64 protein-coding genes, 1 tRNA gene and 1 pseudogene (2 of these 66 cut by a window edge) are annotated in these 54019 nt (G+C 70.1%); 35 read left to right on the top strand and 31 right to left on the bottom strand.

What is annotated here, in order from left to right; translation table 11 throughout:
- The 3 genes in view from HC031_RS18190 to HC031_RS18180 are tightly spaced (each overlapping or abutting the next) and all read right to left on the bottom strand, a layout consistent with a single transcriptional unit that may run on beyond the window.
- Positions 1 to 136, bottom strand: the 5' portion of a protein-coding gene (locus HC031_RS18190; protein ID WP_167926534.1) for a hypothetical protein. Its footprint begins 149 nt before the window's first position; the window shows 136 of its 285 coding nt (coding positions 1–136); its start codon is at positions 134 to 136; its stop codon lies beyond the left edge, outside the window.
- Positions 136 to 1290 (bottom strand): WXG100 family type VII secretion target, encoded by a 1155-nt coding sequence (locus HC031_RS18185; protein ID WP_167926533.1) that lies wholly within the window; start codon positions 1288 to 1290, stop codon positions 136 to 138. The genes HC031_RS18190 and HC031_RS18185 overlap by 1 nt, the downstream gene beginning before the upstream one ends.
- The gene (locus HC031_RS18180) at positions 1287 to 1607 is read right to left on the bottom strand and encodes a type VII secretion target (RefSeq protein ID WP_167926532.1); all 321 of its coding nucleotides are present in this window, start codon (positions 1605 to 1607) and stop codon (positions 1287 to 1289) included. Before HC031_RS18180 ends, HC031_RS18185 begins: the two co-directional genes overlap by 4 nt.
- A 182-nt stretch (positions 1608 to 1789) precedes the next feature.
- On the opposite strand from HC031_RS18180, the gene HC031_RS18175 reads away from it, so the two are divergent.
- Positions 1790 to 2701: a phosphorothioated DNA-binding restriction endonuclease gene (locus HC031_RS18175; protein ID WP_167926531.1), complete on the top strand. Its 912-nt coding sequence runs from the start codon at positions 1790 to 1792 to the stop codon at positions 2699 to 2701.
- 7 nt (positions 2702 to 2708) lie between these two features.
- Here HC031_RS18175 and HC031_RS18170 read toward each other — a convergent pair whose 3' ends face one another.
- The gene (locus HC031_RS18170) at positions 2709 to 3410 is read right to left on the bottom strand and encodes a ComEA family DNA-binding protein (protein WP_167926530.1); all 702 of its coding nucleotides are present in this window, start codon (positions 3408 to 3410) and stop codon (positions 2709 to 2711) included.
- A 42-nt stretch (positions 3411 to 3452) separates the two neighbouring features.
- Here HC031_RS18170 and HC031_RS18165 point away from each other — a divergent pair, with 42 nt between their 5' ends.
- The gene (locus HC031_RS18165) at positions 3453 to 3809 is read left to right on the top strand and encodes a nucleotide pyrophosphohydrolase (RefSeq protein WP_167926529.1); all 357 of its coding nucleotides are present in this window, start codon (positions 3453 to 3455) and stop codon (positions 3807 to 3809) included.
- Positions 3810 to 3812: 3 nt separating this feature from the next.
- Here HC031_RS18165 and HC031_RS18160 read toward each other — a convergent pair whose 3' ends face one another.
- Complete coding sequence (locus tag HC031_RS18160; protein WP_167926528.1) at positions 3813 to 4472, bottom strand: hypothetical protein; 660 nt, start codon at positions 4470 to 4472, stop codon at positions 3813 to 3815.
- Positions 4473 to 4884: 412 nt separating this feature from the next.
- Between HC031_RS18160 and HC031_RS18155 the strand changes: the two genes are divergently transcribed.
- From HC031_RS18155 to HC031_RS18145, 3 genes are all read left to right on the top strand, one after another.
- A complete protein-coding gene (locus tag HC031_RS18155; RefSeq protein WP_167926527.1) occupies positions 4885 to 5145 on the top strand; it encodes a hypothetical protein in 261 nt (86 codons plus the stop codon).
- A 33-nt stretch (positions 5146 to 5178) separates the two neighbouring features.
- Positions 5179 to 5664, top strand: coding sequence for a hypothetical protein (locus tag HC031_RS18150; RefSeq protein WP_167926526.1), 486 nt, complete (start codon positions 5179 to 5181; stop codon positions 5662 to 5664).
- A 394-nt stretch (positions 5665 to 6058) separates the two neighbouring features.
- Entirely contained in the window at positions 6059 to 6454 is a 396-nt protein-coding gene (locus HC031_RS18145; protein ID WP_476704272.1) for a TSCPD domain-containing protein, read from the top strand.
- 60 nt (positions 6455 to 6514) lie between these two features.
- Here HC031_RS18145 and HC031_RS18140 read toward each other — a convergent pair whose 3' ends face one another.
- The gene (locus HC031_RS18140) at positions 6515 to 6733 is read right to left on the bottom strand and encodes a TauD/TfdA family dioxygenase (RefSeq protein WP_205862870.1); all 219 of its coding nucleotides are present in this window, start codon (positions 6731 to 6733) and stop codon (positions 6515 to 6517) included.
- A 74-nt stretch (positions 6734 to 6807) separates the two neighbouring features.
- Here HC031_RS18140 and HC031_RS18135 point away from each other — a divergent pair.
- Positions 6808 to 6966 (top strand): annotated as a pseudogene (locus tag HC031_RS18135) (ISKra4 family transposase); the annotation flags it as partial.
- On the opposite strand, the gene HC031_RS18130 reads toward HC031_RS18135, so the two are convergent.
- The gene (locus HC031_RS18130) at positions 6939 to 8222 is read right to left on the bottom strand and encodes an MFS transporter (RefSeq protein WP_205862869.1); all 1284 of its coding nucleotides are present in this window, start codon (positions 8220 to 8222) and stop codon (positions 6939 to 6941) included. The pseudogene HC031_RS18135 and the gene HC031_RS18130 sit on opposite strands and share 28 nt — an antisense overlap.
- A gap of 599 nt (positions 8223 to 8821) precedes the next feature.
- Here HC031_RS18130 and HC031_RS18125 point away from each other — a divergent pair.
- Positions 8822 to 9379, top strand: coding sequence for an NAD(P)/FAD-dependent oxidoreductase (locus HC031_RS18125; RefSeq protein WP_167926562.1), 558 nt, complete (start codon positions 8822 to 8824; stop codon positions 9377 to 9379).
- Positions 9380 to 9424: 45 nt separating this feature from the next.
- Here HC031_RS18125 and HC031_RS18120 read toward each other — a convergent pair whose 3' ends face one another.
- From HC031_RS18120 to HC031_RS34805, 5 genes are all read right to left on the bottom strand, one after another.
- Complete coding sequence (locus HC031_RS18120) at positions 9425 to 10717, bottom strand: AAA domain-containing protein (RefSeq protein WP_338090716.1); 1293 nt, start codon at positions 10715 to 10717, stop codon at positions 9425 to 9427.
- Positions 10714 to 12177 (bottom strand): hypothetical protein, encoded by a 1464-nt coding sequence (locus tag HC031_RS18115; RefSeq protein WP_167926523.1) that lies wholly within the window; start codon positions 12175 to 12177, stop codon positions 10714 to 10716. Before HC031_RS18115 ends, HC031_RS18120 begins: the two co-directional genes overlap by 4 nt.
- Entirely contained in the window at positions 12174 to 13265 is a 1092-nt protein-coding gene (locus HC031_RS18110) for a hypothetical protein (RefSeq protein WP_167926522.1), read from the bottom strand. Before HC031_RS18110 ends, HC031_RS18115 begins: the two co-directional genes overlap by 4 nt.
- Positions 13262 to 14011: a hypothetical protein gene (locus tag HC031_RS18105; RefSeq protein WP_167926521.1), complete on the bottom strand. Its 750-nt coding sequence runs from the start codon at positions 14009 to 14011 to the stop codon at positions 13262 to 13264. Before HC031_RS18105 ends, HC031_RS18110 begins: the two co-directional genes overlap by 4 nt.
- A 210-nt stretch (positions 14012 to 14221) precedes the next feature.
- A complete protein-coding gene (locus tag HC031_RS34805) occupies positions 14222 to 14596 on the bottom strand; it encodes a restriction endonuclease (RefSeq protein ID WP_420813653.1) in 375 nt (124 codons plus the stop codon).
- Between HC031_RS34805 and HC031_RS18100 the strand changes: the two genes are divergently transcribed.
- Together HC031_RS18100 and HC031_RS18095 are read left to right on the top strand one after the other, a co-directional pair.
- Positions 14516 to 15073: a CcdC protein domain-containing protein gene (locus HC031_RS18100; protein ID WP_167926520.1), complete on the top strand. Its 558-nt coding sequence runs from the start codon at positions 14516 to 14518 to the stop codon at positions 15071 to 15073. The two genes, HC031_RS34805 and HC031_RS18100, sit on opposite strands and share 81 nt — an antisense overlap.
- A 160-nt stretch (positions 15074 to 15233) precedes the next feature.
- On the top strand, positions 15234 to 16346 hold the full coding sequence (locus HC031_RS18095; RefSeq protein WP_167926519.1) for a winged helix DNA-binding domain-containing protein: 1113 nt from the start codon (positions 15234 to 15236) through the stop codon (positions 16344 to 16346).
- Here the strand turns inward: HC031_RS18095 and HC031_RS18090 are convergent.
- Positions 16343 to 17257, bottom strand: coding sequence for a TIGR03620 family F420-dependent LLM class oxidoreductase (locus HC031_RS18090; RefSeq protein ID WP_167926518.1), 915 nt, complete (start codon positions 17255 to 17257; stop codon positions 16343 to 16345). The two genes, HC031_RS18095 and HC031_RS18090, sit on opposite strands and share 4 nt — an antisense overlap.
- A gap of 152 nt (positions 17258 to 17409) precedes the next feature.
- Positions 17410 to 19125 carry an alpha/beta hydrolase gene (locus tag HC031_RS18085; RefSeq protein WP_205862868.1) on the bottom strand — a complete coding sequence of 572 codons (1716 nt, stop codon included), beginning with the start codon at positions 19123 to 19125 and terminating at the stop codon, positions 17410 to 17412.
- A gap of 105 nt (positions 19126 to 19230) precedes the next feature.
- Between HC031_RS18085 and HC031_RS18080 the strand changes: the two genes are divergently transcribed.
- The 4 genes from HC031_RS18080 to HC031_RS18065 all read left to right on the top strand — a co-directional run bounded on the left by HC031_RS18080 (position 19231) and on the right by HC031_RS18065 (position 22129).
- A complete protein-coding gene (locus tag HC031_RS18080) occupies positions 19231 to 19971 on the top strand; it encodes an AzlC family ABC transporter permease (RefSeq protein ID WP_167926516.1) in 741 nt (246 codons plus the stop codon).
- Positions 19968 to 20270 (top strand): AzlD domain-containing protein, encoded by a 303-nt coding sequence (locus HC031_RS18075; RefSeq protein ID WP_167926515.1) that lies wholly within the window; start codon positions 19968 to 19970, stop codon positions 20268 to 20270. The genes HC031_RS18080 and HC031_RS18075 overlap by 4 nt, the downstream gene beginning before the upstream one ends.
- A 136-nt stretch (positions 20271 to 20406) precedes the next feature.
- Positions 20407 to 21456, top strand: a complete 1050-nt coding sequence (locus HC031_RS18070; RefSeq protein WP_167926514.1) for a lipase family protein — start codon at positions 20407 to 20409, stop codon at positions 21454 to 21456.
- 4 nt (positions 21457 to 21460) lie between these two features.
- Positions 21461 to 22129, top strand: a complete 669-nt coding sequence (locus tag HC031_RS18065; RefSeq protein ID WP_167926513.1) for a DUF429 domain-containing protein — start codon at positions 21461 to 21463, stop codon at positions 22127 to 22129.
- A 20-nt stretch (positions 22130 to 22149) separates the two neighbouring features.
- On the opposite strand, the gene HC031_RS18060 is transcribed toward HC031_RS18065, so the two are convergent.
- Positions 22150 to 22440, bottom strand: a complete 291-nt coding sequence (locus HC031_RS18060) for an adhesin (protein WP_167926512.1) — start codon at positions 22438 to 22440, stop codon at positions 22150 to 22152.
- Between the two features lie 340 nt (positions 22441 to 22780).
- Here HC031_RS18060 and HC031_RS33195 point away from each other — a divergent pair, with 340 nt between their 5' ends.
- From HC031_RS33195 to HC031_RS18040, 4 genes are all read left to right on the top strand, one after another.
- Positions 22781 to 24679, top strand: a complete 1899-nt coding sequence (locus tag HC031_RS33195) for a diguanylate cyclase domain-containing protein (protein WP_167926511.1) — start codon at positions 22781 to 22783, stop codon at positions 24677 to 24679.
- A gap of 157 nt (positions 24680 to 24836) precedes the next feature.
- Positions 24837 to 25139, top strand: a complete 303-nt coding sequence (locus tag HC031_RS18050) for a DUF4193 domain-containing protein (protein ID WP_167926510.1) — start codon at positions 24837 to 24839, stop codon at positions 25137 to 25139.
- An 81-nt stretch (positions 25140 to 25220) separates the two neighbouring features.
- Positions 25221 to 25571, top strand: coding sequence for a DUF6401 family natural product biosynthesis protein (locus HC031_RS18045; protein ID WP_167926509.1), 351 nt, complete (start codon positions 25221 to 25223; stop codon positions 25569 to 25571).
- Positions 25572 to 25746: 175 nt separating this feature from the next.
- Positions 25747 to 27471, top strand: a complete 1725-nt coding sequence (locus HC031_RS18040) for a cation:proton antiporter domain-containing protein (protein WP_167926508.1) — start codon at positions 25747 to 25749, stop codon at positions 27469 to 27471.
- A 427-nt stretch (positions 27472 to 27898) separates the two neighbouring features.
- Here HC031_RS18040 and HC031_RS18035 read toward each other — a convergent pair whose 3' ends face one another.
- The 4 genes from HC031_RS18035 to HC031_RS18020 form a co-directional block, all read right to left on the bottom strand.
- Positions 27899 to 28372, bottom strand: coding sequence for a hypothetical protein (locus tag HC031_RS18035; protein ID WP_167926507.1), 474 nt, complete (start codon positions 28370 to 28372; stop codon positions 27899 to 27901).
- A gap of 253 nt (positions 28373 to 28625) precedes the next feature.
- Positions 28626 to 28698: transfer RNA gene (locus HC031_RS18030), tRNA-Ala, on the bottom strand.
- A gap of 94 nt (positions 28699 to 28792) precedes the next feature.
- Complete coding sequence (locus tag HC031_RS18025; RefSeq protein ID WP_167926506.1) at positions 28793 to 29347, bottom strand: YqgE/AlgH family protein; 555 nt, start codon at positions 29345 to 29347, stop codon at positions 28793 to 28795.
- Positions 29348 to 29403: 56 nt separating this feature from the next.
- Positions 29404 to 29748: a VOC family protein gene (locus HC031_RS18020; protein ID WP_167926505.1), complete on the bottom strand. Its 345-nt coding sequence runs from the start codon at positions 29746 to 29748 to the stop codon at positions 29404 to 29406.
- 48 nt (positions 29749 to 29796) lie between these two features.
- Between HC031_RS18020 and HC031_RS18015 the strand changes: the two genes are divergently transcribed.
- Positions 29797 to 30597, top strand: coding sequence for an S-methyl-5'-thioadenosine phosphorylase (locus HC031_RS18015; RefSeq protein ID WP_167926504.1), 801 nt, complete (start codon positions 29797 to 29799; stop codon positions 30595 to 30597).
- A 21-nt stretch (positions 30598 to 30618) separates the two neighbouring features.
- On the opposite strand, the gene HC031_RS18010 is transcribed toward HC031_RS18015, so the two are convergent.
- Positions 30619 to 31083 carry a hypothetical protein gene (locus HC031_RS18010; protein ID WP_167926503.1) on the bottom strand — a complete coding sequence of 155 codons (465 nt, stop codon included), beginning with the start codon at positions 31081 to 31083 and terminating at the stop codon, positions 30619 to 30621.
- Between the two features lie 127 nt (positions 31084 to 31210).
- On the bottom strand, positions 31211 to 31774 hold the full coding sequence (locus tag HC031_RS18005; RefSeq protein WP_167926502.1) for a GNAT family N-acetyltransferase: 564 nt from the start codon (positions 31772 to 31774) through the stop codon (positions 31211 to 31213).
- Between the two features lie 90 nt (positions 31775 to 31864).
- Here HC031_RS18005 and HC031_RS18000 point away from each other — a divergent pair, with 90 nt between their 5' ends.
- From HC031_RS18000 to HC031_RS17990, 3 genes are all read left to right on the top strand, one after another.
- Complete coding sequence (locus tag HC031_RS18000; protein ID WP_167926501.1) at positions 31865 to 32365, top strand: FAD-dependent oxidoreductase; 501 nt, start codon at positions 31865 to 31867, stop codon at positions 32363 to 32365.
- 220 nt (positions 32366 to 32585) lie between these two features.
- Positions 32586 to 34313 (top strand): arginine--tRNA ligase, encoded by a 1728-nt coding sequence (gene argS, locus HC031_RS17995; RefSeq protein ID WP_167926500.1) that lies wholly within the window; start codon positions 32586 to 32588, stop codon positions 34311 to 34313.
- A 215-nt stretch (positions 34314 to 34528) separates the two neighbouring features.
- Positions 34529 to 37162, top strand: coding sequence for a hypothetical protein (locus HC031_RS17990; RefSeq protein ID WP_167926499.1), 2634 nt, complete (start codon positions 34529 to 34531; stop codon positions 37160 to 37162).
- Positions 37163 to 37405: 243 nt separating this feature from the next.
- Here the strand turns inward: HC031_RS17990 and HC031_RS17985 are convergent, their stop codons facing one another.
- Positions 37406 to 38131: a hypothetical protein gene (locus tag HC031_RS17985; protein ID WP_205862867.1), complete on the bottom strand. Its 726-nt coding sequence runs from the start codon at positions 38129 to 38131 to the stop codon at positions 37406 to 37408.
- A gap of 104 nt (positions 38132 to 38235) precedes the next feature.
- Here HC031_RS17985 and HC031_RS17980 point away from each other — a divergent pair, with 104 nt between their 5' ends.
- Together HC031_RS17980 and HC031_RS17975 are read left to right on the top strand one after the other, a co-directional pair.
- Entirely contained in the window at positions 38236 to 40242 is a 2007-nt protein-coding gene (locus HC031_RS17980) for an ATP-binding protein (RefSeq protein WP_205862866.1), read from the top strand.
- Positions 40239 to 40880, top strand: coding sequence for a response regulator transcription factor (locus HC031_RS17975; RefSeq protein ID WP_167926496.1), 642 nt, complete (start codon positions 40239 to 40241; stop codon positions 40878 to 40880). The genes HC031_RS17980 and HC031_RS17975 overlap by 4 nt, the downstream gene beginning before the upstream one ends.
- Positions 40881 to 40911: 31 nt before the next feature.
- Here HC031_RS17975 and HC031_RS17970 read toward each other — a convergent pair whose 3' ends face one another.
- Complete coding sequence (locus tag HC031_RS17970; protein WP_167926495.1) at positions 40912 to 41514, bottom strand: TIGR03086 family metal-binding protein; 603 nt, start codon at positions 41512 to 41514, stop codon at positions 40912 to 40914.
- 96 nt (positions 41515 to 41610) lie between these two features.
- On the opposite strand from HC031_RS17970, the gene HC031_RS17965 reads away from it, so the two are divergent.
- A complete protein-coding gene (locus tag HC031_RS17965; protein ID WP_205862865.1) occupies positions 41611 to 42102 on the top strand; it encodes a winged helix-turn-helix transcriptional regulator in 492 nt (163 codons plus the stop codon).
- A gap of 1 nt (position 42103) precedes the next feature.
- Here the strand turns inward: HC031_RS17965 and HC031_RS17960 are convergent, their stop codons facing one another.
- On the bottom strand, positions 42104 to 43006 hold the full coding sequence (locus tag HC031_RS17960; protein ID WP_338090715.1) for a helix-turn-helix transcriptional regulator: 903 nt from the start codon (positions 43004 to 43006) through the stop codon (positions 42104 to 42106).
- A gap of 408 nt (positions 43007 to 43414) precedes the next feature.
- On the opposite strand from HC031_RS17960, the gene HC031_RS17955 reads away from it, so the two are divergent.
- Positions 43415 to 43789 carry a DUF2255 family protein gene (locus HC031_RS17955; RefSeq protein WP_167926492.1) on the top strand — a complete coding sequence of 125 codons (375 nt, stop codon included), beginning with the start codon at positions 43415 to 43417 and terminating at the stop codon, positions 43787 to 43789.
- 115 nt (positions 43790 to 43904) lie between these two features.
- Positions 43905 to 44762: an aldo/keto reductase gene (locus HC031_RS17950; protein WP_338090714.1), complete on the top strand. Its 858-nt coding sequence runs from the start codon at positions 43905 to 43907 to the stop codon at positions 44760 to 44762.
- Here the strand turns inward: HC031_RS17950 and HC031_RS17945 are convergent.
- Positions 44759 to 44914: a hypothetical protein gene (locus HC031_RS17945; RefSeq protein ID WP_167926491.1), complete on the bottom strand. Its 156-nt coding sequence runs from the start codon at positions 44912 to 44914 to the stop codon at positions 44759 to 44761. The genes HC031_RS17950 and HC031_RS17945 overlap by 4 nt on opposite strands.
- Here HC031_RS17945 and HC031_RS17940 point away from each other — a divergent pair.
- The 3 genes from HC031_RS17940 to HC031_RS17930 all read left to right on the top strand — a co-directional run bounded on the left by HC031_RS17940 (position 44913) and on the right by HC031_RS17930 (position 46796).
- Positions 44913 to 45248: a carboxymuconolactone decarboxylase family protein gene (locus tag HC031_RS17940; protein ID WP_167926490.1), complete on the top strand. Its 336-nt coding sequence runs from the start codon at positions 44913 to 44915 to the stop codon at positions 45246 to 45248. The two genes, HC031_RS17945 and HC031_RS17940, sit on opposite strands and share 2 nt — an antisense overlap.
- Before the next feature lie 91 nt (positions 45249 to 45339).
- Positions 45340 to 46362 (top strand): zinc-dependent alcohol dehydrogenase family protein, encoded by a 1023-nt coding sequence (locus tag HC031_RS17935; protein ID WP_167926489.1) that lies wholly within the window; start codon positions 45340 to 45342, stop codon positions 46360 to 46362.
- 26 nt (positions 46363 to 46388) lie between these two features.
- Positions 46389 to 46796: a (R)-mandelonitrile lyase gene (locus HC031_RS17930; RefSeq protein ID WP_167926488.1), complete on the top strand. Its 408-nt coding sequence runs from the start codon at positions 46389 to 46391 to the stop codon at positions 46794 to 46796.
- Positions 46797 to 47017: 221 nt separating this feature from the next.
- Here the strand turns inward: HC031_RS17930 and HC031_RS17925 are convergent, their stop codons facing one another.
- Positions 47018 to 47893 (bottom strand): hypothetical protein, encoded by an 876-nt coding sequence (locus HC031_RS17925; protein WP_167926487.1) that lies wholly within the window; start codon positions 47891 to 47893, stop codon positions 47018 to 47020.
- Positions 47894 to 48039: 146 nt separating this feature from the next.
- Positions 48040 to 48579: an RNA polymerase sigma factor gene (locus HC031_RS17920; RefSeq protein ID WP_240942637.1), complete on the bottom strand. Its 540-nt coding sequence runs from the start codon at positions 48577 to 48579 to the stop codon at positions 48040 to 48042.
- A 768-nt stretch (positions 48580 to 49347) separates the two neighbouring features.
- On the opposite strand from HC031_RS17920, the gene HC031_RS17915 reads away from it, so the two are divergent.
- From HC031_RS17915 to HC031_RS17905, 3 genes are read left to right on the top strand one after another with little or no spacing between them, the layout of a single operon-like run.
- The gene (locus HC031_RS17915; RefSeq protein WP_167926485.1) at positions 49348 to 49809 is read left to right on the top strand and encodes an SRPBCC family protein; all 462 of its coding nucleotides are present in this window, start codon (positions 49348 to 49350) and stop codon (positions 49807 to 49809) included.
- Positions 49810 to 49821: 12 nt separating this feature from the next.
- Positions 49822 to 50169 (top strand): ArsR/SmtB family transcription factor, encoded by a 348-nt coding sequence (locus HC031_RS17910; RefSeq protein WP_167926484.1) that lies wholly within the window; start codon positions 49822 to 49824, stop codon positions 50167 to 50169.
- 2 nt (positions 50170 to 50171) lie between these two features.
- Entirely contained in the window at positions 50172 to 50582 is a 411-nt protein-coding gene (locus HC031_RS17905) for an SRPBCC domain-containing protein (protein ID WP_167926483.1), read from the top strand.
- Here HC031_RS17905 and HC031_RS33945 read toward each other — a convergent pair.
- The 4 genes from HC031_RS33945 to HC031_RS17890 all read right to left on the bottom strand — a co-directional run bounded on the left by HC031_RS33945 (position 50562) and on the right by HC031_RS17890 (position 52723).
- Positions 50562 to 50690, bottom strand: coding sequence for a hypothetical protein (locus HC031_RS33945; RefSeq protein ID WP_277349721.1), 129 nt, complete (start codon positions 50688 to 50690; stop codon positions 50562 to 50564). The two genes, HC031_RS17905 and HC031_RS33945, sit on opposite strands and share 21 nt — an antisense overlap.
- Positions 50691 to 50832: 142 nt before the next feature.
- Positions 50833 to 51492, bottom strand: coding sequence for a VOC family protein (locus tag HC031_RS17900; RefSeq protein ID WP_205862864.1), 660 nt, complete (start codon positions 51490 to 51492; stop codon positions 50833 to 50835).
- Positions 51493 to 51497: 5 nt separating this feature from the next.
- The gene (locus HC031_RS17895; protein ID WP_167926482.1) at positions 51498 to 52016 is read right to left on the bottom strand and encodes a helix-turn-helix transcriptional regulator; all 519 of its coding nucleotides are present in this window, start codon (positions 52014 to 52016) and stop codon (positions 51498 to 51500) included.
- A gap of 296 nt (positions 52017 to 52312) precedes the next feature.
- Positions 52313 to 52723 (bottom strand): VOC family protein, encoded by a 411-nt coding sequence (locus HC031_RS17890; RefSeq protein WP_167926481.1) that lies wholly within the window; start codon positions 52721 to 52723, stop codon positions 52313 to 52315.
- Between the two features lie 367 nt (positions 52724 to 53090).
- On the opposite strand from HC031_RS17890, the gene HC031_RS17885 reads away from it, so the two are divergent.
- The 3 genes in view from HC031_RS17885 to HC031_RS17875 are tightly spaced (at most 2 nt apart) and all read left to right on the top strand, a layout consistent with a single transcriptional unit that may run on beyond the window.
- On the top strand, positions 53091 to 53438 hold the full coding sequence (locus HC031_RS17885; RefSeq protein ID WP_167926480.1) for a metalloregulator ArsR/SmtB family transcription factor: 348 nt from the start codon (positions 53091 to 53093) through the stop codon (positions 53436 to 53438).
- Positions 53435 to 53869, top strand: a complete 435-nt coding sequence (locus HC031_RS17880) for an SRPBCC domain-containing protein (protein ID WP_167926479.1) — start codon at positions 53435 to 53437, stop codon at positions 53867 to 53869. The genes HC031_RS17885 and HC031_RS17880 overlap by 4 nt, the downstream gene beginning before the upstream one ends.
- A gap of 2 nt (positions 53870 to 53871) precedes the next feature.
- On the top strand, positions 53872 to 54019 hold the 5' end (the start) of the coding sequence (locus tag HC031_RS17875) for a maleylpyruvate isomerase family mycothiol-dependent enzyme (RefSeq protein WP_167926478.1). Its footprint extends 449 nt past the window's final position; the window shows 148 of its 597 coding nt (coding positions 1–148); its start codon is at positions 53872 to 53874; its stop codon lies beyond the right edge, outside the window.

Below are 54019 nucleotides of genomic sequence, written 5' to 3'. Positions count from 1 at the left end.
TGGCGGTCGACATGTGACCGGTGAAGACCAAGCGGAGAGCGTCCGCGCCACAGTTCGGGCACGGTAGGTGAGGGTCCTCCGGGATCGCCTCGAACACTGCCTCGTACTTCGCGCTCCAGTCGTCCCAGGTCGCCATCAGCCTGTCCCTTCCGGTCGGACCGGCTGATTCTTCCACCAGTCGTCCTCGTGCGCGTAGGCACGGTCTTCCCAAAGTTCAGCCTCGTTCATGTCCTTCGGGTACGTCTTTCCGCTGGCCAGTTCGTCGGAGTGGAACTTCTCGTGCTCCAACGTACGCGCAAGGTCCTCCTCGCTTTGGAACGCGGTACGGCACAACTCTATAGAGCCGTCGGCACGGGTTCTGCCGAATCGGCCGGCCACGCTCTTGTTGATGTCAATTCTCAGCCTCGAGATGTCTATTCCGTACTTGGCTGCGATCTGCCGCACGGAATCCATATTCATCGGTTGCCTTGGGCCGGTGCCTTTCCCCCGAACCCGTTGAAGAGTCGTCCCATCCTGTGATGCCTTTGGCTTTCCACGCAGCCGACTCAGGAGCTCCTTGAGCTTGTCGATGTACTCGCTGAGCTTCCGCACGACCGGCTCCAGTCGGCGCAGGCTCGACAGCAGGTCTTTCAGCCAGCGGGCAATCTTTCCCGCCCACGATGCGACCAGGGTGGAGACCTGCTCGACCACCAGCGGGGTGGCGAGGCCGAGCGAACCGGCCTCCTCCGCGGCGTACACGATCAGCCGGGACACGCAGGTGGCGATCGCGTCGCGTACGAGCATGCGCACGGCGGCGATCAGCGCGCCCGCGCCTTCGGTGATCGCGGCCATCGTCTCGGCCGCCTTGCCCAACGCGCCCAGGGCGGCGTGCTGCTGGCCGGCCCAGTCCCGGTACGCCGGCCCCGCCGTGCCGCCCCACTCGGCGACGTCCCAACGCACCGCCCGCGCCGCGTCCTCGGCCGAAGTCTGCAGGCTGGCCGCGACGTTGCGCCAGGTCTGGGCGTGCCCGGCGATCTGCCCCGGGTCGCCGGCCAGCCAGTCCAGCGCCTCCGTCAACGGCTTGACGTGCTCGATGATCCACGCGACGCCGTACTGCAGCAGCGCCCCGACCGGGTCGGACACGATCGCGAGACCGTCGAGGCCGGCGCCGACCACGCCGAGGCCGGTGTCGATCCAGCTGCCGTTCTTGACGCCCTGGCCGATGAGCTCGATGTCCTCGGCGATCCACACCCCGGCCCACGGATCGGCGGGCTGGTCGACCCGCGCCGCGACCAGCGGATTGATCGTCACTGCGGTCCCCAGACCTGCTGGTGGCGGGCCTCGGCGCTGGCGTCCGCGGCCTGGTAGGACTCGGCGGCCGTACGCAGCCGCGCACCCGTATCGTGCAGGGATCGCGCGGCGGTGTCGATGCCGTCGACCAGCAGGTTCTGCAGGCCGCCGAGCAGCGCGGGCACGATCGTGCACAGCTTGCCGTACGCGCCGGCATCCAGCCGGACGGCGTCGCCGGCCTGCCGTGCTGTGCTCACCTGTCCGGCGATCGTCTCGATGTGCCCGGCGTGCGCGACCAGCTCAGCCGGCGTGACGTCGGTTCCGTCAGCGGACGGCATCGGCGCCCCCACCTGACACGTTGCGCGTACCTGTCCGCATCACCGCACTCCCCTGTCCGGGACCGCCTGGCGGCCCACGCCGGTTGCGCCGCCCACCCTATCGACCATCGTCCACGTCCGAGAACCCCTTGCTCGGGCTGCGGACAGGAACCCACCACTCGATGTCGTGAGATCATCCGAGGATGGTGGTCGGTCGGATCGGTTCTCACCAGGACGTACTGGCTCGGCTGGCGTCGCTGCGCCAGAACCAGTACCGGGGCCGGCGCGCACCGCACAAGCCGCTGCTGGTGCTGCTGGCGCTCGGCCGCCTGGCCAACCGCGCGTCGAGCGAGCTGCCCTGGTCCGAGGCCGAGGCTCAGCTGAGCGACCTGATCGCCGAGTTCGGTCCGGCGTCGAAGACCGGACGGGCGCAGAGCGCGGCGTACCCGTTCACCCGGCTGCGCAGCGACGGGGTGTGGACGCTGAGCCGGGACGTACCGATGGACAAGGTGAGCCCGCTGGCCGCCCACGACGTCGTCGGCAGGCTCGAAGCGTCGCTGGAGGTGGCGCTGCGCCGCGACCCGCGACTGCTCCGGTCGGCCGCCCGCGCGCTGGTGGACAGCCACTTCCCGCCCACGGTCGCCCCGGACGTGCTCGCGGCGGTCGGGCTCGACCCGGACGACATCCTGCGCGCCACCGATCCTGCGGCTACCGCCCTGCGCCACCGCGATCCCGCCTGGCGCACCGCGATCCTGCAGGCGTGGGACCGCCAGTGCGCCTTCTGCGGGTACGACGGTCAGCTCGGCGGCGCGTCCGTCGGTGTCGACGCCGCCCACGTACGCTGGTTCGCCTTCGACGGCCCGGACAGCCTCGACAACGGGCTGGCCCTGTGCGTCCTGCACCACAAGCTGTTCGACCTGGGCGTGCTGGGGCTCGACACCTCGCTGCGCATCCACGTCTCGAACGCGTTCACGGCGCGCACGAACGCCGGGCGCGCACTGTACGACCTGCACGGCCGTACCCTCGAACCGCGCCCTGGCACCGCGGTGCCGGCGACCGAGCACGTGGCCTGGCACCGGCGCGAGGTGTTCAAGGGCGCGCCGCTCGCGGCGTGAGATCTGTTCAGACAGGTATGAAGACGAGGCGGTCGCGGATGATCGCCAGCCGCTCGGGCGTCATCGTCGAACAGAAGATGACCAGCTCGTCCGGGCTGCTGAAGCCGCCGCGCCGCTCACGCTCGGCGACGATCTCCGCCGCCGCGTCGGGCGTCAGGTCCAGTTCGGACACGAGGTACCCCGCCGGCACGTGGTTGACGTCGACCAGGCCGCCGTCGTCGTACTGCCGCCCGGGCAAGTCGGGTCGGCCGATGCGCAGTTCGGCCGCGAGCGGCGGGTTGGTGGTGAGGAGCGCCCGGGCCTCCTGGCGACGCTGGGCACGCCACTGCGCGGCGGCCAGCGCCGGGTCGGTGCCGGTCGGCCAGGATGCCGCGGCCACGGGTACCGGAGCCGCGCCGCGCGCCTTCATCTGGAGCACGATGACGTGCGCGGTGCCGCCCAGCCAGTCGACCAGGAAGAACGGCGTGATCACCGCATCCGCCACTCCGACGTGGCCGGGCGTGGTGAACTGGGCGCCGACGAAGAAAATCACCGTCAGCAGGAAGTACCCGGCGGCCGCGACGGTGTGGAAGCGGGACCGCAGCTTGAGCCCGCCGACCAGCACCATCACGAACGTTCCCATGCCACAGGTGAGCAGCGGTACCAGAAACCACCACCAGGTGATCGGACGACGATCCGGCCCAGCGGGTGACGTTGGCTGCGGTTGCACGGGCCGATCATAGATCCCGGCCACGACGATAATGTCGTGTACATGTCATCGGTCGAGGAGCTCGCCCAGCGGCTGCGTACGTTCGCCGACGAACGGGACTGGGGCCAGTTCCACACGCCCAAGAACCTCGTGATGGCCGCCGCCGGCGAGATGGGCGAACTGGTGGCGGAGTTTCAGTGGCTCACCCCGGAGCAGTCCGCCGCCGTCATGGACGACCCCGAGGCCGGCGCCCGGGTACGGGCCGAGCTCGGCGACGTCGTCATCTACCTGACCCGGCTCGCCGACGTCCTCGGCGTCGACCTCGTCCGGGCCGCGCTCGACAAGCTGGAGGACTCCGCCAGGCGGTACCCGGTCGAGACCTCCCGCGGGTCGGCGGCGAAAGCAACGCACGACCGGTGACTCTTACGCCTCCAGCGAGAACTCACCGGCCGCGTACCGGATGAAAATGTCCTCCAGTACCGCGGTCATCTGCGAGCCCTCGTACGTCGCGCGCTGCGTCGCCAGCGCGTACTGGTCGTCCGCGATCCGCAGCGAGAAGTCGTGCGCCCCGCCGGGCTGACCCCGGTGCGGGCGGCGAAGAGGCGGGCGTACCGCGAGCACCGGAAGGCCGTCGGGAAGTTCGGCGGGCGCCTGGTGGACCCGATGGTGAACGCCCTGCCGGCTCATCGACGACACGATGCCGGAGGCAACGAGCCCGTCGGCGAGGACCTTCTGCGACCATCCGGCCCTGGTCAACAATGACAGGAAGGCGTTCTGCCGGTCCCGTTCGCCGGTCACCCACACCTCCCGGATGGCCTCGACAACGGTATGCGGAAGCGGCGTCGGATCGCCGGGCCGCATCGTCTTCGCCTCGTCGGGCATCCCGTCGATGTACTCGTCGAGCCCGGCCCGCAGAACCTCGGCCAGCGAGACACCGTCCTGCTTGGCCCTGACCTCGGCTCGGGCGATCACGTCCCGGCTGAGGTTGAAATGGCGATTGTGGGCGGGCTTGCCGGCGATGGAGAGGGCCGCGCCCGCGGTGCGCGGACGCTCGTCGGTACCAGGAGCTTCCAAGCCGGTCACTACCAGAACACCCCCAAAAGCCATGAACCAATGTGGAGGGTACGGAGGAAAGCGCTGCACAGAAAGTAACCGAAAGGTCGTTTCGGGTGACCGTTGGATGTCAACCGTGCGTGGCACGCTGGGGAGCACGGCACCGGAACCTCGCCGTGGCGGCAACCCAGTTTCGACAGATCCGGCCGGTACGGTGTGGACCGAGACGCCGGATCCCACGACGACAGGAAATGCTCCAATGCTGCTTGAAGGCTTCCACGAGGTGGACTTCGCACTTGAACTCGTGGACCGCATGGCGGACGGCGTCCGGCTCCGGCCCTCGTATCTCAACCGTCTGTACAGCGATGAATGAGAAATCATCGGGGAACCGCGTACCTGGAGCGCCGACCAGGTCGCGGCAGCAGCGGACTGGTTCGGCCGGGTGGCCGCCGGCCAGGAGGAGCCCGGCGGGCCGCGCGTCTGGTTCGGCGGCGGGGTGTGCTTCGGCGTCGTGGAAGATGTGGACGACGGGTTGGCCATCGACGTGCTCGTCATGCATGACCCGAACGGGCAGCGGCCCACGTTCACGGGCAGGTTCCTGGATGACGAGAGCGCGCCGTACGAGTTCAGTTACATGACCGTGGACGCCCGCATGTCCGTCCTCGCCGACGCCGCCGCCTGGTGGCGCCAGTTGGCGGGATAGCTCCCCATCCAGCGCAACGTCATTGACAGATTCATGGAGAAGTACATGTCCGACCTGGCTATGACCGTGGTTTTCGGCCGCGCCGACCGCAACTCCGGAAATCCTCGCAGCGTTGACGTCCTCGCCAACCTGTACGTGGGCGGCTCAGGAGTCTGGGCGTTCCACAGGCTCGATGCCGACGAGCACGACCGGGGCCCGATCAAGTCCCTGCGGATCCGGTCGGAACGCGACTTCACGGAGGAGATCAGCGCCGGTTTCGCCCTGATGGTGGGCATTGAGGGAGCACGGGAAACAGCCACGGAGCCGGTTGGCCCTGGCTGGGCTGAGCGGGATCTCGACGTTTCACGGCAGGTGCTGCAGAAGATCGGCGCGCCGGCCCGTGATCTGAATGTCGGCTGCCTCGTCACTGACCTGGGCGGCTTCGGCACCGAGCTGGTCGAGGCCCTCTCCCCTCTCGGCTGGTCACTGGTCGTGGCTGCGCCCGTGCATGACGGACGATCCACTCAGTGGGATCGGTGACCGCTCGGAGCTGACTCGACCGAACAGCACGGATTCCCGCGCCTGTGCCACAGCGTCCGGCAGCCCATCCGCGACACGCTCTTCCCCCGTCGCGGCTTCAACGGTGGTCACACGTACACGGCCGCCTGCGGCCGGTAGCAGTCCGCGCCGTCGTAGTACGCGGCAACCGGGGTGGCTTCCGCCGGAATGCCGTCCTGGTCGCGATCCTTTCGCTGGACTATGCCCGACTCTCCATCGCAGTTCCGCGTCGCCAGGCTCTCGTTGTCATCAGCCGCGTTCGCGCCAGGCGCGGCGCATCCTAGAAACTGTCGTACGCCACCGCTAAGCTGCTCCAGCACGAGATGTTGTGCCCGGTTAACAGACTTCCCACTAAGTCTTGTGCCTTGGAGGCGTGATGACAGTGGCTACGCAGTCCCCTCAACCGGCTACGACGGGGGTCGACCGGCGCCGGCTTCCGCGGGTCCGCCAGTCATACACGGTGGCGTTTCAGGTAGGCGGAGCCGAGGGCACCCTGACGGCTGGAGCGCATGCTGACGGCCAGCTGGGTGAGATCTTCCTGCGGCTGGGCAAGCAAGGCTCGACGATGGCCGGGCTGGCCGAGGCGTTCTCGATCGTGACCTCGCTGGCTCTACAGCACGGGGTGCCGATGGAGCTGATCGCAGAGCGGCTACGCGGCCTGGAGTTCGAGCCGGCTGGGTTCACCGACGACCAGGAGATTCCCGAGGCAACGTCGGTCATGGACTACGTGGTCCGGCGACTGACGGCAGACTTCGTACCCGACCGTCATTGAGAATCCGTGCGTAGTGGGCGCCCCGATTTTCCGGCGCACCCACCACGACGAGGGTCCGAGCTACCGCTGGGCGATCAGAACGCGGCGCAGGTGCCTGCCCGGATCGCTGAAGGCGTTTCGTGCATGCAGCATTCTCCAGTTGTCCCAGATCAGCACTGCACCTCGATCAATCCTGATCGAGGTCTTGTTCACATCGAAAAACTGACGGCCGGCACGGATCCAGGTGCTCGACAGGTCGTCGTCGGCCAACATGTCCAAGGTGGAGAAGCGCAGCAGCAAGGTACCGCCGCACAACTCAAGGACCGGGTGGTAGGCAATCTCCTCGACGCCCTCCCTAGCCAGGGTCGGCCGGGAGCGGCGCCCGCTGGGGACTCGACGGCGCCGAGGCGATCCTCAAACTCCGCGCCCTGATCAGCAACGCAGACTTCGACCGGTACTGGGACTGGCACTTAGCGCAGGAACAACAACGCATCCACAACGGCCGCTACCGCGGCAGAGTCATCCCCCGGTAGACAGTCTCCTCACGAGAGCCGCACGTTGCCAGGGCGCGGTTGTTCAGCACGGGATAGAAGACCAACGTCACCAGGATGAGAAAAACACCACCGGCGACGTACGAGACCTGGACGGCGAACAAGCTAGCGAGAACGCCGCCGAGTCCCGCACCAACCGGCCCCCCAATCATTACCACCAGTCTGCTCGACGAGAGCACCCTCCCCAAGAGTTCATTAGGCACGATCTGCTGGCGCAATGTGCTCACCACGACTTTCTCCGCGGTCATCAGCGCACCGGTCACCATCATCATCGCGGCCGCAACCCACGCATTGGCGACAAGTCCCAGAACCAGAATGGCCGCGCCCACGCCGGCTTTGCCCGCGAGCATCACCGTGCCGGGGCCGAATCGCTTGCTGGCGGCCGCGGCGGCCAGTCCCCCGACCGTCGCGCCGACCGCGGTGGCCGTCAGCAACAGACCGAAGCCGAAATCCGGAAGTTCGAGGACCTCCTTGGCCAGCAGCGCGAGCATCGCGAACTGAGCGGTGGCGGCGACGTTGCCGAGACAGGAAACCGTGGCCAGCGCGCGCAGGGTTCGGTTCCCGAACAACCACCGAATGCCCTCGACGATTTCGCTCCGCACGCTCTTGCGCGGTGCTTCGGACGTCTCCTTCGGCTTGGCGTCCGTCCGGATCGAGAAGATCAACAGACCGCTGGCGGCGAACGAGAGAGCGTTGCCGGCGAACGGCAGGAAGTTCCACACGCCGAACAGCGCGGAGCCGAACGGAGGCCCCACGAAGTCCTCACCGTTGCTCTCCGCCGCGACGATCCGCCCGTTCGCCGTTGCCAGGCTCCGCGGATCCCGCGACACGAAGTTGGGAATGGCCGACTGGGCGGCGATGTCGAAGAAGACCTGGCCGATGCCCAGCAGGAACGCCGCGAGCACCAGCCACACCAGGTTCACCTGCGCGGTCAGGATCAGCACCGCGAGAGCGACCAGGATGGCGAACCGGCCCAGGTCGGCCCACACCATCACCCGCCGGCGGTCCAGCCGGTCCACCACGACACCGGCGTGCAGCGAGAGCAGCACCCAGGGAATCTCGGCGGCCATGACGACGAAGCTCAACGCCATCGGGCTACTGGTGCTCTGCAGGACCAGCAGGGGCAACGCGGCGGCGTGCATGCCGGTGCCGATGGCCGACACGAGCGTGGCGCCGAAGAGTCTGTGGAAGCGACTTCCCAGTCTCACCTTGGCGTCGTCAGATTCCTTCGTGGGCACTTCGAGAATTCCTCCGGCTAGACTTTCGCAACAGAAGACTCCAGCGCTGATTACCGTGCCGGACCGTACCGCGCGAACAGGTCCGAGAAGATTTTCCCGATGCTCAAAACAGGTTCCACGTTCATCATCTTCTCGTGCCCACAGTCGATCGAGTAGGTCTCCACTCCTCCCTGGGCAAGATCAGCCCACCACGGTCGCGACCGGTCTGCGGCGTCCTGAGATCCCGCCGCCTCGATGCTGACGACTTTTCCACCGAATTTCCGCGACTCGTGGGCGTCGAGAAGCCGAACGCAGTGATCGGCCATCGCCGACAGTTTGCGACGGATGGTGCACCGGAATCCTTCTTGTCGACGTTCACGTCTCGCAACCCGAACGTAGCGGGAAGGAGCCCGCCATCATCACAACCAGTCACACAACCCCAGGCCAGACCGCATGTCGCCGCACCTCAACAGAGCCGCACCCAATCCATTTCCTCGCTGCGACGCCCTCGTTCAGCCGAGCGGCGGTGGCACCCCTGCGCGTCTCAAATCCGCCTGGTGCTGAACCCCGAGTGCCACCGCGTATCGACCGGTTGTGCTGCTGAACCCGGGCGCACGCACATGGCGAGCGCCTACGAGTTCCGGTCGTGTGGCACCCGGCTGGCGGTGCGGCAGGCAAAGCGTCCGGACGAAAACTGCCATTGCGCTGTCTCGTTCCTCGCAGGACCCGAGCCATCCGCACTCGAGGCAGCGGCCGGTCGCGCTGGAGATGACGTGTCTGTGATACCCATCCGCGGCCAGCTTGTGGTGGTCGAGAACCCGGGCATCAGCGAGTTCTTCTCGGAAGACACGGGTCTCTCCCCCGACCTGTTGTACTTCTATCCTCAGGGAGAGACGCTCCTTCTCGGTGGTACCGCTCAGCCCGGAACCTGGAACCGCGAACCCGACCCGCTTGTCGCGGCGGCCATCGTCGCAAGGTGCACAGAGATTGCACCGTTCCTGCGCGATGCCCCCATCATCGAGCACCGAGTGGGCTTGCGCCCTAGCCGACCGGCAGTTCGGATCGAGGAGCAACAGGTCAGCGATATCCGCGTCATTCACAACTACGGCCACGGTGGAGCTGGCGTCACGCTGTCATGGGGATGCGCGACCGAGGTGGCATCCCGAGCAACTTCTTGACCGGCCGCCCACAGCGAGGCACTGCCGCGATCAGGGAACGAAACGTCAGCTGAGAGCCACGCGATGACCATCCAGATGAGCCATGACCGCCTGGTTGGCCTCCCAGCCGTCCGGGAACTTCACCGGCACGTTCAGGTGCACCGGCTCCGTCGATGGATGCGCGTCCAGCAGATCCGGGATCCCGGCCCGCGCCACCACGATGCAGGCGTGCCGATGCCGTGACGTCAACACGCACAGCCGCCCCGACTCCAGGTGGAACGCGGTGGCGTCCCGCCGCCCCGACAGCGGATGCAGCACGATCGTCACGTCGTACTCCCGACCCTGGAGCCGGTTCGCCGTGTCGACGGTGATGTCAAGGTCACCCAGATAAGACCGGATAGCCGCCACCTGGTCCCGGTGCGCCGCCCCGATGGCGATCCGACTCGCCGTCACCGGAGCACCGTCACGAGCCTGTTCCGAGTAGGCAACCGCGCCCCGCTCAAGAACCCGCCGAGCCAGCGACGCACACGCCTCCGCCGCCTCCGCATCCGTACGCAACGTGTGCCGGGCCGGCAGCTCGTACAGCGCCCACCCCGTGTCGGCAGCCATCTCGACCGCCGCATCAAGCGGCCCACCGGCCCCGGCACCAGACAAACCAAGCCGCCGGTCGCCCTCACCGGTCCCCGACGTGAACCCGCTGAACGGGTAGAACGCCTGCGACACCACGGGAGCCGCCGAGCACGGCAGCCGCCACGACACCGGCAACCGATGTACGGGCAGGTCAGGGTTGTGGCGCAGCAGCACCGCCACCGCGCTCTGCATGGGGTCCCACGTCAGCCCGGTCCACCGCTCGCTCTCGACGACCGAGAACGGGTCGAGCTGCCCCGGATCCCCCACGAACAACGCCCTGTCGAACCGGTTCGCGATCCGCAGCAGCATGTCCGAGCGCATCTGGTACGCCTCGTCCACGATCGCCCACGGCCACGTACCCTCCGACAGGGTCGCCCACTTCGCGGCCGTACCAATCACAATCAGCACCGGCCCGAGGTCAGCCACCTTCGACCCGACGGTCACCTGCGCGTGGGAAGCGATCCGCGACGGCGCCACGTACCCCTGCGCCGACAGTCGCCCGACGCCGACGCCCGCCGGCAGCGCAGCCACCAGCCGAACGATCAGGTCGTCGACCTGTTCATTGGTCTGCGCCACGATCATCAACGGCAGGTGCCCATTGGACACCATGGCAGCCGTCGCATTCACCACCAGCGTCGACTTCCCCGCCCCGGGCGGCGAGTCGACGACCACCCCCCGATGCGAGCCCGAGGTCAGATCAGACAGTACGGCGGGCAGAACGGAACTCACGACCACTCCTCCACCGCATCGTCATCGTCCGGCACGTACTCGACCGGCGGCCCGCCGTGCGTCCACGGTGTCTCCTCGCGCGCTGGGAAGGCGGCCGGGGCCTGGTACGACTCCGTCAGCGTGGTGTACGTCAACCGCTCCCCCACCTCGGGCACGCTCCCCGGCGGGGCGGTCAGCCCGCGCCCCATCCCGCCCGACAGCTCCAACACGACCTCGAAACCCGACGGCAGCGGCGACACCGACACGACGCGGCCGGTCTGCGACGGCCGCGCCGGCGACACCACCGAAACCCCAGGTTCGAAGCGAACCGGGTCCGACGACGAAACCGTCACTCGCGGCCGCAGCACCCGCCGCTTGCCGCTGTCGTCTATCCGGTCCGGCGCCGACGCCGTCACGGTCCCCGCGAACGCCTCGCCGGTCAGCCGGTACTCCGCCAGAATCAGCGGGTCGTCGTACGCCCGCTGCGCGTCGTACAGCACCTGGGCCCGCTCCAGCCGCGCCAGGCGCTGCGCCGCGGCGACCGCCCCGTCCCGTCGAGCCTGCGGGTACCCGCCCTCATCGACGTACGACGCATACCCCGTGAACGCGTCCCGATCCTCAGCCCAGCGCCGCTCGACGCGAGCCCCCGGCGGCAAATTACGCAGCAGTGAAACGCCGCGCCACATCAGCTCCCACGTCGGCTCCAACTGTCTGCGCAGCGCCGACTCCAGCCTGGACAGCGAGCCCGCCTCGATCGCCGGCGCGAGTATCTCGTTGTCGAAGGTCGGGTCGGTCGCCGGCCCGGCCGGTGGCCACGTCAGCGGATCCTCCGCCTCCAGCGCCGCGTCAGCGCCGGTCATCCCGTCCGGCGGGTCGATCCAGCCGACCAGCGCCGCGAGGTTGGCGTCCTCGACCGCGCTCTGGCCGGTCGCCCAGTGCATGCCGAGCGCCCCCGTCATATTCAAAAGCAACGATGATCCCGGGTACTCGGCCCGCTCGGCGAAGAAGGTCAGCCACCGCCCGAGCAACGGTACCGAGGGTTCGACCGCGTACTCCCCTTCCGTACGCCGGAAGCGCGTCGACCGCCCCAGCAGCCGCACAAACCCGACGCCGCCACCATTCGGTACCAGAATCTGCGGCGCGTCCACATACCGCTCGCGCGGATCCGTGTTCCGCCCGGCGGGCACCGTCTCGGTCTCCCCACGGAAACTGTCCACATACGACAGAAATACCGCAGCCAACCGGGCGGCAAAAGCAAACCGCTCGTCCCGGTTGCGCGGCTGCAGCACGACCAACAGCTGTGGCGAGTCGAACGAGGAGCCGACCAGCGCGGCCAGTGGAGCGTTCGCCTCCCCCGCCAACGCCAACGGGATGAACACCAGCGGCCGGTCCGACAGGTGAACGTGCCGGACGGTCGCGATCCGCTGCGCCACACCGGACGAGACCGCCGACACCCGGGCCAGCGCCGTCAACGCGCTCACGACAGGCACTCCGAACGCAGCTGTGCGGCGAACCGCAGCATCGCGGCCGCCTCCTCCTGATCATCAGCAGGAGCGACAGCACCCGACGCGAGTGACAGCGCGAGATCGACCGACGGAACCCCGCCCAGCTCCTCGCGTACCGACTTCCCCAGGGAAGCGGTCGTCCCGCGCGCCTCGTGCCGGCAGAAGAACGCCAGCTCGCAGTTTGCCAGGCACTCCGGCGAATACCGCGCGTCGATCTGCCCGAGCCCGTCGACCAGTTCAGCGACGGGCCGCTGGGGCACACCGGAGGAGTCGGGCCGTAGGTCGAACGTGAGGTCCGGCGACAGCGATTCGAGGATCGGGTCGATCCGCGCCATCCGGGCCAGCTGCCGCTCCAACACTGACAGCTTCTTGCGTACGTCCACCAGCGTCGCAACAGGACGGTTGGAGAAGTTCTCCGGGCAGACGAGGACGACCTCGTGCGAGACGAGCCCCGGGTCGTGCCCGGCCTCGGCGAGCAGCCGGCGCAGCGCGAGCACGTACACGGCCGCCTGGGTCGCGGCAGCCGACACCTTCGTACCGTCGGCCTGCCCGTCGATGACGGCGAACGACTTGATCTCCACGACGTAGAACGTGCCACCGAACTGCAGTGCGATCAGATCCGGCTCAAGATAGACCCACCGGCCGCCGACCTCCAGCCGCAGCAGCGGGTGGTCGAACAGCGTCCCGGATTCACCGCCCGCGGCCCGCGTCAGAAGTTCCCGGGACCGGTCAGCTCGCGCGTCCAGCTGGTCGACCGACTCCAGGTCGTCGTACGACACCTGCGGAATCGGCAGCCCCAGCACCTCACGCAACAGGCGAAGCAGCTCCGCGCACCCGTCGGCTTTCAGCTGCGCCTCGAACACGTTTCCGCGCGTGATGGCGAACTGCGACTGACCGAATCGCGCCGGGAAACCCACGTACGCCGCCAGCCGCTCCTTGTCGATTCCGGCCGCGTCCATCACCGCGCGCCGGGAGCAGCCGGGGTTTGTGGTGAGCGCGGCGATCGTACGCGCGTTGTGGCTTTTCGGCGCGGCAGCGCCGCGCAGGCGTTCTGGGGACGTCATGTGCGTTGCAACTCCCGGCTCCCGAACAACTGTGCCGCGTCGTCGAGCTGGGTACGGGCCCGCTCGGCGGCCGCTTCGCGGTGCGACCGGTCCGCGCCTTCGTGGACCGCGAGCTCGGCGCGGGCCGCGCGCACCACCACCTCGGGCTTCACGTCGGCGAAGGAAGAATCGGTGGCGCCGGGGATGTTGACGGCGAACCGCCGCAGCAGCCGCTCCGCCCCGGGGTGCCGTTCGGCCTGCTCGGCGATCCGGATCGCCGCGGTGAGGAAGTCGACGCGAGCGCTGAGGGGCCCGACGATGCGACGGTCCAGCGGCCAGGTCGAGACGGCGAGGAGGCCGCGGGCCGGCGCGAGCAGGTCGGCGGTCAGGGCGGAGCAGAGATAGTACGGGCGCTGACGCGGCGCGGCGCGGAACGACCGCTCCTCATCGCGGCGGAGGCTGGTCAGCCGCGCGCCGACGATCTCGCCGGCGAAGAACGCCTCGTGGACGGCGATGAGCAGCTTCGGTGCGGCCGGCACGCCGAGCAGGGTCAGCGCGTTGTGTACCTGGTCACGGATGGGAAGCAGCGGCGGAACCGGCGTCTGGTCAGCGAACTCGTCGAGCGCGTCGTCCCACTCCCGTTCGGCCCGCCGCAGCTCCGCGCGCAGCGCCGTCGCCTGGGCCCGGTCGCCGGCCAGCACAGCCTGGCGTACGGCGACGCGCAGCTCGTCGATGCGGCGCTCGAGCACGTCTACCGGGGTGGGCACCGGCCGAACCTACGGGTTCCAGCATTTTCCAGCAATCACCAGTTTGGATGACCTTCGTCTCCGACGGCACCGACTTGCTAGCGTGCGCCGGGACCGGCAAGGACTCCGAAGGGTTCCCCTGGCCAGGAGCACCGACATGACACGACCCCGATCACTGACCGGCTCTGAAGAACCGACGAGAGCGCCGCTCACTATTTTCGAGAGCACCGCTCACTGCTTCGCAGTCGGATTTCTAGCGGGACCGGTGCTCGCGTTTCTGGGTCGCTTCATGCCGATCAGGACGTCCTTGCCGAGGTGCTCCTTGATGAGATGCACCCAGCGTTGGCCGTCGACGAGTTCGATTCGACCATGGTCGCGTGCCTTCTGCCACCCACCCGCCGTGAACCAGGAGGTTGTGACGAGGATGCCGTGGCCGACCTTCTTCTCCTCCCATGCGGTCGAAGCCGACGTCGACCTGGATCTTCCAAACCCTCCCGCTGATCTCCCTTGGTACCGTTGCCGCTCGTGACCGCAGCCCGCATCGTGCCGATCGCCCTCATCGCCGGCCTGGTGATTCTCCGCATGTACCGGCGCGCCCGCCCACAGCCGGTACGTCCCCGCGCCATCGGCATCCGTACGGCGATCATCGGCTTCCTGCTGCTGCTCGCCATCGTCGGCAGCGCGCCGATCCTGGTGTCGTCGCCGCTCGGTCTGATCGTGGCCCCGGTGGCGCTGGCCGCCGGCTGCGGCATCGGATGGCTGCTGGTGCGGACCGTGAAGTTCTACACCGACCCGAACACCGGTGAGCTGTGGATGCGCGGCGACGCCGTCTTCATGGCCATCATCCTGGCGACCTTCGTGCTCCGGATCGCCGTGCAGTTCGCGGCGGGCCCGTCCCAGTACGGGCCCAACGGCACCGTTGCGATGACCCACCCGACGCCGCTGCGCGTGATCTCGACCGACCTCATCTTCCTGAGCGCCGGCATGTGGGTGACCCGCGGCATTCTGCTGCTGGCACGCCACCGCCGGCACCGGGTCGAGACGGCGCCGCAGGGCGCCGCCACCGCCACGCTGACCGACTGAGCCGCGCCCGGGACCGTACGTCGGCCGCCGGGTCGCGCTCCGGGCCCGACCGAGGGCGCCAACGGCAGGCCGCCCACCGGGGAACGTCCGCGGCGTATCCGTCGTGTCACGCCGGCAACGTCACACCGACCTGTCATACCGGTGTGCTGCACTCGACGCCATGACGACGCTCAACGATGTCGCGCTGCTGCGGCTCGCCGCCCAGCGCCTCGCCGGCCCCGGGCTGCCGACCGCGGCCGAGGTGGTCCGCTGGCTGACCGCCGTGCAGGCCCAGGATCTGGGCGGCGCCATCGCCTCGGTCGCGCTGCGAAGCACTACAAGCCGCGCCGCAAGCAGCGCCGCAAGCAGCGCGCCAAGCATCGACGGCGCCGGCACCCGCCACGCTGTCGAGGCCGCGTGCGACGCCGGTGAGATCGTGCGGTCGTGGCCGATGCGGGGCACCCTCCACTTCGTCGCGGCCGAGGACCTGCCCTGGTTGCTGGAGCTTCTGACACCGCGCGTGATCGCCGGCGCGGCCGCGCGCCGGGCCCAGCTCGGCCTCGACGAGGCTACCCTCGACCGGGCCCGGAAGCTGGCCGTCGAGGCGCTGACCGGTGGCCGCGAGCTACGCCGCGACGAGCTGCTCGCCGTGTGGAACGACGGCGGCCTGGACACGACGGGCCAGCGCGGCTACCACATGATCGGGCACCTGGCGCAGACCGGGACGCTGTGCTTCGGCCCGATGCGCGACGGCGAGCAGCGGCTGGTGCTCGTCGACGAGTGGATCACCAACCCGCGACGCCCGGAGCGCGAGGCGGCGCTCGGCGAGCTGGCCTGGCGTTATTTTCGCGGCCACGGTCCGGCGACCGTCAAGGATTTCGCGCGGTGGACCAACCTCACGATGGCCGACGTACGCGCCGGTCTCGCGGTCGCCCGGCCCCGGCTGGCCCGCTTCGACGTCGACGGCGTGGAGTACCTGATGGACCCGCAGACTCCCGACCTGCTCGACGCCCACTCCGACCACGCGCGGGGCGTCTTCCTGCTCCCCGGCTTCGACGAATTCATGCTCGGCTACGCGGACCGCAGCGCCGCCCTGCCGGCCGAGTTCGCCGACCGGATCGTCCCCGGCGGCAACGGCGTGTTCCGGCCCACGGTCGTCAGCGACGGCCGCGTCGTCGGGGTCTGGAAGCACGCCGGGCGCGGCGCGAAGCGGACGGTGGAGGCGACGCCATTCGAGGCGTTCCCCGACGACGTCGCCAGGGCGATCCCGGAGGTGTACGCACGTTGGCCCTAACCCCGCAGCACCGCCGGCGCGAGCCACCCCAACTGCCGCCGGACCGCGTCGGCGTCCGGGCCGAGCGCCTGGATCAGTACGTGGTCGGCGCCGGCGTCGCGGTGCTCCCGGATCCGCGCCGCGATCGCGTCCGCGTCGCCCCACGCCACGATCGCGTCGACGAGCCGGTCGCTGCCACCGTCGGCGAAGTCGTCGTCGCCGAAGCCGAGCTGCTTGAGGCTGTTCACGTAGTTGGGCAGGCCGAGGTAGAACCGGGTGTGCTCGCGGGCCTCGGCGCGGGCCCGCACCGGGTCGGTCTCGACGACCACGGCCTGTTCGGGGATGAGCAGCCGGTCGGGCCCGAGGATCTCGCGGGCGAGCCGGGTGTGCTCCGGCGGTACGAAGTAGGTGTGCGCTCCGGCGGTGCGGTCGCGGGCCAGCTCCAGCATGCGGCGGCGCAGCGCGGCGAGCACGCGGACCGGGGTGGCCCGGTTGGGCGCCGTTCCGGCGGCGGCCTGGTCCATGGCGTCGAGGTAGGTGCGCATCCGTTCGAGCGGGCGCTCGTACGTCTGGCCGGTCCGCTCGATCGCGGACGCGTGGCTGACGCCGAGGCCGGTGATGGTCCGGCCGGGCCAGGCGGCCTCCAGCGTCGCGGCGGCGACCTGGGTGGCGGCCGGGTGCCGGCCCCAGATGTTGGCGATGCCGGCCCCGGTCATGATCCGTGACGTGCCGCACAGCCAGACAGCCTGGTCGACGAAGACGTCGTTGGCGCCGACGACCTCGCCCGCCCACAGCGACCGGTACCCCAGCTCCTCGACACGGTGGGCGAAGGCGCGCTGCGCGTCGGGGGTCTCACGGCGCAGCACCGCCGACCACACCCCGACCGCGCCCAGCCGTTGCCGGGTCGCCGTCACGATGTCGGATTCCGCCATCACCCACCTCCAGGGATGCGAGCTTTCAGGGACGCCTGCACTACCCGGGTACGCGCGCGGGACACCCGGCAGCGAGCAACCGGGACACCCCGCAGCGAGTAGCCGGGGCGCCCGGCTGTGACGCCGGACGCCCCGGTGTGTTCACTGGCCGGTCAGCGCGTGGTCGGCCCGGCGACCTTGGTGTAGTACTCGTTGAGCTGCAGCGGATTGGCCGGCAGGCGCCGGGCGAACGCCTGCGGCTGCGACGGGTCGGTCGGGGCCGGGATTCCGGTACCCGCACACTCGGTGTCGGTGGCCGGCAGCGCGCCGGTGAGCAGGAATGTGTCGACCAGTCCGTCGACGCACTGGTTGCCCATGGTGTAGATGCCGTGGTCGCCCTCGTTGGTGACGGTGAGCAGCCGCGACCCGGCGAACGCGCGGTGCGCCCGGACCGCGCCCTCGTACGGGGTGGCCGGGTCGTGCGTGGATTCCACCATCAGCACCGGCGGAACGCCACGGCCGGTCGGCTTGGGCAGGGTGATGTTCGGACGCGGCCACGCCGCACACGGATGCGCGACGCTGGCCCAGCCGGCGAGCGGGTACTGGCTCCCCTGCCGCGCGGACTCCTTCTCCCAGAACTGCCGGCTGCGGTTCCACGGGGTGTCCTGGCAGGTGATCGCGAAGAACGTGGCCGGGAACGCATCGGCCGCCGCCACCGGCAACAGGTCGGGTGAGGTCCGGCGGGCCGCGTCGAGCGTCGCCCGGGCGGCCGCCGACAACGCCGGCGGCGGGCTGCCCGCGGCTCGGGCGTCGACCTGCGCCCGCAGCTCCTGCAGGAGCTCGGCGAGCGGCTGGAAGGACTGCTTGCTGTACATCGACTGCAGGATCACCCCGTCGAGCACCGGCCCGTCGATGGGGATGAGGCCGAGGAAGAGCAACGGGTCGCGGACCACGTCCGCGCGGAGCCGCTCGTAGAAGCGTCGCACGTCGTCGGCGGTGCCGCCGAGGTGGAAGCGGGTGTCGTACCCGGCTGCCCAGGTGGCGAAGTCCTCGCGGAACCGACGCTCGAAACCGAGCGGCTGCCAGCCGAACGAGCTCTGCCAGGGGGCGGTGAACTCGGTGTTGGAGTCGAGCACGAACCGGTCGACGTGGCCGGGGAAGAAGGTGGCGTAGTACGCCCCGAGCCAGGTGCCGCCGCTGTAGCCGACCCAGCTGATTTTCTGCCAGCCCAGCAGGTGGCGCAGCAGGTCCAGATCGCGCACGGTCTGTTCGGTGGTGACGTACCGCAGGAGCGGGCCGCTGCGGTACACGCAGTGCCTGACGAACACGTCCGCCGCGTCGTGCATGAGATCGAGGTTGGTTTTCGACCGGTCCCGCGGGTCGTTCGGGCTCGTGCTCGTGCCGCCGCAGGTGACGTTCGTGCTCTGACCGGTGCCGCGCACGTCGAATCCGACCAGTTCGTACGCGTCGGCGACCGCGGACCGTTGCAGCAGCACCAGCGGCATCGTCAGGCCCGGGCCGCCGGGGCCGCCGGGGTTGATGAAGAGCGTTCCGCGCGGCTGGGCCGTTGCCGGGCGCAGTCGGCTCACGGCGATCTCGACGTACTGGTCGGCGCCGGGCTGCCCCCAGTTGAGCGGCGCGCGCATCGTGGCGCATTCGAGGCGCTCCGCGCCCGGTGGCGCCCCCTCCGGCGGTTCGGCGAAGCATTTGTGCCAGGACAGTTTCTGCCGGGCGTACGACGAGTTCTCGGTGGCCGTCAGGGCCGGTGCGGTCAAGCGCTCGCCGGCGCTCGGTGCGGCGACGGCGGGGGTGCTCGCCGCCAGGCCGGCGAGGACGAGTGTGCACGCCCCAACCGCTTTGGCGACAGGTCCGGGAGGCCTACGCGTCAATACATTCATGCTCGTAAATTCAACCATCCCACCGCCACGCACGGGGCCGCGTCTCCGCGCACGGGAAATAGATCTTCACTCGCCGTGGCATACGATCCAGGCAGCATGGGAAACGCACCAGAGACCGAACCGACACCCAACCGGTCGGCGATCATCCGGGACGCCATCGGCATCGGGGTCGCCACCGGGGCGTACGCGCTGTCGTTCGGCGCGATCTCCGTCGCCTCCGGCCTGTCGGTGCTCCAGACCTGCGTGCTGTCGCTGCTGCTGTTCAGCGGTGGTTCCCAGTTCGCGCTGGTGGGCGTGCTCGGAGCGGGCGGTTCGGCGGTCGCGGCGGCCGGCACGGCGGTCCTGCTCGGGTCGCGGAACGCGCTCTACGGGCTGCGACTGGCGCCGCTGCTGAAGGTACGGGGTCTGAAGCGGGCCGGCGCCGCCCAACTGGTGATCGACGAGAGCACGGCGATGGCGGTGGGCCGCGACTCGGAGCGCGCGGCGCGGCTCGGCTTCTGGTCGACCGGCCTGTCCGTGTTCATCCTGTGGAATCTCGGCACCCTGCTCGGTGGCTTCGGCGCGCAGGCGCTGCGCAACCCCGAGGTGCTCGGCCTGGACGCCGCCGCGCCGGCCGCGTTCCTGGCGCTGCTCGCCTCGCGCATGCGTACCCGGCAGCCTTGGGTGATCGCCGTGGTCGCCGCCCTGGTCGCGCTGGTCTCCGTGCCGTTCGTGCCGGCCGGCGTACCCGTGCTGCTCGCGGCCGCCGCCGCGACGGTGCTGGTGCTGCGGGCCCGAAGCGGCGACGACACGGCGAGCGTCCGCCCCGACAGCGTGAACGCGGAGGCAGGAAAGTGATCTGGGCTGCCGTGCTGGCCGGCTCGGTCGGCTGTTACCTGCTCAAGCTCGCCGGCCTGTCGGTGCCGCCACGGCTGCTGGAGAACAAGACCGTCCAGCGGATCGCCGCGGCATTGCCGGTCGCGCTGCTGAGCGCGCTCATCGTGATCCAGACCTTCACGACCGGACACCGGCTGACCCTCGACGCCCGGGCCGGTGGCCTGGCCGCCGCGCTCATCGCCGTACTGCTACGGGCGCCGTTCCTGGTCGTCGTCGGTGCGGCGGCGGCCACCGCGGCGATCATCCGCCTGCTGACGTAGCGAGATCTTGGACAGTTGCGCCACCTATACCAGGCCCAACTGTCCAAGATCGCGCAAAACCCGGCGGGTTTGGCGGGGCGCCCAAAAGGAAGGTGCCCACTGCCAACTCAGCCGCCGTCGGGGAGGGTGCGAGACGATGAAGACGCAGGACTGCGTCGCTCCGGATTACGGGTACCTGCGACCGATGAAACGGCCGGAGTCCGCAACCTTCCCGGTCTACAAGAAGCTGGAGGAGATCCTCACCGACACGACGGAGCACCCGGACCGCGTGATCGCCCACACCCTCGCCACCTGCTCCGGCTACGCCTACTCGGACGCCGCGACGGTAGCGATGATCATGGCGAGAGTGGGGCTGGAGGGCAACCACTGCCGGCAGATCAGCCAGGACGTCGACGCCATGTTCATCTGCTCGCACGCATACCTCGTACAGAGCAGCGACGGCCGGGTCGTGATCCTGTGCTACCGGGGCACCGAGCCGATGAACTTCATCAACTGGCTCACCGACGCCGACGTCAACCCCGAGACCGTGGCCGTCCCGTTCGCCGATCCGCCGGTGTCGTTCCAGGTGCACGGCGGGTTCTACCGCAACGTACGGGCCACCCGGCACGAGGTGATCCACGCCCTCGAACGCGCCCTCGAAGGGCGGTCCGTACGCGCCAAGGGCAAGCTCATGCCGCACGCGCTCGAGGCGCTCTACATCACCGGGCACAGCCTCGGCGCGGCGATGGCGGCCATGATGGCGATCATGCTGCGCACCGAGGAGGCGTACGCGCCGCTGTCCCGCAAACTGCGCGCGGTGTACACGTACGGGCAGCCGATGATCGCCGATCCGGCCCTGGCGAAGGCGTGCGACGCCGACGAGTTCCTGCACGACAACGTCATCCGGTACGTCTTCGGCAGCGACGTGGTGCCGCAGCTACCGCCGACCGTGTCCGGGCCGTTCGCCCACTTCGGCCAGGAACGCCACTGCGGCCCCGGCACCTCGGCGGTCCCGGTCACCCAGCCCACCCAGCAGCTGGGCAACCTCACCGGCCTGGTCGCCGCGCCGCTGGCGTTCCTGACCCACCAGCTTCGGCTGTTCCGCAACCTGCCGTTCCAGCAGTCGCTGTACGACCACGGGCCGCAGCACTACATCACCGCGCTCACCCCGGCCGGTGTGAACAGCGAATACGGTGATCCAGGATGATCAGGTGCTTCGGGTACTCGGAATCGACGCCTGCCGGGCCGGCTGGGTCGCGGTGGAGCTGCACGACGGCGCGTTCGCCGGCGCGTACCTCGGTCTCAGGCTGGATGAGCTGTTGACGCCGGCCGACGCGGTCGGCATCGACATCCCGCTCGGGTTCCTCGAGACCGGCTGGCGGGAGGCCGACACGCGAGCGGCGCAGCGGCTCGGCCCCCGGCGCAGCAGCGTCTTCCGGGTGCCGCCGCGGGCGGTCTGGCAGCGGGCCCCGTACGCGGCGGCGAACGCGCTCTGCCGCGAGCTGACCGGGGCGGGCCTGAGCGTCCAGGCGTACGGGCTGCGCCCCAAGGTGCTGGAGGCCAACACCTGGTTCGACGCCGGCCGGTACCCCCTGTACGAGGTGCACCCGGAGGTGTCGTTCGCCGGCCTGGCGGGCACGACGCTGGCGTACCCGAAGCACACCTGGGCCGGTGCGCACCTGCGCCGCCGGCTCCTGGCCGCCGGCGGCATCGACCTGCCCGACGAGCTCGGCGACGCCGGGCGCGCCGGTCCGGACGACGTCCTCGACGCCGCCGCGGCCGCGTGGAGCGCCCACCGGATCGCCACCGGTCGCGGCGTTGCGCTCCCCGATCCCCCGCAGCTCAACGAGCGCGGTCAGCGGTTGGCCATCTGGTACTGAGCCATCTGGTACTGAAAAATTCAGACCGACCGGGGCTGCTCGCCCACGGCGAACTGCACGCCTCCCTGGTCGTCGACGGATGCGTCGAGCGCCTTGTCGTCGAGCATCTCGGCCGCATCGTGGTCGAGGAACAGCCGTGCGCCGGCCGCGTCCAGCACCTGGTCGCCCTCCAGCGGCTCCGGTGCCAGGCTCAACCTGAACGCGCCGGCCGACTCGTCGGTCGCGATGCGCAGGCCCGTACCCTGCGGGATGCCCTCCTGGCCGGTGAGGTCCCGGATGACCTCTGCCGCGGTGTCGGTGACAGCAAGCATCGTGTACTCCTCGAAGCCTCTCGGGCCGGCCGGCCCAGACGGCCCTGGGCCGCGCCTGGCCGGCTGTCGGTTCCAACGGTCGTCCGTCTCCCGTACGCTGCTCTCCCGTACCGGAGGCATCAAACCGGCCCGGAGCTTCCGGCCCGGGCGGGGCATGACCAGCGCCTGAAACCGCGTAACCAGCGCCCTGAAACCGCGTAACCAGCGCCTGGAACCGCGTGACCAGCGTCTGAAACCGCCCCGCACCCGTCGCGCACCGGTCGGGCAACCGTCACCTGGTGCAGTGAAGGGACGAGTGAGGAGTGCGTTCGCCCGACCCGAGGAGGACAGGCTGCAGCGCGTGAGCCCTGCCGCACCGGGGTCCGCCGCCGGGCGGAGACCCCGGCTGGTTCGCGACCCGGTACTGGTGGCGCTCGTGGTCGCCACGGTCGCCGTGCTCGGCTGGTACGCGCTCGACCTGGGCAGCCCCCGGGCGCAGGTGCTGGGCTGCTGGCTCATCATGCCGGTCCTCGATGTCGTGCTGATCGTGCTGGCCCGACGCGTCGCCGTCCTGCCGACCACCCCGCGTGCCGCCCGCCGGTTCTGGAACGCGATGAGCGTCGCCGGTGCGCTGTTCACGCTCGGCGACGCCCCGCAGGGTGTCCTCACCGTCGCCGACCCGACCGTCACCGCGCTGCGACCCACGCCGCTCCAGCCGCTCACAGCGGTCCTCGGCGCCGCCGTGGTGGCGGTCGTACTGCTGGTCTACCCCACCGGGGCGACCTCGCGCCGGGCCCGCCTGAAGTATCTGCTCGACGCGGCGAGCGTGATGTCCGGCGCGGCGGTGGTCGCCTGGTGCCTGGTGACCCGCCCGGCTCTGCCGTCCGCAGGCGCCGATGCGCTGCTCACCGCCGTGGTGGGCTCGGGGATCCTGCTGGTGGCCACGTTCGCCGGGGTCAAGCTGTGGCTGAGCGGCATGAGCCCGATGACCGGGGCGGCCGCCGCACCGATGATCCTGGCCGCTGCCGTCCAGGGCCTCGGTAACGCGATCATTCCCAGCGACGACGACCCGGCCCGGCTGTATCTGCACGTGATCCTGCTGCTGGCGCCGTCGCTGCTGATCGCGATCGGGCCACGCGTCCAGGAGCTTCGCAGCCGTCACGACGCGACCGTGTTCGAGGCCCGGCCCGTGGCCCCGTACAGCGCCCTGCCGTACGCGACCCTGGTGGTCACGTTCGCCACCCTGCTGGTGGTGCTGCCGGACGGGATCGGTCCCCAGGTCTGGGGCGCGATCGTCGGGCTGATCTGCATCGTGTCGCTCGTCGCGGCGCGTCAGCACGTCGCGTTCCGCGAGAACGCGGAGCTGATCACCCGCCTCGACGAGAGCCTGCTGGAGATCAGCCACCGGGAGCACCGGCTGGACCTGATGCTGCGGCACTCCTCGGACATCACCACGATCGTCGGTCCGGACGGCCTGTTCGTCTACGTCAATCCGGCGCTGGAGCGCCTCCTCGGCTGGCCGGTGGCACAGACGATCGGCCGACGCATGATCGACTTCCTGCACCCCGACGACCTCGCCGCGCTCCGGCCGCGGCTGGGCGTGGTCTCCCGGACGCCGGACGCCAGCATGACCTACCAGGCGCGGTACCGGCATGTCGACGGCTCGTGGGTCTGGCTGGAGGTGATCGCCACCAACCTGACCCACCAGCCGGGCATCAACGGCACCGTCAGCAACGCACGTGACGTGACCGAGGCGCGCAAGCTGCAGGACCTGCTGCGCTACCAGGCGTCGCACGACGTGCTCACCGGGCTGGGCAACCGCATGCTCTTCGCGGAACGGATGCGGGCGGTCGACGCGCCCACCAGCGCGGTCCTGCTGATCGATCTCGACGGTTTCAAGGAGATCAACGACCGGTACGGCCACCACGTCGGGGACGAGGTTCTCGTGTACGTGGCGGGCCGGCTGCGGCAGTGCCTACGCCCCGACGACACGGCTGCCCGGTTCGGTGGCGACGAGTTCGCGGTCCTGCTGCCCGGCGTGAACGAAGTGACCGCGCGGGGCGTCGCGGCACGGTTCCTCGACCTGCTCGACACTCCCGCCGAGATCGACGGGAAGCTGTTGGACGTCCGCGCCAGCGTGGGCGTCGTCGTAGGCGACGCCCACGACGCGGAGGCGCTGCTGCGGGCGGCGGACAGCCGGATGTACGCGGAGAAGCGGCGGGTCAGAGCCACCGCGCCGGCCCGGCCGGAAGCGGTCTGACGCCGCTCGATCCACGGTGGATGGATACGTGGAAACCTGTGTTTAAGGCGCGTGGCGGTGGGGTACGTCGTGCCCTACTCGCTCGTCGCGCTCGCGGAAACACCCATCCTCGACTGCGCCCGCACCACGACCGATCCGCCCGAGGAGGGTGACACCGATGCCGATCACCGACTACGACGCGCCCCGTACCGCCACCGCCGAACTCGACGAGGACAGCCTCGAGGAGCTTCAGGCCCGCCGTACCGCCGCCGCGCAGTCCCCCACGCTCGACCTCGACGGCATGGACATCGACGACGGCTTCGAACTGCCCGGCGCGGACCTTTCGAGTGAGGAGCTGACGGTGTCGGTCGTGCCGATGCTCTCCGACGAGTTCCGGTGCTCCCGCTGTTTCCTGGTGCACCACCGCAGCCAGCGCACGATCGGCGGCAACGGGCAGGAGATCTGCACCGAATGTGCCTGAGCGGTGTGCTTGAGGTGGCAGCCGGGTGCGGATGGGTTTCCAAGTCCCCACAATGGTTTGCAGGCAAATAGCGTCTCGCTCATGACGAGCGAGTTCGGTAGGACGGCGAACCGGATGGCGGTGGAGACCGCCCGGGCGAGCCTTGACGATCTGATGGCGTGGGTGGGGGTGGACGGCCTCGTCGCCGCCATCCGCGAGCCCGGTCTCCTGGCCGCGATCGACCAGCATTCGGCGACCGTACGGGACACGCTCGGCGAGCACGTCACCGACGTGACAGCGCTCGCCGAGTACGCCCGGGAGGTGCACGCCGCGGCTTTCGTCGACGGCCACCTCCTCCCCGACCTGGACCGGCTGGACTGGTCGAACGCCCCCTCATACCTGCTGCGCCTGGTCGCGGTGTGCGCCCTCGCCGAGGCCGCCGGCTGCCTGTGAACCGGCCCGACCGGACGTAGACCTCCCACGGTTCGCCGCCGGAGCCGCGCCACACCTTGTCCTCAAAGCGCGTAGCAGCAGGCAGCGCGGCGGAAGCACGGTGGTCTGACGCGGCGGTGCCGGGCAAGGTTGAGTATTGGGAAGTCCGCTTGCTGATCCGCTGCGGGAGGGCGGCATGCTCGGACTTGAGCTCATCGTCGTCCTGGGCGTGGCCGTGCTGCTCTGCGGCATCGCCGCCCGCCGTCTCGGTATTCCCGCGCCGGTGTTCTTGCTGCTCATCGGCGTCCTGCTGGGGTTCGTGCCCGCGTTGCGGGACGTCGGCCTGCCACCGGTGGTGGTGCTGCTGTTGTTCCTGCCGGCGCTGCTGTACTGGGAGAGCCTGACCACCTCGCTGCGGGAGATCCGCAACAACCTGGGCCCGATCGTGCTCGCGAGTACCGGCCTGGTCATCCTCACCGCCGCGGCGGTCGCGGTGGTCGGGCACGGCCTCGGGCTGCCGTGGGGGTGCGCCTGGGTGCTCGGCGCGGCGATCGCGCCGACCGACGCCGCCGCCGTCGCGGTCCTGGCCCGGGCGCTGCCGCGCCGGTTGGTGACGGTGCTGCGGACCGAGAGCCTGGTCAACGACGGTACGGCCTTGGTGATCTACGGCATCGCGGTCGGCGTCACCGTCGGCGAGGAGCAGCTGAACCCGGCCCGCGTGTCCTGGCTGCTGGCGCTGTCGTACGTCGGCGGGGTCGCGGCCGGGTTGGTGACGGCCTGGCTGAGCCTGCGGATCCGCCGGGTACTCGACGATCCGCTCCTGGAGAACGTCGTGAGCCTGCTGACCCCGTTCACGGCCTTCCTGCTGGCGGAACTGATCCGCGCCTCCGGCGTGCTCGCGGTCGTCGCCTGCGGCCTCACGATGAGCCAGGTCGCCCCCCGGGCCATCCGCGCCGACACCCGCACCCAGTCGGTCGCGTTCTGGAGCCTGTCGACCTATGCGCTCAACGGTGCGCTGTTCGTGCTCGTCGGGCTGCAACTGCCCGAGGCGGTGAAGGAGCTGACGAGCGTGGGCCTGTACCGGGGGATCGCCGCCGTCGGCATCATCTCCGCCGTGATCATCGGCATCCGCTTCCTCTGGCTGTTCGCGATGCCGGACCCCGGCGCGCTGCTGCGACGGCTCGCGCAGTCCCGGCTGCTGCAGCCCAGCCCACGCCCCTACGCCATCGGTACGGCGTCCGGCTTCCACACGATGGTGTCGCTGGCCGCCTCGGTCGTCGGATCGGAGCGGCGCCACCTCGGCCGAATGGTGCGGTGGGCGGCCCGGCAGCGCCCACCCAGGATCAGCCGGCGTGCGCGGGTGGTCGCGGCCGTGTCCGGCGTCCGCGGCGCGGTGTCCCTGGCCGCCGCCCTGGCCGTACCCCGTCACCTGAACTGGGGCGCGCCGTTCCCGGGCCGGGACATGATCGTGTTCGTGACGGCGGGTGTCATCGTGGTCACCCTCGTTCTTCAGGGCCTGGCGCTGCCGTACGTGGTGCGCTGGACGCGGCTGCCGGCCGACACCACCATCGAGCAGGAGCGCCACCTGGCCGAGACGGTGGCGACCGAGCGCGCCCTCGCCGCCATGGACGAGATCGCCGACGTGCGCGGTGTCGACCCGATGGTGGTCGAGCGGATGCGCATCGAGTACGAGAAGCACCTCAGGGTGCTACGCGCGCACGGCGACGAAGCCGACCCCAACCCGGGCCGCCGCGCCGAATGCGACTTCCGGTCGCTACGCCTCGGACTTCTCCGTCACAAGCGTGAGACCGTCGCCCAGCTTCGCGACGAACAGCTCATCGACGACGCCGCCCTGCGGCAGATCCAGGCGCAGCTCGACGCCGAAGAGGTCCGGCTCTCCCGTCGCGACCTCCCGGACTGACCGGCGCCTTCCCGCAAAAGCCCCCAGCGTCGCAAGTAGCCGTACGAGTGCGGTCGTCACAGCGCTGCGAGGTGGCCCAGCGCAGTTACGCGGAAACTCATCAGCCGCCATCGGGCCGCTAGCCGGAGCTGTAGTGGCTAGCGCTGGAGCGCCTTTCGCAGCCGTAATCGGAGCGGCCGTGGGGGCATTGGGCACAGTGGGGGCGACACCAACGATGGTGCCACACCTCACTAAGTACATCGAAGAAAAGCAGCAATTCGAAGCCGGCGGCACGTACTTCCTCCGGAAGGCCACGAAATCATGGCACGTATCGGGCACCCCAGTACCCATGCAGCCATGATCTACCAGCACGCCACGCGGGATCGCGACAAGGCAATTGCCGTCGCCCTTAACGCCCTGATTGATGAGGCGCGCGGTGCCCCGAGCTTCACGTTGTCGGAGAAGGCTCGGTGAGCGATGCCTCCAATTCCGCAATAGTCAGCTCCAGTTCGGCGAGATACCTGCCGGATCGCACCTTTCGGATAATTCGAAGAGTACGCGTGCATACGGGAAGGGTAACCAATGCCCCGACCGCCGCAGCTACGCCCGACATGCCACCCAGAAAATAAAACTCGCTGGCAACAGTCATCGCAGCCGTCAACCCGGAAATTGCCGCGAAAACCGCCGACAAAAAGGCGATGTACACCAGTCTCTCTAAGACGAACGCCTGAAATGCGGACGGATTACTCTGGTACTCCCGAATTTGGCTGAGCTCGCTCGCGAGTTGCCCTAAACGTTCCCGCTTTGCCCTAAGGCTGCGACTGGCTCTCCATGTTCTGTAACGATCGGTCCAAAATGGCGAGAAGAGCGCGATTACCGCAGAAAAGAGGACACCCAGTACGAAGTAAATAAACCCTTCCATGACCCCTCGGTGTCAGTAGACGGAGTTAGCAGCCTAGGGGTGTGACCCCGCCTACACCAGAGGCGGTCATCCAGGATCATCCGGGCGTGTGACCAACCCAACCCTCCCGCACGGCCCTGACCTAACGCAACGGGCCTTGAAGACGATGGCCAGCTACATCTGGCATACGGGCCGACCAAAGGGATCTAACGAGTGACGCCCTGGTCATCCGCCTTCGCGGTTGACCAGGGCGTCATCCCTAGGTTCTGCTGGGTGGAGCCGAGGGGACTCGAACCCCTGACCCCCACACTGCCAGTGTGGTGCGCTACCAGCTGCGCCACGGCCCCAGCACCCGTAACTCTCCCGGGCACCCGCGCAATAGTACACACCTACCGGCCCCCGGTCACATCGGATCCCCTCAAACCCGCCGGCGAGTCGGGATCAGTTCATCGTCGGGTCGGACGGGAAGTGTGCCACCGCCGCCAGCAGCCCACCCTGCCGCCGGAGCACCATCGACCAGAGATCATCCGGGTGGGCGGTGAAGGCGTCGCCGGGCAGGGCGTCGAACACGAACCACGAGCCGCTCTCGATCTCGGCCTCCACCTGGCGGGGCGCCCACCCGGCGTACCCGGCGAACACCCGCACGCCGAGCAGGCCGTCGCGGAGCGTGTCCGGGTCGCCGGACAGGTCGACGGTGCCGACCACGCCCGAAATCCGGTTGAAGCCGCTCAACGACGTCACCCCGGGGCGGGTACGGGCGAGGCAGATCGCCGCCTCCGGCTGCACCGGTCCGCCCTCGAAGACGACCGGCGGTTCGCCGGCGAGCGACCCCCACGGGCCGAGCACCTCGGCGACCGGCACCTCGGTGGCCCGGTTGAGCACCACCCCGAGCGCCCCGCCGTCCTCGTGCGCGACGAGCAGCACGACCGTACGTTCGAAGTTGGGGTCACGGAGGGCAGGCGTAGCGACGAGCAGCCGCCCGGTCAGCGACTCCATCGTCCTCCCCCAGCTTGTCTCCCGCTCGCGGTGCCGCCCCGGCTCGCTCTGCACAATTACCCTGCCACGCAGAACTCGTTGCCTTCGGGGTCGGCCAGCACCGTCCACCGCAGACCCGGCACCTCGTGCTCGTCGAGCACGGTAGCGCCCAGTCCCTCGAGGCGTCTGACCTCGGCCTGCCGATCGTCGGCGCGGAAGTCCACGTGCACCCGGTTCTTCCCCACACGGGGCTCGGGAACCTTCTGGAGCCCGATGGCCAGCCCGTCGCCGTCCGCCGGCTGCAGGAGCAGGAAGTCCCCGAACTCGGTGGCCAGCCGGTACCCGGCCGCTTCGGTCCAGAATGCGGCGAGCGCCCGCGGGTCGGCGCAGTCGATCGTCACCATGCCGGGTTTCAACACCATGCATCGCACCCTAGCCTGCGCCTCGCGGCGTGGTTAGGGTCTTGGTCCGTGACCGGACTAAACGCCACCGTCGAGATCGCCGTCATCGGCGGCTCCGGGCTATACGCGTTACTGGACGACGCCGAGGAGTACGCGGTCGACACCCCGTACGGGTCGCCGTCGGACCCGATCACGGTCGCCACCGTCGCCGGCCGGCGGGTCGCGTTCCTCCCGCGCCACGGGCGCGACCACCGCTTCCCGCCGCACAGGATCCCGTACCGCGCCAACCTGTGGGCGTTGCGGGCGCTCGGCGCGAGCCAGGTGATCGCACCCTGCGCCGTCGGCGGCCTGCGGCCCGAACTGGGCGCGGGCAGCTTCGTCGTACCCGATCAGCTGATCGACCGTACGAGCGGCCGCCCGCAGACCTTCTACGACGAGGGTGCGGTCCACGTCAACTTCGCCAACCCGTACTGTCCCGTCGGGCGCCGGACCGCCATCGAGCGGGCCCGCGCGCGCGGTATCGAGATCACCGACGGCGGCACCATGGTCGTCGTCGAGGGTCCGCGCTTCTCCACCCGCGCCGAGTCCCGCTGGTACGCCTCGATCGGCGGCACGATCATCAACATGACCGGGCACCCGGAAGCGGTACTCGCCCGCGAACTGGCCCTCTGCTACACCGCGGTCGCCCTCGTCACCGATCTCGACGCGGGTGTCGAAGGCGAGGACGGGGTCACCCAGGAGGAGGTCTTCCGGGTGTTCGGCGAGAACACCGAGCGGATGCGTGGCCTGCTGCTCGACGTGGTGGGCGCGCTGCCCACCGACGGCGACTGCTCCTGCCGGCACGCCCTCGACGGCCTGGACCTGCCCTGACGCTCCGGCGCACCCGACACGTCAGGTCTCGCCGCCGAGGTCGACCGCGTACGCCGCGTGGAGCAGGTCCGCGCCGCGTTGGCGGTGCCGCGCCAGTGCCCGCAGCAGGTCGCTCCCCCAGCCGAGGACCTGGTCGGGTGGCGCGTCGAGACGCCGCGCCAACGCTTCCAGCGCCCCGCACAGGGTGGCGTGCTCCCGCCCGAGGCGGTGCACCTGGCTGACCAGCCGGGGCGCGTCCGCCACCACCTGGCTGTAGAGCCCACCCGGCCCATCGGTCAGCTCGACGTGCGCGGTGAAGGCCGCGCACAGTCGGGGCAGTTCGGTGGCGACCCCGCGCCGCCAGCAAGGGTCGGTCCTCGGCGCGACGAGGAGGGCGCGGCGGAAACCTCTGACCGCGGCGAGCAGGTCGGTGTGGGGTCTGGACGCGGTGCGGCCGCCGGCCGCGCGCGCCGATGAATGCCGGGTTGCCAACGGTTCCGTCGTCATGGAGCACCCCGCCCTCAGCTCGGCCGCTGACGGCGGGCCGTCCGCGGCTGGCCGTTGCCGGCCGGGCACCGGCGGAATCGCCTGGCGTGCCCGGCGACCGGCGTCCGCAGGTTCGAGCGCCGTTATCTCAGGGTCGGCCCCCGGCTGCGGTCTGTCCAGTGGTGAGCGCGGCCGATGTTCGCGTGGGGCACCGGTACCGGAGCCGGCCGGCCGCGCTGATGTCCTGGAACGTTCCGCCGTTGCGCTCGATGACGCGCCGGGACGCGGTGTTCTCCGGGGCGCAGGTCAGCAGCGCGGGGTCGATCCCCCACGCGCCGGCGCGGCGGAGGGCCGCGCCGAGCAGGGCGGTGGCGTGCCCCTGTCGGCGCGCCGACGGCCTGACGTCGTAGCCGATGTGCCCGCCGAACTCGCGCAGTCCGTCGTTGAGCTCGAGGTTGATGCGGACCCGCCCGAGGTACCGGTCGCCGTCGACCCACCACAGGATCCGGTGCGGGACCCGGTCGCGCTCGCAGGCCGCCGTTCCGTCGATCCCCGCCCGGCGCAGGTTCTCCACCCAGGCGAGGAACCCGGCGCGGTCAGCCAGCGCCTCGGCGTCGACATCCCGGTGGAGCCCTTCGGCGTGGTACTCGCGCAGGGCGCTCAGGAACGATGCGTGCACCGCCGGGTTCGGTACGGCCAGCCTGCCGCTCATCCGGCCACCGTGCCCTGACGGATGGTCGCGCGCAACCTGATTCCACGCCGCCGGGTGTAGTACAACGATCCCATTGATCGAGGGGCACGAATGGACGCGTTGATCGCCGGCGCCGGGATCGGTGGGCTGGCGCTGGCTCGCGGCCTGGTCGCCGACGGGCACCGGGTACGCGTGCTGGAAAAGGCTGCCGGCCTGCGACTCGGCGGCGCGGCGGTGACGATCTTCAGCAACGGCGCCGCGGCACTGGCCGGCCTCGGCGCACCGCTGAACGGCCTGGGCGGACCGATCGACCTTCTGGAGTTCCGGCCGTCCCAGGCCCAGGGCGCCAACCAGGCGTTGGAAGACGCCTGGCTGCTCACCCGCGCCCTGCGCCGGACCGGTGCACCGGCGGAGGCGCTGCGCAGGTACGAGCGCCTGCGCACTCCTCGCGTCCGCCGGGTGTCGGCGATGGCGGCGAGCGAGGTCACCAACCGTCCACCTCGTACGGTGGCGAAGCTGGCGGCCCACCTCCTGCCGCCGTCGCTGTCCGGCCGCGCCTACCTCGCGCTGGTCCGACGGTTCAGCAGCGTCCTGTCCGACGAGACGCCGTAAGGACGCGTAGGCGAATTCGTTTGCGTGGCCCGGCATACTGTCCGCATGTCGCCGGTGAAGGCTTTCCGTCGTGGCGCGCTCGACGCGCTCCGACGACGTGCCTGGCGACGACGTCCGGGCCGCTGACAGCCCGTACCGCGCCCGCGCCGCAGCCGTCGGCTGCCCAGCTTCTCCAACCGTCCACTCGTGACGGACGCACCTCCGCCGAAGGAGCACCTCCATGCACGCCGCCGAGCAGGCCCTCGTCCCACGGCTCGAGGCAGCCGTCGTCGCCGCTTTCGGCGCCGAGTACGGCGGCTGGGACCCGCAGTTGCGGGCCGCCACCAGACCCGAGTTCGGGCACTTCCAGACCAACCTGCCGCTGCGGCTGGCCAAGTCGACCGCGCTGCCCGCACCCCGGGTCGCCGAGCGGCTGCTCGCACAACTGCGCGTCGACGACCTCTGTCTGCCGCCGGCCCTGGGCGGCCAGGGTTTCATCAACCTGACGCTGCGGCCCGAGTTCCTGGCCGCCCAGGTCAACGCGCTGCTGTCCGACGACCTGCTGGGAGTGCGGCCGGCCGCGCCGTCGCAGCGGATCGTCGTCGACTTCTCCTCGCCGAACGTCGCCAAGCAGATGCACGTCGGGCACCTGCGTTCCACCATCATCGGGGACACGTTGGCCAGGGTGCTCTCCTTCGTCGGCCACGACGTCGTCCGGCGCAACCACGTCGGCGACTGGGGTACGCAGTTCGGCATGCTCATCGAGCAACTGCTCGACGAGGGCGGCGACGATGGTGACCTCGACCTGCCGGCGCTCGACGCGCTGTACCGGCGGGCCCGCACCCGGTTCGACGGCGACCCCGCGTTCGCCGACCGGGCCCGGGCCCGGGTGGTCGCGCTGCAGGCCGGCGACGGGCAGACCGTCGGCGTCTGGCGGCGGATGGTGGCCGTGTCGCTGGCCGGATTCGACGCGATGTACGCCCGGCTCGGGGTACGGCTAACCCGCGCGGATGTCGCGGGCGAGAGCAGCTACCACGACGATCTCCCGCGGGTCGTCGCCGACCTGACCGAAGCGGGGCTGCTGACCAGGTCCGAAGGCGCCCTCTGCGCGTTCCTGCCCGGGTTCACCAACCGGGACGGCGCTCCCCTCCCCCTGATCGTGCGCAAGGCCGACGGCGGATTCGGCTACGACGCCACCGACCTTGCCGCGATCCGGCACCGGATCGACACGCTCGGCGCGGACCGGTTGGTGTACGTCGTCGACGTCCGCCAGTCGCTGCACTTCGACCAGGTGTTCGCCCTGGCGAGCGCCGCCGGCTGGCTACCTACCCGGGTCGCCGCGCAGCACGTCGGGTTCGGCATGGTGCTGGGCGAGGACGGGAAGCCGTTCAAGACCCGTAGTGGTGACACCGTCTCGCTGGCCTCGCTGCTCGACGCCGCCGAGGCGAAGGCGGCGGCCCTGCTCGACGAGCGGGGTTCGACGCTCACCGGTCCGGCCAGGTCCGCCACGGCGCGGGCGATCGGCGTCGGCGCGGTGAAGTACGCGGACCTGGCGGGCGGCATCGGCCGGGACTATGTCTTCGCGCTCGACCGCTTGGTCGCGCTCGCCGGCAACACCGGCCCGTACCTGCAGTACGCGCACGCCCGGCTGGCGTCGCTGCTGGATCGGTCGGGCGGGGTGCCCGGCCGGGTGACGATGCTCGACCACGCCGCCGAACAGCGGCTCGCGCTGCTGCTGACCGGGTTTCCCGGCGCGGTGGAGTCGGTCGCCGCGACACTCGAGCCGCACCGGCTGTGCGGGTACCTGTACCAGGTGGCCACCGCGCTGTCGGTGTTCTACGAGGAGTGCCCGGTCCTGCGGGCCTCCGGGGACGTGCGGGCCAGCCGGCTGGCGCTGTGCCTGGCCGCCCGGCGGGTGCTCGCCACGGGTCTGGACCTGCTGGGCATCACCGCCCTCGAGCGGATGTGACGCCCGATTAGCGGTCACTCACTCACTTCCTGCGCGCCCTCCCGGCCGAACGGCTGCGCCTGGTCAGCGAGAACCCGTCCTCCGGTTGGGTGGCCACGGTCAGCCAGCCGCACGTCGCAGCTGGCGGACCTTGATCACACACTCCTATTGTGACCATTTCATTACGTGTCGTAATCGGGCGCCGTCACGGTACGAGCCGGCTCACCGCCTCGGCGATGGCCGCTGCCGTGGCAGCCGGCATCGTCGTCTCCACGCTGCCCGCTGCCTCGGCGCTCGCCGCTGACACCGGCGTCACGGTCACCGGGGTCGTCCGTCACATGGTCGCCGACCCACCGGCCGGTACCGGAGCCGGCACGACAGCGACCACCACCCGCACGTTCGTCGAGGTCAGCGGTGGCCGCGCGATAGACCTACCGCCGGACAAGGCCGAGGGGCTGCCGGCGGGCGCGAGGGTCGCGGTGCGCCTGCGCTCCGGCGTCACGGCCGGGCACGCCAGCGCCTCATCGGTGGAGCAGGTCACGCAGCTAGCGGGTGCCGCCACCCTCGGCGCAACGCTGGTCACCGGCCAGCACACCCTGACAGTGCTGCCCGTGTACTGGACCGCCCCTGACTCCGCGACGGTGCAGACGCTGAAGGCCGTAGCCGACGCCACCGCCGCGTACTGGGCCGAACAGTCCACGGGTCGGCTGCGCGTGACGACCGCAGTACACAACTGGACCAAGGTTGCCGCACCACCGCCGGCCGATTCGGCGGGAGACCCGGATTGGGTCAAGTGGTCGAGGGCGGCCATCTCTGCCGCCAAACTGACCCTGCCCACCGCCGCCACTCAACACATCGCCCTCTACTTCCCCTACCGCGACAGCATTAGCTGGGCCGGACTGGGCGAACTGAGGGACTCGTACATCTGGATCAACGGCAGTCCGGATGCCGCGACGCTCGCCCATGAGTTCGGCCACAACCTCGGCCTCTGGCATGCCCGGTCGGAGAACTGCACGACGAACGGCGTTCGGGTGCCTCTGTCGACCACCTGGACCGACTGCACAACAAACGAGTACGGCGACCGGGCGGACGTGATGGGTTCCGGGTACAGCGACTCCTCACCTGGAGCCGTCGGCTATCTCAACGCCGCCCTCGCCGACGCGCTCGGCTGGGCGGACGTGATCACCGCGAGCCCTACCCGGGCAGTGACCGTGAATCTGCGAGCCCGGTCGGCGTCACAACAGCCACAGGCCCTGAAGATCCCCACCGACACCTTGCCGATCTACGTGGAGTACCGGCCGAAGAGCGGCCGGGACGCACAGATGCCGGACTGGGCTGGTGTCCAGGTACGGACGTTGAGCAACAGCTGGCTCTTCGGTCCCACCAGCTACCTGCTGGACATGCGCCCGGACGCGGACTACCCGTTCACGGCCCCACCCATCCGGCCGCTAGCGGTGTGGCGGATACCGGGGACCCGGCTGGCCCTGCAGGTCACCGCGGTCAGCACCACGACCGCGCAGGTCACAGTGACGCCGGTCGGTTCGGACGTCGTCGGCCCGAGCCCGGCCGTCGTCACCGCGCCGACCGCCAACGCCACGGTCAGCACGACCACGATGGTGTCCTGGCGTCCGTCCTGGGACGCCGGCATCGGCGTGGCGGCCTACTCTGTGGTCGTCGACAACCGCGTTGACGGGATGGTCGGCCGGGGCCAGGGCTCCTACCGGCTGACCCTGCAGGGCAACGACCGGTCCAGGCACACCATCCGGGTCGACAGCACCGACTACTACGGCAACACCACCAGAGGTACCCCGGTGACGGTCACTCTCAGCGACGCCGACGGCGCACCGAAGATCACCTCCCTGGTCGACGGCAGCGCGGTCAGCAGTCCAACCCTTACCGTCTCCTGGCAGAACGACTGGACGCCCAACTCTGTCGAGGTGCTCCTCGACGGGCGCGTGGCGGTCGCGATCAGCAACCCACAGATCACCTCCACCACCCTTCAGGCGGCGGACGGAACCCACACCATCGCCGTGCGCGCCTCCTACTGTTGCTGGAACGCCGTCCTGACGTCGGTCCCGGTCCGGGTCACCGTCGACAGGGTCGCCCCGAGCAGCCCCAACGCGCTGGCACTCACTCCCGACGACATGTTGAGCTGGCGCGCCGCGACGGACACCGGAAGCGGGGTGGCCACCTACGTGGTCCGTATGGACGGCGTCGAGGTAACCCGCACGCTCAGCACGGCCGTCCGGCTCGCCATCCCAAACGGCCGGCATTCGTGGACCGTGATCGCGATCGACCGGGCAGGCCTGGCATCCCCGACCTCCGCCCCGCTCACCGTGGTCCGCGACAGCACCCCGCCGAGCGCGCCGAAGGTGACCGCACCGGCCAACAGCGCACTGCGCACCCGCGCGGCGGCCAGCGTCACCTGGTCCGCCGCCGCCGACCCGGACACCGGTATCAGCGGCTACCAGATCATGATCAACGGCAAGCTGGTCCGATCCGTCCCGAGTACCGCCAGGTCCGCCGTCGTCACCCTCCCGGAGGGCACGGCACGGATCACGGTCGCCGCGGTCAACGGGGCCGGCCGGACAACGGCCTCTGACCCGGTCACCGTCACCGTCGACACGAGCCCGCCGACCGCACCCAGCGGCCTCGCGCTCAGCGGTGGGTCGCTGACCTGGCGTACGGCAACCGACGCCGGAAGCGGAGTGGCTTCCTACCTGGTGACCCGGGACGGCACCACGGTCACCCGTACCGCCGGTCACAGCGTTCGGGTCACCGTCCCGACCGGGCGTCATACCTGGCGGGTGGTCGCGGTCGACCGCGCCGGACGGGTCTCCCCGCCCGCACAGCTGACCACTTTCCGTTGACCCGCGGAACCCGCGGTCGGCTCCGGAGGACGGCGGGCAAGCGGATTTCAGGCGCATGCGAACCGGGCGAGAAGCTTCGACCGGAGCCCGGCTCGGCGCCGCAGGCGGTCATGGTCAATCCGGGGTCGGCCGGCAGCGGTATCGCCTCGAACACGAGCTACCGCAACCAAAGAGGACAACACAACGGAGGTCCGGGGGGCCCGGTCCGCGGACCCGGGCCCCACGGCGACGCCACCGGCAGGGTCAGCGCGTCCCCGTGAGCCGGTGCCTGCCCAGGGCGAGCCCGGCCGAGGCGACCACCAGCCAGACCGGCCCAACGATGCCGGCGTATCCGGCGATCGAGAGCCCCAACGACATGCCGAGCACGGCCAGTACGGGCAGCAGGCTCACCACGGCGAGCCATATCGACACCAGGCGCGAACGGAAGCCGAGCCACGCCACAGCGCCGGCAGCGACGACGACGCCCAGCCAGCCGAGGTAGCTGCCGAAGTCGTTGAGCATGTAGTAGAAGTACATCCCTTCCTTGCCGAACTCGTGCTGGTTCAGCCCACCCGGCAGGTACAGGGCCATCGCGAGCTTCCAGCCGTATCCGAGTGAGAGCCCGGCGGCGGAAGCGGTGAAACCGTCGGCGACGACGCGGGCGGCGGCGCTGTCCGGAGCAACCCGATGGGCGGCGGTTCGCCAGCACGCCGACAGCACCAGCAGGCAGGCCACCGCCACGTAGCCGAGCGCCCCGCCCAGGTGGTAGGCGCCGGGAGCGAGGCTGCCCGCGGCATCGGGGCCGACGTGCGGTTGGGTGGTGAAGACGGTGGCTACGCCGCCGAAGACCCCGGCGGCAAGGCCCCACAACGGCCAGGCACGGGACGGGCGGGCGATCACCGGAGACTCGGTCACGGGTTCGGCGGAGATGGCGGTCATGGTCACCCCTTCGTGGATGCCGGTCTTCGTCGTGCCGGCTGCGTCGCCCACGGTGCTGCGCCCGTTGTCCCGCGCACGAGGGACAGCGGTCCCCTCGTCGAAGGCGGGACGGCGAGGCTGTTCCCGGAGGCCAGGTGATCGCGCATGATCTGACCGTGACCCTGGCTGCGACGACGACGCGACGGCTGCCCCGTGTGCCCGCCGCCGGGCTCGCGGCCGCCCTCGCGGTCACGTCGGTCGGGTGCACTGTCGGCGCGGTACTGCTGCACCAGCGGCTCGCCGGGCTGACGACGCATCGGGTGCGCCTGACCGGAGCCGACCTCGTGCTGGCGACGGCGTTCCCGCTCGTGGCTGCGCTGGTCATCGCACATCAGCGGCGGAACGCGGCAGGCTGGCTGCTGCTGTCGACGGCGCTCATGGGCCCGTACCTGCTGGCCGGTCAGTATGCGGCGTTCGCCCTGGTACCCGGCGACCGTCACCCGGCGACGGCGGCCGCGGCCTGGCTGTCGATCTGGGGCTACGTCCCGTACCTCGTGCTGTGGGGTCTCGTGCCCATGCACGTGCCCGACGGCCGGCTGAACTCGGCCCGCTGGCGCACCCTGCGACGGGTCATCGTCGGGCTGATCGCGCTGCAGACCGGGGCGCGCATGTTCGCGCCCATCAACTCCGACGCCGCACCGGAGCTACGCAACCCGCTCGCGGCCCCGGGCGGGCAGTGGCTGAACGTGGTCACGCTGCTGACCTCGTTCGCCGTCGTGCTGGGGGCCGGCGGGTGCGGTGTCGTCGCGGTCTGGCGACGACTGCGGCGGTCGAGCGGCACGGAGCGCGCACAACTGCAGTGGCTGACCTTCGGCGTCATCTGCCTGGTGGGATCGGCGCTGCTCGGTACGGCGGTCGGGGGAACGAACAGCGACGGGGCGCTGGCGGTCGGCATGGTGCTGCTGGTGGCCTCGATCGCGATCGGCGTCGTCCGCCACCGGCTCTTCGACATCGGTACCGCGCTGAGCCGGACGGTGGTGTACGGCCTGCTGTCGGCGTTCCTGCTGCTCGCCTACGCCGCGACCGTCGCGGGTGCGGGCGCCCTGGATTCCGGCCGGCGGGCCACGTACGCGGTCGTCGCGGTCGTCGCGCTCGTCGCCGCGGCCGCACGCGACCAGGTGCAGCGGCTGGTCGACCGGCTGCTGTTCGGCGAGCGGCGCGACCCGTACGCGGTCCTGCGGCAGGTGCACCGCCGGTTGGACCTGGCGACGGGACCGGTCGACGCGCTCGGCCAGCTCGCCGAGGGGCTGCGCACGAAGCTGAAGCTGCCGTACGTCGGTGTCGAGGGAGTGGACGGGCGGCTGCCGGCGATCCATGCGGGCGTTGCGTCGCCGGAGGTCGAGCGGCTGCCGGCGACGGACCGGTCGGAGGTGGTCGGCGCCCTTGTCGTGGCGCACCGGTATCCCGGCGAGCGGTTCACGGCGAGCGAGCGCGCGGCGCTGGCCGACGTCGCCCAGCGGGCAGGTGCTCTGCTCGGATCGGCGTCGATGTTCCACGATCTGCTGCGCAGCCGCGAGGGGCTGGTCGTGGCACGCGAGGAGGAGCGGCGCCGGTTGCGCCGCGACCTGCACGACAGCATCGGCCCGCGGCTGGCGGCGATGGCGATGCAGCTCGACAGCCTCACCGACCGGCTCACCTCCCAGGACGCGGCGCTCGCCCGGCGGGCAGCAACGCTCAGCGACCAGTTGCGGGAGACGGTCCGCGATGTCCGGCACGTGGTGGAGGATCTCCGTCCGCCCGCGCTCGACGACCTGGGCCTGGTCCCCGCGCTCCGCCAGTTGTTCGATCCGTACGCGGCCACCGTCACCGTCGAGTCCGCTGTCCTGCCGCCCCTGCCCGCGGCCACCGAGGTGGCTGCCTATCGGATCGCCGCGGAGGCGGTCACCAACGCGCTCCGACACTCCGGTTGCCGGGCGTGCACCCTCCACCTGCGGACCGACGGCCCCTGGCTGGTCGTCGAGGTACGCGACGACGGCCGCGGTGTCGGGGACGCGGCAGTTCCTGGCGTGGGGCTGCAGAGCATCCGGGAACGCGCCAGCGAGGTCGGTGGCCGGCTGGAGCTGACGGACGCTGACGGCGGGGGCACGACGGTACGGGCACGGCTTCCGTTGGAGATCGCATGAACGCCCTTCGCGTGGTCGTCGCCGACGACCACCCGCTGTTCCGCGAGGGTCTCCGTACCCTCCTCGCCGACCTCGGCGCCGAGGTGGTCGCCGAGGTCGGCGACGGCTCCGCGGCGGTCGCCGCTGTCGGTGCGCACCGCCCCGACGTCGTCCTCATGGACCTGCGGATGCCCGGGCTGGACGGCATCGAGGCCACCAGCCGGATCTCCCGCGACCATCCAGGCACGGCGGTGCTGGTCCTGACCATGAGCGACGACGCCGCGTCGCTGCAGGCCGCGCTCAGCGCCGGCGCCCGGGGCTACCTCCTCAAGGAGGCGTCCAAGGCCGACGTGGGACGCGCGCTCGACGCGGTCATGCGCGGCGAGATCCTGATCGGCTCGGGTGCCGCGCCGCGCCTGCGCACCGTCACCGCCGGGAGAACAGCCACGACGCCCTTTCCGCAGCTCACCGAACGCGAGCAGGAGCTGCTCGAACTGCTCGCCCGCGGCCTGGACAACGCGGCGATCGCGCGGCGGCTGTACCTGGCCGAGAAGACGGTGCGTAACCGGGTCTCAGCGGTCATGGCCAAACTGCCGGCCGCCTCTCGGGCGGAGGCGATCGCCATCGCCAGAGACGCGGGGATCGGTCAGGCGGATTGACGCGGGACGGGGCTCAACCCGTACGGCCGCGTCAGGCCACCCAGTCCGCCGACCGACCGACGATGCCGAGGAAGCGCGTGAGGTCGTCCACCGTCTCGCCGACGGGGATCGCTGGCCCGAAGGGCGCACCGGCCTTCCGGCGTGTCTCGTCGTCGGGGATGTCCCTCACCATGGTGAAGGCGAGCGCGATAGCGGGTGCGTCGCCGGTGTAGGCGACCCCGAGGGCGCGCGCCAGGTCCCAGCCGTGGGCCACGAGCTCGACGACGTGGATGCTCACCGCGGTCGCGGGTGGAAAGGCCTGTGTCGGATGGGCGGGCGCCACGACCATCGGCTGTGGACGCTCCAGCAGCTGCCCGAATTCCCGCTCGATGACAGTGGCCGAGTCCGTGTAGGCCCGCACCGTGCGCTCGGGAGCGGTGGGGCTGGTGGTCCAGGCGCTCGCGTCACCCGTCTCGCCCCGCGCGGCGGCTGCGAACCCGCGGTTCATCGCGGTCATGTGTCCGAGAAGGTCGCCCACTGTCCACTCCGAGCACGGCGTCGGGCGCGCCAGGTCCGCCACGGTCACCTTCAGGGCGATGTCGAGAACCTGCCGGGCCACTCGACGGTGCAGCTCGATCGCAGTTTCGAGGTCCATTCCCCCGCCTTCCACACACCGGATTGCACTTGCATGACGCAAGTGATCGTAGAGAGACTGCTTTTGCTATGCAAGCGGATTGGTACATTGGAGGGCGTGCTTGGCAAGACCTACGACTCCGAGGTGTGCTCGATCGCGCGGGCGCTCGAGGTCATCGGCGAGCGCTGGAGCCTGCTGATCGTCCGCGACGCCCTCTTCGCCGGCGTGACCCGCTACAACGACTTCCAGCGGCGCCTCGGGATCGCGACCAACATCCTCAAGGCCCGCCTGGACGGCTTCGTCGCCGCGGGGATCATGGAGCGCCGCCGGCACTCCGACGAGTCGGAGCTGTACGAGTACCGGTTGACCGACAAGGGTCGTGCGCTCGCGCCCGCACTCGTCGCGCTCACCGAGTGGGGGGACCGGTGGGCGACCCCCGGCGAGCCGCCGATCCTCTACCGGCACGCCACGTGCGGCACGGGGATCACCCACCAGCTGGTGTGTGCCACCTGCGGGCCCGTGTCCGACCCTTCCGAAGTGCAGGCCCAGCCCGGGCCCGGCATGCCCGCCGAGGTGCTCGCCAAGAAGCGGGGCCAGGCAGCCGACTGAATCATGCCCCTGCGGCGTCGTCGCGTGTGGGTTCGACCGGTGTTTCCTCCTGCATCGCCACCCAGCTCGCGAGAAGGCGGAGCGCGTCCTGGGACGCTGAGCCGGGCTCGGCGCTGTAGGCGGTCATGGTCAGACCGGGGTCGGCCGGCAGCGGCATCGCCTCGAACGCGAGACTGAGGTCCCCGACGACGGGGTGATGGAAGTGCTTGACCCCCGTCTGGTGCAGCCGCACGTTGTGCGCGGCCCACCGGGTTCGGAACTCGTCGCTGCGGGTGGAAAGTTCTCCGACGAGGTCGGTCAGCGCCTTGTCGTAGGGGTCGCGCCCGGCCTCGGTACGCAGCAGGGCGACCGAGGTGTTCGCCGCGTCCTCCCAGTTGGGGTAGAACTCGGACGCGCGCGGGTCGAGGAACGCGAACCGGGCCAGGTTCGCCGGCCGGGCCGGGTCGTCGAACACCGGCGAGTAGAGGGCGTAGCCGAGCCGGTTGGCGGCGAGGACGTCCAGGCGTCCATTGCGCACGAACGCGGGCGCGTCGGTCATCGCGTCGAGGAGTTGCCGCACCCCGGGGCGAACCCGTTGCGCTGCGGGTCGGCGGCGGGTACGGGGGGTGGTGTTGGCGGCACGGGCCAGGTCGAACAGGTGGGCGCGTTCGGCCTCGTCGAGTTGGAGCGCACGGGCGAGTGCGTCGAGCACGCTGTCGGAGACGCCGTTGAGGTTGCCGCGCTCCAGGCGGACGTAGTAGTCCGGACTCACCCCCGCGACCATGGCCACCTCCGCCCGGCGCAGGCCGGGCACGCGGCGGTTACCGCCGTAGACCGGCAAGCCCGCCTGCTCCGGCGTGATCCGGGCCCGACGCGAGGCGAGAAACTCGCGGATCTCGCTGCGGAGGTCATCTCGGCTGGTCACCATCCCGAGTCTATGGACGCTGTCCTCGATCACAGGGGTACTGCCATTACCCCTCTCAGCAGGGCCTCTCTCGCGACGCGGATACGTGGTTGCGTGGAGAGGTCACCGGGGACCGCCGGTGACGGCCACACCCACCGGGATGGATCAAGGCATCCGCAGGAGACAGCTTCCGATGACCACGCCTTCCGTCACGAGACGGCAGCACATCAGCTCCGGCGCCCGTGTGGGCGCTGGTCGTGTCGACGGTCCTCGTCCGGGTAGGCGGTCCGCTTGGGATGCCGCCGATGACCGCGGTGCTGCTCAACAGCGTGCCGGGCCTGCGTACCAGCCTGCTGCTCGCGGCCGGGTCGCGCTCCCGGCGGCCGCGTCGAGCCTCCTGCTGAAAACGACACCGAAGGTGACAACCGCATGAGTGACTGGACCGCCGAAGAGCTCGACAAGATCGGTGCGGCGGACGAACTCGAGATCGCAGCACTGCGGTCGGACGGATCGCTGCGCCCGTACACCACGATCTGGGTCGTCCGGGTCGGCGACGACCTGTACGTACGGTCCTTCCGGGGACATGACGGTGCCTGGTTCCGGTCGGTGCTGCGCCGCCCCGAAGGGCGAATCCGTGTGGGAGGAGTCGAGCGCGAGGTCGCGTTCGAAGAGCCCGCCGACGCCGACCACGGTGCGATCGACCGGGCCTACCGCAGCAAGTACGCCCGATACGGCGGCACGTACGTCGACCCGATGGTGAGCCCCGGCGCCGCCGCGGCGACCCTGCGGCTGAACGCCCGCTGACCACGCCCGGGGCGCCGGCCGCCCAGGACCTGACCTCGGAGGTCGCATTTCGCCCACCAGCAGACGCTGACGGCCGGCGACCAACCCGATACTTCCACGGAAGGAAAGCCAGACAGTGGCCCCACAGATCCCCCAGATCGCTCTCAACAACGGCGTGCGGATGCCGATCCTCGGCTTCGGCGTCTACCAGATCCCGCCCGAGCAGACCGAGCAGGCCGTCACCGACGCGCTCGCCGCCGGCTACCGGCACATCGACACCGCCGCCGCCTACTTCAATGAGGAAGCCGTCGGCCGCGCCATCAAAAAGAGCGGCATCGCGCGCGACGAACTGTTCATCACCACCAAGCTGTGGATCCAGGACGCCGGCGAGGACAACGCCGAGCGCGCCTTCGAGACGTCACTGCGGAAACTCGGCCTGGACTACCTCGACCTGTACCTGATCCACCAGCCCTACGGCGACTACTACGGCTCCTGGCGGGCGATGGAACAGCTCCACCGGCAGGGCTTGATCAAGGCGATCGGAGTGTCGAACTTCTATCCGGACCGGCTGGTGGACCTCATCGACCACAACGAGATCGCCCCGGCGGTCAACCAGATCGAGACCCACCCGTACTTCCAGCGGGTGGCCGACCAGGAGCTGATGCGCGAGCGCGGCGTCCAGATCGAATCCTGGGGCCCCTTCGCCGAAGGCCGCAACAACCTGTTCTCGGATCCGACGCTGAGTGAGATCGGCGCCGCGCACGGCAAGTCCGTTGCCCAGGTGGTGCTGCGTTGGCTGATCCAGCGGGACGTCGCGGTCATCCCGAAGTCGGTGCGGGCCGACCGGATGCGCGAGAACATCGACGTCTTCGACTTCGAACTCACCGATGAGGAGATGGCTCGCATCGGCGCGATGGACACCGGTGCCTCGCTGTTCCTCGACCACCGTGACCCGGCGACGGTCGGCCAGCTCGGCAGCCTGCGCGTCCACTAATCGGCAGCGGGCTTGTCGGCAGCGGGCTTGTCGGCAACCCGCGGCACGTACGCCCGCTGACCGGTGCCCGGCGCGCCGGCCGCGCGGAGTCTTCCACCCGCGTGCGCCGCCGCGACCGGGTAGCGGGAACCGGACAAGGAGATGAGAGACATGGCAGACAACACAGCACCCGCGGAGCCCTCGGGCGCCGAGAAAATGTTCGGGGACTTCGCCCCCGCCCTGGTGCGCCTCACCGACGACGTGCTGTTCGGGCAGGTCTGGACGCGCCCGCAGCTGTCGCCCAAGGAGCGCAGCCTGGTCACCGTCGCCGCCCTGACCGCCGGCGGGAACACCGAGCAGCTGGTCTTCCACCTGGGCCTGGCGAAGGAGAACGGCGCCACCGAGGAAGAACTCATCGAGGCGATCACCCACCTGGCCTTCTACGCCGGATGGCCGAAGGCGATGAGCGCGATGGCCGTCGCCAAACAGGTCTTCCGCGGCAACTGAACCCACCCACCCCGGCAGCGCTCCCGGACATGCCGCCGGGGTCACCACTCGATCCGGGTACGTCCCATCCCACAGTCGAAAGGAACCACCCATGCGAGGAGCGATGCTGCACGCCCCCGGCGACATCCGCGTCGAGCAGCGCGCGGACCCGAAGATTGAGCAACCCACCGACGCGGTCATTCGCCTGGCCGCCACCTGTGTCTGCGGCTCGGACCTGTGGCCGTACCGCGGCATCGAACCCGTCACCGGGCCGGCTCCGATGGGCCACGAGTACGTCGGCATCGTCGAGGAGGTCGGGAGCGAGGTCCGGTCGATCAGGCCTGGCCAGTTCGTGGTCGGCTCGTTCTTCGCCTCCGACAACACCTGCGAGATCTGCCGGGCCGGCTACCAGAGCTCGTGCATCCATCGCGAGCTCATGGGGCCGCTCGGCGCCCAGGCTGAGTACCTGCGCGTACCGCTCGCCGACGGCACCCTCGTGGCCACCCCGGAGGTACCGTCCGACGATCTGGTACCGAGCCTGCTGGCGGCCTCCGACGTGCTCGGTACCGGCTGGTTCGGTGCCGTGGCCGCCGAGGCCGGCCCGGGCAAGACCGTCGTGGTCGTCGGTGACGGGGCGGTCGGCCTGCTCGCCGTGCTGGCGGCCAAGCAGCTCGGCGCGGAGCGCATCATCGCGATGAGCCGGCACGAGCCCCGCCAGAAGCTCGCGATCGCCTACGGCGCGACCGACATCGTCACCGAACGCGGGGATGCGGGCGTGGCCCGGATCAAGGAGCTCACCGGCGGGCTCGGGGCGCACTCGGTCGTCGAGGCGGTCGGCACCCAGGAGTCGATGATGCAGGCCATCCGCGCCACCCGGCCCGGCGGGCACGTCGGCTACGTCGGCGTCGCCCACGGGGTCACGCTGCCCGGCGAGGAGCTGTTCTTCTCCCACGCGCACCTGCACGGCGGCCCCGCCCCGGTGCGCCGCTTCCTGCCCGAACTCATCGACCTGATCTGCAACCGCGAGATCGACCCCGGCAAGGTCTTCGACCTCGAACTGCCGCTCGACCAGGCCGCCGAGGGCTACCGCGCGATGGACGAGCGCCGCGCGATCAAGGCCCTGCTGCGCCCCTGATCGATCCGCACACTAAGGAGCACCCAATGGAACTGAGGCCCGTCGACCCCACGGTGAAGACGCCCCCGCAGAACTTCACCGGCGACGTCTACCTGACCCCGATCTACAGCGGCCAGGAGCCGTCCCGGATGACCGTCGCGCTCGTGCGCTTCACCCCCGGCGCCCGCACCAACTGGCACTCCCACGCCGTCGGCCAGACCCTGCACGTCACCGAGGGCGTCGGGCTGGTCGGTATCCGCGACGGATCGGTGCTGCGCATCCACGCCGGTGACACCGTCATCTGCCCGCCCGGCGAGGAGCACTGGCACGGTGCCGCCGCCGACACGTTCATGAGCCACCTCGCCATGCTCGAAGCCCTGCCCGGCGGACAGGATCCCACCACCTGGCTCGAACCCGTCCCCGACAAGCAGTACCAGAAGGCGAACGAGCAGTAGCCAGCCGCGCGGGTACCAGCAGGAGGAGTACCGGGGCAGCGCCGAGTGGCTGTGGTCCTCTCGCAGGACCGTTGGGAGCGTCACGGCTCCGCAGACACACGATCGCGCTCTGGTCACAACATCCCCATCGGCCCACGATTAGCAAGCGCTGTACTTGTCGCCGGTGACGGTGCGCACCAACGCTGTTGCGTTCAGCGTCGCGACCGGGAGCCAGCGCGGCCTCAAGGTGTGTAGGACACCTGCGAAGCGAACGCCAGCACCTGCTGTCGGGTGAACGCAGCCGGTGCCTGGATGACGAACGTCTTGCCGCCGGCGAACTGAGCCTGCAGGTACCAGCCGTTGTCAGCCGCGTCATGGACGGGAACCCGAACCAACTGCGCGGGCCGACCGTTGACATTGACGTCGATAACCGGCCCTGCCGGGGGGCCTTGCAACTCGTGGAGCAGCCGGCTGGCCGGGATCGGCTGGTCGGGCAGGTGCACGCTCAGCGTCTGCCGTACGTCCGCATCGTTGACCAGGGTGAGGATTCGGTCGTCCTTGTACGCCTGCACCGACCAGCCCGCCGGCGCCAGGTGCACCTGCAACGGCACCGGCTGCGGCCGCTCGACCAGGGTTCCGGCGACCGCCAGGAGTTGGTCGCGGTCATTGAATCGTCCTTCGCCGTTGAGTAGAACCCACCGGCCGCTGGACCACGCGATGCTGAGGGCGGCTTGCGGACGCACCTCGGATCCTCCGCCGGGGATGCTGAAGAATTCGTGTTCAGTGACCAGCTCAGCGGCGTTGCCGGCCACGGTCACGTCCTGCGTGTCGGAGGGGTTCACAAAGGTTGGCTTGCGCGCAGTGACCCCGATGACAATCCGGTCATCACTGCCGGCGGCGCTGTAGACAGCATTCGACGCGCCGGGTTCGGCGCTGAAGTGCGGGGTCAGCCCGACCGGGGCCGGCTGCAGCGCCAGCGGGAACGACGGTGGCTGGAAGTCGACCAGCGTCACGCGGCCCGACGGCGGCCCGGAAGGGTCGTCAGGCGCCGCGATCACGACAGCGGCGGCACATGCGGCTGCGGCAGCAGCGGCGGCGAACCCGAGCCGCACGGTCATCCTGCGGTTGAGTCCGAAGCGGCGGCGGGCGCGACGGGTCGTCGTGGCGTTGATCTCGGTGAGCAGCGCGGTGCGGGCGGACTGCAGGGCGGCCGGCCGTAGCGGCGGTGCTTCCGGGCCAGCCTCGCGGAGCAGGGTGATCTCTATCATCGGAGGTCCTCAAAGGGAGAGGCGGCCTCGAGAGCCGCGCGGGTCTGACGGCGGGCGCGGTTGAGGCGGGAGCGCACGGTGCCGACCGGGATCTCGAGCACGGCGGCGACCTCCTCGTAGCTCAGCTGCCCCCAGGCGAACAGCAGCAGCACGTCCCGGTCGCGGGCCTTGAGCCCGGCCAGGGCGGCGGCCAGCGGACCACGCAGCGCCCGCGCAGCCAGACGATCGCTGAGGACGTCGGCGTCCTCCGGCTGGGCTGGCGACTCGACCGGGGTGCGGCCCAAGGCACGGTAGCGGCGTCTTTCGGCACGGACGTGACCATGCACGACCCTGGTGGCGATACCGAGCAGCCACGGCCGCACCTCGAGGTGCATGGCGCGGTAGGTGTCGCGGCGCCGGAAGGCGATCAGGAAGGTCTCGCTGAGCAGGTCGTCGGCGAGGTCGCCCACCCGCCGACCCAGGTAGCGGTGCACGGCCGTGGCGTGCCGGTCAAACAGGGTAGCGAAGCACTCCGGCTCTGCGACCGAGCGCGACATCAACTCGCCGTCCGTCGGGCCTTCTGCCGCAGACTGGTTGGCGCGGAAGCTCTCAGGTGGAGGGCTGTCGCCCAGCTGCGTGCCCGGTGGGTGCATAGTTCGTGCCGCTCCTGCCGCGGGAGGGAAAGTAGTCACACCCTTACATGTCCGTACCGCCATTCCGGGTTCACGATCCGGGACGTGTCGCCGATTCGGACGTCGGCAGGTCTCATGCTGGCTAGCCGCACCCAACCCTCAGTGAGGTGCCTGGCAGCCCCGGCAAGGCGTGACACACGTAGGGCCCGGCCTGATGACCGGGCCCTACGTGATCCAGTTGTGGGCTCTCCCCGAGAGCCGGATTCGGGGAAACGAATCCAACTTTCGGGGAAAACCCCGACGTGGGGTGTTCGCTGAATCAAGGACGCGCAGATGAAGCGCCGCTTTCTACGAACGCCGTACACGGCTCGCACCCTCCGTCGCCAAAATCAGCACCTGACAAACCGAACATCGGCAACGGCCGAGGTAAGAAAGGCGATCATGCATCTGACCTGCACTCCGTCGCCGCGGACCCGATACACGCGAGCACCTGGGCGGCCGGATAGCGCGCGAAGTCCGGGTACCGCCGGCGGTAATACCTGACGGCGCGCTCCGTCGGCAGCGACACGAAGTCCGGGTATCGCACGCGGCGGCAGGTAACCCAAGCCCTCTTGACACGCGACAGACCTCTACCTATCTTTACAAGCACTAGGTTGTACAAGATATGACTTGTACATCTGAGAGGAGACCGGGATGACCAGCACCACCAGCACGCGGACCGAGGACTTCACCGCGGCCCTGAACCTCCCCGCCAGCCCCGAGACCGTGTCGGCGCTGTTCACCTCCGCCGCCGGCGTCAGCCGTTGGTGGGGCCCGACCGAGGGCGATGGAGCAGTCGGCGGCACGCTCGTCACCAGCTTCGGCGAGCACGGCGTCAACGCGATGCGCGTCCTCGAAGCCGGACCCACCCGCGTGGTCTGGGAGTCCATCGCACCCGACGGGACCACACCCACCGGACACACGCAGGAGTGGCTCGGCACGACGATGGAGTTCGACATCGTCGCTACCGACACCGGCACCGAGCTCCGCTTCCGGCACGCCGGCCTGACCCCGCAGCTCGAGTGTTGGGACGACTGCTTCGCCGGCTGGACGTACTTCATGGCGAGCATCGAGGCGTTCGCCAGGACCGGCACCGGCACCCCGTTCGGAGTCTGAGACCCTAGTCCGATGGCCGAGCGGAAGCAGTCGACGCCCGCCGCACCCGATGCGGTACTGCGGGCGCTCGCCGACCCGCACCGCCGACAGATCCTGCGCCTCGTCAAGCACAGTGAGCTGCCTGCGGGCCAGATCGCGGCGAGCTTCACCCTCACCCAGCAGGCGGTCAGCCAGCACATCGGCGTACTCAAGCAGGCCGGCCTCCTCACCGAGCGCCGCGAGGGAACCCGCCGCCTCTACACCCTGCGCCACGAGGCGCTCGATCCGGTGCGCGAGCTGCTCTCCGAGTTCTGGCCCGACGCCCTCAGCCGCCTGAAGAAGGCCGTCGAGACGGCCCATCCCCGACCACCGAAGAGGTAGCCGTGACCGCCGAGATCCGCAACGACGTCATCGTCGCGACCGAGCACATCAAGGCACCGCCCGAGGTTGTCTTCCCGTACTTCACCGACCCCGCGCTCATCGTCACGTGGATCGGCGACCGGGCCGAGCTCGACCCGCAGCCTGGCGGCGTGTTCTCGCTCGGCATGGGCGAGACCGTCGCCCGCGGTGCCTACATCACCGTCGAGCCGCCATACCGCGTCGTGTTCAGCTGGGGCGTCCCTGGCGACGAGACCCTGCCACCCGGCGGGTCGACCGTCGAGGTCGTGCTGACGCCTGACGGCGACGACACGATGGTCGTCCTCACGCACCGCGGTGTGCCGTCCACTCACCTCGACACCCACCGCGCCGGCTGGGAGCACCAGCTCGGGCTGCTACGCGGTGCGGCCGGCTAACCCAGCGATCTTCGCGAGCACGTCCCGCTCAGCGGCCGCCTCATTCTCCACCCGGGACGAACCGCGCCGCGCCGCCGCCTTCGTCTGCTCCTGCGCGTGCTCCTTCATCGCGGCCCGCTCCTCGGCGGTGAATCCGTTGTACTGCTCCGCGGTTGTGTCGGAGTTCTCGGCGGACGCCTTCGTGTGCTACCTGGCAGATTTCCGCTCGTACCGGGATGAGGCGGCTCGGGGCGGAGTCCGGGGCCGGGAGTCAGGACGGCGCGGGGGCGGATGGCCCGGCGGCCTCCCAGGCGAATCCGTCCGGATCGGTGAAGGAGCCGGCGGTGCTGCCGAGGACGATGCGATGCGAGCCGGTGCCGTCGGCGGGGACGCCGAGGTCCTTGGCCAGGCCGCGGCGCTTGTACAGCGCCAGTTTGACGGGACTGGACTCGCCGGAGGCGAACTCGGCGTACTTGCCGCCGAAGCTCCTGGCCACGGTCAGGCCCCGGCCGACGTAGAACTGCTTGCTGGCCTTCACGTCCTCGACACCGAGCAGGAGGACGATCTCGTCGATCTCGCGGGTGGCCGGGCCGGTGTCCTTCTTCGCTGAGGTGGCGGCCTTCCAGATCGTCCCGTCCGGGGCCTGGACGACGCCGCCGTAGCCCCACAGCGACTTCGCGGCGGGCTTCAGCACCGTGGCGCCGGCGTCCACGGCGAGGCCGAGGAAGCTGTCGACGGTGGCCGGCCGGGACACCCCGAGTGCCAGGGTGAAGCCACGGAATCCGGTGGAGTGCGCCTCGGACGCTCGCAGGCGTATGTGCGAGTCCACTCCGAAGGCGGTGTAGAAGCGGCGGGCGGCCTCGGGATCGGCCACCTCAAGGATGACGGATGCGAGGGACGTGTTGGATGCGGTGGAAGTGGTGATTGCCATGGCCATCACGCTAGGGGCTGCTCGGCGGCTGGGGCTTCTCGATTCCTGACCGGTCTTGTCACCTGCTTCGCCACACACGCCGGCATCCCCTCCACCGTGACCGCAGAGCCCGCATCGCCGGCCGTACCCGCAGCATCGACATAGTCGGCCGCCTCCGCCGCCCGGCGCCGGAAGACCCCGGGTGGTATACCGACCAGCTCGGTGAAGCGGGTGGTAAACGTGCCCAGCGACGCACAACCGACCGCGAAGCAGACCTCGGTGACGCTGAGGTCGCCCCGCCGCAGCAGCGCCGTCGCGCGCTCGATGCGACGCGTCATCAGGTACGAGTACGGCGACTCACCGTAGGCGGCACGGAACTGCCGGCTGAGGTGCCCGGCGGACATGTTCACGTCGCGGGCGAGCGCCTCCACGTTCAGCGGCTGCGCGTATTCCCTGTCGATCCGGTCGCGGACGCGGCGCAGCCGCGCGAGATCAGCCAGGCGCTGCGCCTGGACGCGGGCACGCCGCCACGCGAGCTGACACATGAGAACACTCCCCCCTATTTTCATCGTCCATCGACGCCTACGAGCGTCGTGGGGGCCTGCCGAGGCACCCCAGGACGCTCGGTATTGATGACCGCCCCGCCGGAGTCGACCAGCCGGTCGAGCAACTGCTGCACAGCAGCGGGGCGGAGTCCGGGCGCGTAGCCATTTCAACGAGGATCCGGACGCGGCCCTGGTGGGCGGCCGGCAGGGCGGGCACCTCCGCGCTGGTGCGCCGCGGCGTTCCTTTCAGGTGGTCGCGATATCGGCCCGCACGGCCACATCGGTACCCGCACGGCTCAGCGAAGCTCCTGGATGCGGACTAGGTTGCCCGCAGGGTCGCGGAAGGCACAGTCGCGGATGCCGTACGGCTGCTCGGTCGGCTCCTGTACGACCTCGGCATCACCGGCCTGCACCTTCTCGAACGTGGCGTCGAGGTCCGGGGTGGCGAGCAGGATCCAGCCATAGGTGCCCTTGGCCATCATCTCGGTGATGGTGCGGCGCTCGTCCTCGGTGACTCCCGGGTCGGCAGCCGGCGGCGCCAGAAGGATCGACGTGTCGGGCTGACCGGCCGGGCCGACCGTGATCCAGCGCATCCGGCCCTGCCCGACGTCGCTGCGGACCTCGAAGCCGAGGACGTCGCGGTAGAAGGCGAGCGACGCGTCCGGGTCGTCGTGCGGGAGAAAGCTTGTGTGAATGGTGATGTCCATGACGGACAGGTTAGAGACGGCTCCGTGGACCGCGCTTATCGATTCCTGAACGATCCGGACACGTTCGGACGTACACGGGCATGTCACGCGGAGTGCACATGTTTCCCGCGCATGCGCCCGACGCCCCGTCAGCCCCCTCTTTGCCGGGCCGACGCTGCGGCTGCCGAGCATGGTCATCGGATCACCGTGCCCGGATGGCTCGCGGCGCGCAACGTGATTCACGGGCGCCGGCCGCGATCGGCGTCCCGCAGTCGGTACGGACCCCTCCGGACAACGCGAAGGGACGTCGCAGCCACGATCACTCCGACGCGGGCAGAGCGGGCTATCTAGTTGACGCTTGAGCAAGCAACTGGTTGAATAACTATCCGTGGTGATCACCAACGACGACGAGCGGCTCGATGCGACGTTCGCAGCGCTCGCCGACCCCACCCGGCGCGACATCGTGGCCCGGCTCAGCCAGGGCGAGGCGACGGTCAAGGAGCTCGCGATGCCGTATGCCATGAGCATGCAGGCCGTTTCGCAACACATCCGGGTACTGGAGCGCTGCGGCCTGGTCAGCCGCGGCCGGCACCGGCAGAGCAGGCCCTGTCGGCTCGAGCCGGCCGCGCTCGAGAGCGCGATGTCGTGGATCGAGCAGAGCCGGCGGGTGTGGGCCGAACGGATGGACCGGCTCGAGGAACATCTCGACCGTCTCCAGGACGGTGACCGGAGGTGAGCGGCGACGAGCTGGTCTACCGGCGGGTCTTCCGCGCGCCGCGCGACCTGGTGTGGCGGTGCCTCACCGAGCCCAGCGAGCTCGCACAGTTCTGGGGCCCGCGCGGTATGACCACTCCGCTCGACGGCATCGTCGTCGAACTCCACAGCGGCGGCCGCTTCGAGACCCTGATGGTCGGCGAGCACGGCAGCCACCGCATGGTTGCCACGTTCACCGAAGTCATCCCGCCCGAACGGCTCGCCTGGGTCGAGCCGGCCACCGGTTTGCACACGACCAACACGCTTACCGACCTCGGCGACGGCAGCACCGAAGTCGTCATCCACCAGCGGCACGTACCCGAGCCGATGCGCTCGCCCGATGCCCGCGCCGGCTTCCTCACCTCCCTCGACAAGCTCGAGGAGCACCTCGCCCACCTGATCCGAGAGGAATAACCGTGACCGACCTCCAGTCCTGGGTGGCGCCGACCTACGATGCCCTCGCCGACCTGCTCGCCTCATCACCTGCCCAGACTTGGGACGTCCCGTCGCTCTGCGAGAAGTGGCAGGTGCGGCACGTGGTCGCGCACGTGACGATGCCGGCTC

It is taken from the genome of Planosporangium thailandense, assembly GCF_011947195.1.
In the GTDB taxonomy this organism is placed as follows: Bacteria; Actinomycetota; Actinomycetes; order Mycobacteriales; family Micromonosporaceae; genus Planosporangium; species Planosporangium thailandense.
This window is presented reverse-complemented; position numbering and strand designations above follow the sequence as displayed.

What these genes read in the sequence shown, in the direction of transcription:
- HC031_RS17935 (WP_167926489.1), top strand. Translation starts at nt 45,340, where the DNA reads ATGCGAGGAGCGATGCTGCACGCCCCCGGCGACATCCGCGTCGAGCAG.
- HC031_RS17915 (WP_167926485.1), top strand. Translation starts at nt 49,348, where the DNA reads ATGACCAGCACCACCAGCACGCGGACCGAGGACTTCACCGCGGCCCTG.
- HC031_RS18125 (WP_167926562.1), top strand. Translation starts at nt 8,822, where the DNA reads ATGGCGAGCGCCTACGAGTTCCGGTCGTGTGGCACCCGGCTGGCGGTG.
- HC031_RS17945 (WP_167926491.1), bottom strand. Translation starts at nt 44,914, where the DNA reads ATGTCTCTCATCTCCTTGTCCGGTTCCCGCTACCCGGTCGCGGCGGCG.
- HC031_RS18150 (WP_167926526.1), top strand. Translation starts at nt 5,179, where the DNA reads ATGGAGAAGTACATGTCCGACCTGGCTATGACCGTGGTTTTCGGCCGC.
- HC031_RS17940 (WP_167926490.1), top strand. Translation starts at nt 44,913, where the DNA reads ATGGCAGACAACACAGCACCCGCGGAGCCCTCGGGCGCCGAGAAAATG.
- HC031_RS18010 (WP_167926503.1), bottom strand. Translation starts at nt 31,083, where the DNA reads ATGACGACGGAACCGTTGGCAACCCGGCATTCATCGGCGCGCGCGGCC.
- HC031_RS18045 (WP_167926509.1), top strand. Translation starts at nt 25,221, where the DNA reads ATGACGAGCGAGTTCGGTAGGACGGCGAACCGGATGGCGGTGGAGACC.
- HC031_RS18175 (WP_167926531.1), top strand. Translation starts at nt 1,790, where the DNA reads ATGGTGGTCGGTCGGATCGGTTCTCACCAGGACGTACTGGCTCGGCTG.
- HC031_RS17970 (WP_167926495.1), bottom strand. Translation starts at nt 41,514, where the DNA reads ATGGACCTCGAAACTGCGATCGAGCTGCACCGTCGAGTGGCCCGGCAG.
- HC031_RS18180 (WP_167926532.1), bottom strand. Translation starts at nt 1,607, where the DNA reads ATGCCGTCCGCTGACGGAACCGACGTCACGCCGGCTGAGCTGGTCGCG.
- HC031_RS17900 (WP_205862864.1), bottom strand. Translation starts at nt 51,492, where the DNA reads ATGGCAATCACCACTTCCACCGCATCCAACACGTCCCTCGCATCCGTC.
- HC031_RS18000 (WP_167926501.1), top strand. Translation starts at nt 31,865, where the DNA reads ATGGACGCGTTGATCGCCGGCGCCGGGATCGGTGGGCTGGCGCTGGCT.
- HC031_RS17920 (WP_240942637.1), bottom strand. Translation starts at nt 48,579, where the DNA reads ATGTCGCGCTCGGTCGCAGAGCCGGAGTGCTTCGCTACCCTGTTTGAC.
- HC031_RS18070 (WP_167926514.1), top strand. Translation starts at nt 20,407, where the DNA reads ATGAAGACGCAGGACTGCGTCGCTCCGGATTACGGGTACCTGCGACCG.
- HC031_RS18020 (WP_167926505.1), bottom strand. Translation starts at nt 29,748, where the DNA reads ATGGTGTTGAAACCCGGCATGGTGACGATCGACTGCGCCGACCCGCGG.
- HC031_RS18090 (WP_167926518.1), bottom strand. Translation starts at nt 17,257, where the DNA reads ATGGCGGAATCCGACATCGTGACGGCGACCCGGCAACGGCTGGGCGCG.
- HC031_RS18025 (WP_167926506.1), bottom strand. Translation starts at nt 29,347, where the DNA reads ATGGAGTCGCTGACCGGGCGGCTGCTCGTCGCTACGCCTGCCCTCCGT.
- HC031_RS18040 (WP_167926508.1), top strand. Translation starts at nt 25,747, where the DNA reads ATGCTCGGACTTGAGCTCATCGTCGTCCTGGGCGTGGCCGTGCTGCTC.
- HC031_RS17910 (WP_167926484.1), top strand. Translation starts at nt 49,822, where the DNA reads ATGGCCGAGCGGAAGCAGTCGACGCCCGCCGCACCCGATGCGGTACTG.
- HC031_RS18060 (WP_167926512.1), bottom strand. Translation starts at nt 22,440, where the DNA reads ATGCTTGCTGTCACCGACACCGCGGCAGAGGTCATCCGGGACCTCACC.
- HC031_RS17895 (WP_167926482.1), bottom strand. Translation starts at nt 52,016, where the DNA reads ATGTGTCAGCTCGCGTGGCGGCGTGCCCGCGTCCAGGCGCAGCGCCTG.
- HC031_RS18050 (WP_167926510.1), top strand. Translation starts at nt 24,837, where the DNA reads ATGCCGATCACCGACTACGACGCGCCCCGTACCGCCACCGCCGAACTC.
- HC031_RS18080 (WP_167926516.1), top strand. Translation starts at nt 19,231, where the DNA reads ATGGGAAACGCACCAGAGACCGAACCGACACCCAACCGGTCGGCGATC.
- HC031_RS18165 (WP_167926529.1), top strand. Translation starts at nt 3,453, where the DNA reads ATGTCATCGGTCGAGGAGCTCGCCCAGCGGCTGCGTACGTTCGCCGAC.
- HC031_RS18110 (WP_167926522.1), bottom strand. Translation starts at nt 13,265, where the DNA reads ATGACGTCCCCAGAACGCCTGCGCGGCGCTGCCGCGCCGAAAAGCCAC.
- HC031_RS17925 (WP_167926487.1), bottom strand. Translation starts at nt 47,893, where the DNA reads ATGACCGTGCGGCTCGGGTTCGCCGCCGCTGCTGCCGCAGCCGCATGT.
- HC031_RS17975 (WP_167926496.1), top strand. Translation starts at nt 40,239, where the DNA reads ATGAACGCCCTTCGCGTGGTCGTCGCCGACGACCACCCGCTGTTCCGC.
- HC031_RS17990 (WP_167926499.1), top strand. Translation starts at nt 34,529, where the DNA reads ATGGCCGCTGCCGTGGCAGCCGGCATCGTCGTCTCCACGCTGCCCGCT.
- HC031_RS17930 (WP_167926488.1), top strand. Translation starts at nt 46,389, where the DNA reads ATGGAACTGAGGCCCGTCGACCCCACGGTGAAGACGCCCCCGCAGAAC.
- HC031_RS18005 (WP_167926502.1), bottom strand. Translation starts at nt 31,774, where the DNA reads ATGAGCGGCAGGCTGGCCGTACCGAACCCGGCGGTGCACGCATCGTTC.
- HC031_RS18095 (WP_167926519.1), top strand. Translation starts at nt 15,234, where the DNA reads ATGACGACGCTCAACGATGTCGCGCTGCTGCGGCTCGCCGCCCAGCGC.
- HC031_RS18035 (WP_167926507.1), bottom strand. Translation starts at nt 28,372, where the DNA reads ATGGAAGGGTTTATTTACTTCGTACTGGGTGTCCTCTTTTCTGCGGTA.
- HC031_RS17890 (WP_167926481.1), bottom strand. Translation starts at nt 52,723, where the DNA reads ATGGACATCACCATTCACACAAGCTTTCTCCCGCACGACGACCCGGAC.
- HC031_RS17955 (WP_167926492.1), top strand. Translation starts at nt 43,415, where the DNA reads ATGAGTGACTGGACCGCCGAAGAGCTCGACAAGATCGGTGCGGCGGAC.
- HC031_RS18145 (WP_476704272.1), top strand. Translation starts at nt 6,059, where the DNA reads ATGACAGTGGCTACGCAGTCCCCTCAACCGGCTACGACGGGGGTCGAC.
- argS (WP_167926500.1), top strand. Translation starts at nt 32,586, where the DNA reads ATGCACGCCGCCGAGCAGGCCCTCGTCCCACGGCTCGAGGCAGCCGTC.
- HC031_RS33945 (WP_277349721.1), bottom strand. Translation starts at nt 50,690, where the DNA reads ATGAAGGAGCACGCGCAGGAGCAGACGAAGGCGGCGGCGCGGCGCGGT.